Source organism: Burkholderia oklahomensis C6786 (assembly GCF_000959365.1).
GTDB classification, from domain to species: domain Bacteria; phylum Pseudomonadota; class Gammaproteobacteria; order Burkholderiales; family Burkholderiaceae; genus Burkholderia; species Burkholderia oklahomensis.
The window spans coordinates 2,816,047-2,873,359 of sequence record NZ_CP009556.1 but is presented as its reverse complement, the minus strand read 5'-3'; the positions used below and the strand labels follow the sequence as shown (position 1 = coordinate 2,873,359).

Here is a 57,313-nt window from a genome sequence, read left to right as displayed (position 1 = left end):
CTCGTGCTCGCGAAGCTGGGGTTGCTCGACGGCGTGCCGGCGTGCACCGATCTCACGACGAAGCCGTGGGTGCAGGAAGCCGGCGTCGACGTGCTGAACCGGCCGTTTTTCGCGAACGGCAACGTCGCGACGGCGGGCGGCTGTCTTGCGTCGCACTATCTTGCCGCGTGGGTCATCGCGCGTCTCGAAGGGCGGGAAGCCGCGGAGCGCGCGCTGCATTACGTCGCGCCGGTCGGCGAGAAGGACGATTACGTGTCGCGGGCGATGAAGCATGTCGCGCCGTTTCTGACGGAAGCGTCGACGGCCGCGTGAGCGAGCGGGCGCCGCGGGGGGGGCGGCGGCGGCGCGCGTCGCGTGCTCGTGTTCGGGCTCGGTCAGGATCGGGCGCCGGGCCGGGACGATGCATTCACGTTCGGCGAGCGTGACGGGTGAAGGGTGCGGGGGAGAAGCGTGGCGCGCGAAGCGAAGTGAAACGCTTGGCTTCGGCCCCGGCTCGTCGGGTGCCGGATGCGTCGCCGGGGCAAGCGCCGCCGATGCGATCGATGGCCGGCGAAACGATACAATCGTGGCGTTTCGATTCGTCACGCAGCGCGCGTCGCGCAATCGGCGCCGGACGGCGTCATACGGCGCGAGGCGACAGCCGGCGTTCGCTCTTCACGCATGGCGTTTCGTTCCGGCGAAACGCGTCGAGCGCCGATCGATGGCTTTGTGGAGGCACATGTTGAATTCCGGTATCGCCCGTCGCGGACGTCACGGCCCGCAAGCGGCAATGCACGAAAACGCCGGCGGCGGGCGCACGCCGCCGGCCCGGATCTTCGCGTTCAACGGCGACGCCGACGGCCTGTGCGCGCTGCAGCAGCTGCGTCTTGCCGAAGGGCCGGGAGGAACGCTCGTGACGGGCGTCAAGCGCGATATCCGGCTGCTGGATCGCGTGTCGGCCGCGGCCGGCGACGAAGTCACGGTCCTCGACGTGTCGCACGACCAGAACCGAGCGGACGTCGAGCGACTGCTCGCGGCGGGGGCGCGGCTGCGCTACTTCGATCATCACTTCGCGGGCGCGCTGCCCGGCCATCCGAACTTCCATGCGCACATCGATACCGCCGCGGACGTCTGCACGAGCGCGATCGTCGATCGATACCTGCAAGGGCGCCACGCGCGCTGGGCGATCGTCGCGGCGTTCGGCGACGCGCTGCCGCAGCTCGGCCATGCGCTCGCGCTTGCGCATCGCATCGAGCCGGAGGCGCTCGAGCGGTTCGCGCAGCTCGGACAATGCCTGAACTACAACGCGTACGGCGAGCGCGTCGACGACCTGCATTTCGATCCCGCCGCGTTGGCGGAAACGATGCAGCCGTTCGCGGATCCGCTCGACTTCATCGACAGTACCGACGTGCTGCGCGCGCTGAGCGACGGATACCGGGAGGATCTGCGCCGGGCGCGCGCGGTGCGCCCGGAAGTGGCGACGCCGCACGCGATCATGCTCGTACTGCCGCCGGAGCGCTGGGCGCGCCGCGTGACCGGCGCGCTCGCGAACGAGGTCATGCAAGACCATCCGGCGTGCGCGCTGGCGATCCTGAGTCCGAAGACGGATGGCGGCTACGTCGTCAGCGTGCGCGTCCCGGCGAACAGCACGATCGGCGCCGACGATTTCTGCCGAGGCTTCGAAACGGGCGGCGGCCGCAAGCGCGCGGCCGGGGTCAATCATCTGCCGGCCGATCAGCTCGACCGGTTCGCCGCGCATTTCAAGACGACGTTCGACGAGCACATCGCAAGCGCCTGACACGCGCGCGCGGCGCGCGCAGTCGATGGCCTTCGCGCGAAGCCGAACGTCGGAGCGACCATGAGGATTGCCGAGCGGCGTCGAGGGTGCGCTGCGTGAGCGCCTGATCGACATGATCGAGCATCGTCGAAGCTCGTGCGGCGACGCGAGTTCGCCGGGCGCCGCCGCGGCGCGTGTCGTGTCGGCAAGAAGCGTGCGTCGTCGTCCGAACCCGTTCGGCTCAGCTGCCGCCCGCCGCCGAATTCGCTTCCATCACGTGCGCGCCGCCCGACGTCAGCATCGCGCGCAGCCGCGCCGCGTCGAAGAAATCGGAGTGACGCCCGGCCGAATCCAGCAGCACCATCACGACCTCGCGCCCGTCGATCGTCGTCTGCATCACGAGGCAAATGCCGGACTCCCTGATATAGCCCGTCTTCTGCACGCCGATGTCCCAGTCTTCGTCGCGCAGCAGGATGTTCGTGCTGTGGTAGTAGAGCGTGCGGCGGCCCGTGTCGACCTCGTATTTCAGGTCGGTCGAATACTGCCGGATCAGCGGATACTGGTAAGCCGCCTCGACCATCTTCGCGAGATCGCGCGCGGTCGACACGTTGTATTTCGACAGTCCGGTCGGATTCTCGAAATGCGTATCGATCATGCCGAGCGATCGCGCCTTCTGATTCATCGCATCGACGAATGCCTGCCGGCCGCCCGGGTAATAGCGCGACAGCGCCGCCGCCGCGCGATTCTCGGACGCCATCAGCGCGATGTGAAGCATGTCGTCGCGGCTCAGCGTCGAGCCGATCGCGAGGCGCGAGCCGGTGAACTTGTCTTGATCGCGATCGTCGTCGGTCACTTCGATCCGCTCTTCGAGCGGCGCCTTCGAATCGAGCACGACCATCGCCGTCATCAGCTTCGTCACCGACGCGATCGGCACGACCGATTGCGAATTCCGGTCGAACAGCGTTTCGCCGGTATGCGGGTCGATCATGTAGGCGATGTTCGAACGGAGTCCGGACGGCCGTGACGTAACGCGCGGCTCGAACGAGCGGGCGCTCAGCGGCGCGCGCGGCGAGAACGTGACCCGGTGGACGCCGCCTGCCAGCCTGTAGCGGCCCGCCTTCAGATGGCGCGTGGCGACCGCGTGCCCCGCGAGCGACGCATGGCCCGATTGCGGATGAAAACTCGCCTTCCTGATGGACGCGGAAGCCACGGGATGCCGCTTCGACACGGAGGATTTCGCCTGCGCATCGAACGGCGGGACGGCAAGCAAGGACGCGAGCACGACCGGCAACACCGCCCGCTTCGAGACACGAAGGACGGTTTCGCACATCGCTTTCATCGAGGAAAACGGTGTCGCTTTCATGGTGCCCCAATTATTGAATTCGAGCTTTGGAATGATTATAGTAATCGGCCATTAGATTAGCAATTACAATGACATAGGGAATATTCCTCACCCAAATATTTAATTTGAAACGATCGTTTTTATTTTTACGTGATGGGTTTTTTTCGGCCGAACGAGCGCGCGGAGCCCATTGCGTCGCATCGCACGGAAACGGCGGTCCCGTTCGTAGTCGATTGAAAGAAGGCCGACGAAAACCACGCTCGCGGCCGCGCGCCTGTCGAACACGACGCGCACGCGGCGAGCCGGCCGCCGCTTCGGCGTGAAATTCGAAATAATGCAATAGAAAAGAAGAAACGACGGCGTCGACTTGTTGCGCGGGATCGCCATCCTGCTCGTCCTGATCCTGCATTTTCATCTGACGTACCGGCTGAACGTCACGCCGATCGATGCGCCGTTCCTGTCGGACGCGCTCAAGGCGGTCGCGCGAAACGGCAATGACGGCGTCACGATGTTCTTCGCCGTATCCGGGTTCCTGATCACGTCGACGTCGATCCGGCGCTTCGGCTCGCCCGGCGCGATCGAGCCGGCGACGTTCTACGGGTATCGCGCGTCGCGGATTCTGCCGTGTCTCGCGCTCGTCCTGCTCGCGATCGTGGCGCTCGGCTCGCTCGGCCTGCGCTCGTTCGTCGACAAGCCGGACACCGCGAGCACGCTCGTCGCGGTGCTGTCGGTGCTGACGTTCTGGCAACGTGCTGATGGCGAAGGTCGGCTATTTCAATTGCGCGATGAACATCCTGTGGCCGCTGTCGGTCGAGGAGGCGTTCTATCTTTCGTTCCCGGTCGTCTGCCTGCTGCTGCGGCGACGCCGCTACATCGTCCTGTTCCTGTGCGTGCCGATCGTCGCCGGACCGATCTACCGAAGCCTGCACGCGCACGACGAGATCGTCGCGCTGTACGGCTACGGATCGTGCTTCGACGCGATCGCGATGGGATGCTGCGCGGCGCTGCTTCCGTTGCGCCGGATCTCGCGCGGCCGGAGCCACCGGGCGATCCGGGCGATTGCCGCCGCCGCGATCACCGTCGTCTACCTGTGCGGGCCGATCATGCAAAACGCCGTGTGGGGCGTGTCCATCGTCGCGTTCTGCACCGCGATCCTGCTGTACGGCGTGAGGGACGGATCGCATGACGACGCGGGCGTGCCGCATGCCGCGCTTCGCGTGATCGGTTGGTTCGGACAGCGCAGCTACGAGCTGCACCTGTTTCATATCGTCGTGCCGGGCATTCTGCGCGAGTTCGTCACGCGAGAGACGATCGGCGTCGACGCAAAGCCGCTGTGGCTGATCTTTTACTTGGGTGTGTCGGCGCTCGTCGCGGCGCTCGTGTTCCGGTGCTATGCCGAGCCGTTGAACGACGCGTTCCGACGGAGCGTCGCGCGATTGTCGCCGAGATATCTGCAGAAGTGATGCGCATCGCGGCGTCCGTTTTTTCGGGCGCGATCGTCGATTGGCCGCGATCGGATCGCTCGACGCGCGGCTTCGGTGCGGCGTGCTACCGCGCCGGAGATTGCGGGGCTCAGTGGAAGCCGGCACGCCCGCCGGATTCGCCGCTTCCTGAAAAAAATACAAAATGCCGGCCGAGCTTCGTTGTCCTGATCTGGAATCGATCCCGATCGCGCCGCGCGCATCCCAGCGCCGTTTTGCCCGGCGTCACGCGCGCATGCTTCGGCTGCGCGAGCGCGCACGAAATATGCGGCACCGATCGAATTGATCCAGCGCAACGACGCGGGCCGCGCCCCGCCTATGCTGGGCCTGTCGTGCCGGGCGTCGAGCGAACGGATCGCGATGCCGGCCGCCGGCAGCGCCGCCGCCGGCGCTCGCGCACGACCCCGATGCGCGTCGCGACCCAAGATGAAAGCGCGCGACACATGCGCGCGACGGCGCGTCGATTCGCCCGGCGCCTTCGCGCCGCGTCGCGCACCGCCGTCCATGTGAAGGCGAGGTCGAACATGCCGATCCACAATGCCGATTTTGCGGCGGTCTTCGCCGAGATCGCCGATCTGCTCGAGATACAGGGGGCCAATCCGTTTCGCGTGCGCGCGTACCGCAACGCGGCGCGCACGGTCGGCGGGCTCGGCCGCGACATCGCGGCGATGGTCGCCGACGGGAAGAACCTCGACGACATTCCGACGATCGGCCCCGATCTCGCCGGCAAGCTGAGCGAGATCGCGACGACCGGCACGTGCGGGCTGCAGCAGCAACTGCGCCAGGCGCTGCCGCCCGCGATCGTCGAGCTGCTCGGCGTCCCGGGGCTGGGTGCGAAACGCGTGCGCGCGCTGCACGACGCGCTGCACGTCGAGACGCTCGAGCAACTGAAGGAAGCCGCCGAGAGCGGCAAGATTCGCGGACTGCCGGGCTTCGGCGAGAAGACCGAGGCGCACATCGCGGAGGCGATCGGCGCGCGGCTGCGGCGCAAGTCGCAGCGCTTCCTGCTGTCGTTCGCGACGCAGTATCTGACGCCGCTCCTCACGTATCTGCGCGAGACGCCGGGCGTGAGCGAAGCGCTCGTGGCCGGCAGCTTCCGGCGGCGGCGCGAGACCGTCGGCGATCTCGACATTCTCGTGACGGCGAGCGACCCGGCGAAAGCGGCGGCGCGCTTCGTTGCATACGACGAAGTCGCGCGGGTGCTCGCGAGCGGCGACACGCGCTCGAGCGTCGTGCTTCACTGCGGTATCCAGGTCGATCTGCGCGTCGTCACGCCGGCGTCGCTCGGCGCGGCGCTCGTCTACTTCACGGGATCGAAGGCGCACAACATTGCGATGCGTCGCATCGCGCAGGCGCGCGACCTGAAGATCAACGAGTACGGCGTGTTCCATGGCGAGCGGCGCATCGCCGGTACGACCGAGGAATCGGTCTACGCGTCGATCGGCCTCGAATGGGTGCCGCCCGAGCTCCGCGAGAACCAGGGCGAGATCGAGGCCGCGCGCGAAGGCCGTCTGCCGACCCTCGTCGAACGCAAGGACCTGCGCGGCGACCTGCATGCGCACACGAACGCGACCGACGGTCAGGACAGCCTGCGGGACATGGCGCTCGCGGCGCGCAAGCGCGGCCTCGAATATCTCGCGATCACCGATCATTCGCATCGGCTCGGCGTCGCGCACGGCCTCGACGCGGAGCGCCTCGCCGGACAAATCGACGAGATCGACCGGCTGAACGAGACGCTCGAAGGCATCGTGCTGCTCAAAGGCATCGAGGTCGACATCCTCGAAGACGGCGGCCTCGATCTGCCCGACGACGTGCTCGCGCGGCTCGATCTGGTGGTCGGCGCGGTTCACAGTCACTTCGATCTGTCGCGCGCCGCGCAGACCGAGCGGGTGCTGCGCGCGATGGATCATCCGTATTTCACGATCCTCGCGCATCCGTCGGGGCGGCTGCTCGGCGAGCGCGACGCGTACGACATCGACCTTGCCCGCGTGATCGAGCATGCACGCGCGCGCGGCTGCCATCTCGAGCTGAATGCGCAGCCGCAGCGGCTGGATCTTGCCGACGTCTGGTGCCGGCAGGCGGCCGAGGCCGGCGTGCTCGTGTCGATCGATTCCGATGCGCATCGCCGCGAGGACCTGAACTATCTCGGGATCGGCGTCGATCAGGCGCGGCGCGGCTGGCTGACGAAGGCGCAGGTGCTCAACACTCGCACGCTCGCGCAACTGCGGCCGCTGCTCGCGCGGACGATGGGCGGGAGCGCCGCGTCGGCTGCGGGCGGCTCGACGAAACGTTCGTCGAGCAAGCGGGCGACAGCGCGAGGCGCCGGCGTGGGCGGCGCGCGTCGCGCGAAGAAACGCGGGCACGCTGCGGCCTGAGCGGATGCATGTCGTCGTCGGATACGCTGTTCGGCGGCTCGGTCAATGCGGCCTGCGCGTCGGTGAAGTCGATCGGCATCGACCGGCTCGCCGCGCAATGCACAGGATCGAGTCGGTGACGCCCGGCGCGGACTACAACGATTCGCGCCGCGCGGCGGACGCCGGTTCGACGTTCCGCCGAACTGACGCATACCGGAACGCGCCGGTATTCGGCGTGGGCTGTCCGCGCCGCCGCTGCAGGCGGAGATCGGCTACGGCGAGCCGAAGTCGTCTGGCGATTCGTCGGCCCGCTATCGCGAGGCCGGGTTCCGCACCGATGACCTGCTCGGCAAGCACGCCGGCGTCGATGCGATCCTCGGCTACGCGCACGCGGCCGGCCGAAACGGCAGCGGACCCGCGCAGGCGACGATCGGCGCGACCGACATCGACGCCGGGCGCGCGTCGCAGGCGCGCGTGAACCTCGAGGGCCGTCATCGGTTCCGACGCCACGCCGCGTCCTTCGAGCGCCGGCTCGGCAGACGCGGCGACGCCGCGCCGCCGGGCGCTTTCGACGCGCAGAAAGCGCTTACGGTCGACGCCACTGCATGTTAGACTCCGCCCCTATGTCATATTGGCGCAAGCTCTTCGTTGTCGTGTTGTTGGCACTGAGCCTTCCGGTTCAGTCGCTGGCGGCCGTCTCGATGAATTGCGAGGTCGCGCACGTCGACGACGGCGCGCCTGCCCACCATCTGCTGCAAGCCGGAACGGAAAGCGGTCACGGCGCGCACGATATGACCGTGGCCGCGGCCGACCATCGGCATCCCGGCCTGGGCGACGCACATCACACGCACCCATGCGCGACCTGCGTGTCGTGCTGTGTCGGCGCCGGCTTGCCGGCCGGCTCCGTCTCGGCGGCGTCCTTCGATGCCGCGCGCATCACCCCTTCCTTTCCTCAAGACGCCGGCGCCGTGTCGTTCCTGACGGACGGCATCGAACGGCCGCCCCGAACCTCTCTCGTCTGACCCCTCGGGTCGCAGCGCGCTCGCTGCGATACGCAAACTCGTCCTGACGGCGTGCATGCGCGTCGTCAGGATGGCTGACGACGAGAAAAATTCATGCGAAAGATTTACGCAGCGCTGCTCGGCGCGTCGGCGGCATGGCCGGCGCTCGTGCACGCGACGACGTTCGCCGATCCGGCGGACGCCGCGGCATCGGCGCCCGCCATCGCGGCGCCGTCCGCGCTCGACGGCTACCGTCGCTACCGCGACGACGACGGGCCGACCTGGCAGCAATTGAACCGCACGGTGGCCGAGCCGCCGCGCAACGCGGCGGCGCCGTCCGCCAAGGCGGGCAACGCCGCCGCCGCGCACGGCGGGCACGGTGCGATGCACGGGGAAGCCGCCAGATGACGCCGCGTCTCGTTTCCCTCCGGATCTGCGCCGCGGCGGCCGTGCTGGCGTTCGCCGCGGGCTGCACGACGTTCTCGAACGACGGCGGCTTTGGCGCCGTTTCGACCGCGGCTTCCGAGCGGCTCGGAAAAGAAGCGGTGCTCGTGAAGACCGATGCCGATCGCGACGCGGTCGCGCGCCGCACGCAGGAACTGCTGTCGAAGCCGCTGAGCGTCGACGACGCGGTTCAGATCGCGCTCCTGAACAATCGCGGGCTCCAGGCTTCCTACGCGGAGCTCGGCCTGTCCGAAGCCGATCTCGTGCAGGCCGGCCGGCTGCCGAATCCGGGCTTCACGTTCAGCCGCACGCGTTCGAGCAACGATCTGAGCATCGGCCGGACGTTTTCGATGGGCGTCCTGAGCATGCTGACGCTGCCGCTCGCGACGAAGATCGAAGGCCGGCGTTTCGAGCAGACGAAACTCGAGACCGCCGACGCGATGCTGAAGGTCGCGGCGGATGCGCGCCGCGCATACGTCGAAGCGGTCGCGGCCGCGCAGGCGGCGGCCTATGCGGAGCAGGTCAAGGACTCGGCGGACGCCGGCGCGGAGCTCGCGCGGCGGATGCGGCAGGCCGGCAGCTTCAGCCGGCTCGACTACGCGCGCGAGCAGGCGTTCTACGCCGACGCGATCGCGCAGCTCGCGAACGCGCGGCAGCGCGCGGTGGCGGCGCGCGAGAGGCTCACGCGCACGATGGGCTTGTGGGGCGCATCGACCGAATACGAGCTGCCCGACCGCCTGCCCGATCCGCCCGCCGAGCGGCCGCAGCTCGACGGTCTCGAGCGTTTCGCGATGGAAAACCGCCTGGATATCCAGGCGGCGAAGCTGAGGACGCAGGGTGTCGCGACGTCGCTCGGCCTCACGCAGGCGACGCGCTTCGTCAACGCGCTCGACGTCGGCTATCTCGACAACTACGAGACCGACAAGGGCCACGAGCACGGCTACGAGATCAGCGTCGAGATTCCGCTGTTCGACTGGGGCGGCGCGAAGGTCGCGCGCGCGAAGGCGATCTATCTGCAGTCGGCGAACCGGCTCGCGCAGACCGCGATCGACGCGCGCTCCGAAGTGCGCGAATCGTACGCGGCCTACGTGACGCGCTACGACGTCGCGAAGCACTATCGCGACGAGGTCGTGCCGCTGCGCAAGACGATCTCCGACGAGATGCTGCTGCGCTACAACGGGATGCTCGTCAGCGTGTTCGAGCTGCTCGCCGACGCGCGCGACCAGGTCGGCGCCGTGAACGGCTACATCGACGCGCTGAAGGACTACTGGCTTGCGGAGACCGATCTGCGGCAGGCGGTCGGCGGGCGTCTGCCGCACGGCGCGGATGCGGCGGGCGAGTCGCGCCCGGCCGCGCCGGCCGCCGCCTCGGCCTCGGCCGCGTCGCCTTCATCCGCTGCATCGAGTGCATCGACTGCATCCGCTTCGGCAATCGCATCCCCGGCATCGGCGGCGTCCGCCGCCACCGCGCCGGCTACCGCACACGCACATGGGCAAGCCGCCGCGCCCGCGGCGCCGCCCGCGTCATCCACGAATCCGGAAGGTAAATGAAGATGGTGTCACGTCGAACATTTCTCGGCGGCTCAGGCGCGGCGCTGCTCGGCGCCGCGCTCGTCAGCAAGGCCGGCGCCGCCGCGCTGCCCGAGGCGCCGACGATGGCGAAGGCCGCGACGCAGCCGCCGCTCGTGCCGCCGAACGGCCGTCCGTACACGCCCGTCGTCACGCTGAACGGCTGGACGCTGCCATGGCGAATGAAGAACGGCTGGAAGGAGTTCCATCTGATCGCCGAGCCCGTCGTGCGCGAGATGGCGCCCGGGATGAAGGCGAATCTGTGGGGCTACAATGGTCAGGCGCCGGGACCGACGATCGAGGCGGTCGAAGGCGACAAGGTGCGCATCTTCGTCACGAACAGGCTGCCCGAGCACACGACGGTCCACTGGCACGGCATGCTGCTGCCGTGCGGGATGGACGGCGTCGGCGGCCTCACGCAGCCGCACATTCCGCCCGGCAAGACGTTCGTCTACGAGTTCCAGCTCGAGAAGCCCGGCACGTTCATGTACCACCCGCACGCGGACGAGATGGTGCAGATGGCGATGGGGATGATGGGCACGTTCATCGTGCATCCGAAGGATCGCGGCGCGATGCCCGTCGATCGCGACTTCGTGTTCCTGATGTCCGCATACGACATCGATCCCGGCAGCTTCACGCCGCGCGTCAACGAAATGACCGACTTCAACATGTGGACGTGGAATGCGCGCGTGTTTCCCGGCATCGATCCACTGCCGGTGCGCGCGGGGGACCGCGTGCGGATTCGTTTCGGCAACCTGACGATGACCAACCACCCGATTCATCTGCATGGCTATGCATTCGAAGTGATGGGCACCGACGGCGGCTGGATTCCGCCCGCCGCGCGCTGGCCGGAGGTCACGGCCGATGTCGCGGTCGGCCAGATGCGCGCGATCGAATTCACGGCGAACCGTCCCGGCGACTGGGCGTTCCATTGCCACAAGTCGCATCACACGATGAATGCGATGGGACACCAGGTGCCGAACCTGATCGGCGTGCCGCAGAAGGATCTCGCGAAGCGGATCAACAAGCTCGTGCCCGACTACATGGCGATGGGCAGCACGGGCGGCGCGATGGGCGAGATGGAGATGCCGCTGCCCGACAACACGCTGCCGATGATGACGGGCACGGGCCCGTTCGGCCCGCTCGAGATGGGCGGGATGTTCACGGTCGTGAAGGTCAGGCAGGGCCTTGGCCGGAACGATTATCGGGATCCGGGATGGTTCAGGCATCCGAAGGGAACCGTCGCATACGAATACGCCGGCGAGTTGCCGGAGCGCTGAGTCTTGCCGGGCCGGGCGGCGCCCGGCCCGTTTTTCACCCCCAACGAAGGAGATGACATCATGAAGAACGTATTGACGACGATCGCGATCGCTTGTGCGCTCGCCATTCCGGCTGCCGTGCAGGCGGCGGGCGAGATGGGCGGGATGGACATGACGGGCGGCGCGCGGCAGGCGGGCGACGCGAAAGCGGGCATGTCGCACGGCGAAATCAGGAAGGTCGACACGGCCGCGGGCAAGCTGACGATCAAGCATGGCCCGCTAGAGAACCTCGGGATGGATGCGATGACGATGGTCTTCAGGGTCAAGGATCCGGCGATGCTGTCGCAGGTGACGACAGGCGACAAGATCGACTTCGTCGCCGAGGAAGTGAACGGCGCGCTCACCGTCGTGAAGCTGCAGAAGCAATGACGGTTCGCGCCGCACATTGCATCGCCACGATTATTCAGGATTGGAAATCATGAAGAGATTCGCTTACGCGCAGTGGACCCGGTTCGCTGCGATCGCGGCCTTCGCCGCCGCACCCGCCGCACCCGCCGTCGCGCTCGCGCACGGCAAGCTCGAGCGCGCCGTGCCGGCGGCAGGCAGCACCGTCGACGCGGCGCCCGACGCGCTGCGCCTCACGTTCAACGAAAGCCTCGAAGCGACGTTCAGCACGGTGAAGGTCGCCGATGCGAGCGGCGCGCCCGTCGCGGCGGAGAAGGCGAAGGTCGACGCGGCGAACCCGCGCGTGCTGACGGTCGCGGTGCCGAAGCTCGCGCCGGGCGCGTACACGGTCCAGTGGACGGTGATGACGGCCGACGCGCACAAGACCAAGGGCTCCTACGTGTTCAAGGTGAAGTGATGAACGACGGTTTCCTCGGCATGTTGCGGCTGGCGGCCGTCGCGTTGCAGAACGTCGGCTTCGCGGTCGCGGTCGGCGCGCTGCTCGGCGATCAATGGCTCGCGCGCGCCCCGTCGCCATGGCAGGCGCACGTGAGCCTGCGGTTGATCCGAGCGCTGCGAATCGCGGCGCTCGGCATGCTGCTGTCGAGCATGCTCGCGTTCTGGGTGCACTGCGCGCTGATGAGCGAATCGGCGCTATGGGACGCGTGGCCCGCCGTCCGCTCGATGCTGGTGGGAACCGGCTACGGTCACGCATGGCTCGTCGGCGCGGTGCTGATGCTTGCCGTCGTCGGGCTGTCGCTGCTGCGCTCCGGCAGCGACGCCCGCTTCCCGTTCGCGCTGTGGCTCGCACTCTCGGGCGTCGCGCTCGCGCGCAGCAACGGCGGCCATCCGGTCGACGCGGGGCTGTTCAGCATGCCGGTGTGGGTCGACTGGCTGCATCTGCTCGCGATCAGCGCGTGGGTCGGGCTCGTGGCGATCGCGACGTACGTCGTCGTGCCGCAGCTTGCCGACGCGCGCGGCGGCGAGCGGAAAAACGGCGCCGCGTTCGTGCAGTCGATGTCCGATGCGGCGACGTTCGCGCTCGTCGTGCTGTTCAGCACGGGCGCGTACAACGGCTGGCGAGGCGTCGGCACGTCGGCGAATCTGCTCGGCTCGACGTACGGGCAGGTGCTGCTGCTGAAGCTCGCGCTCGTGGCGAGCGCCGCGGCGCTCGGCGGACACAATCGCTTCTTCGGGATGCCGGCGCTGCTGGCTGCGCTCGACGAATCGTCGTCGAAGACAGAGACATTCGTCGGACCATTGCGGCGCTTCGGCGTCGTGCTGCAGATCGAATCGCTCGTGCTGATGGGCGTGCTGGCCGCGGCCGCGGTGCTTGCCTCGAGCCCGCTGCCGGGCACGATCTGAGCGCCTGGAAAACGCAGGCGTCAAGCGGTGGGCGCGGCACGCATGTTGTCGTCGATCACGCATCGACGTCGAGCAGATCGGGCAGCACTTCAGTCTGCACGCATGCGTGCCGTATACCGTGCTGACGGTGTCGGATGGCAGTACGAAGTTCGCGTTCGAACCATACAAATGAATGACGGAAGCGCCGATCATTTTTAATACGATTGGGCTTTCGTCATTGAGCGCGTCTTCGCCAATGCAGTCGTTCGGCCGTTAACCCCCCACAGTTACTGGCGTTCGCAAAATGAAACTCTTTTCCGACCTGAAGATCGGCGCTCGGCTGATCGTGCTGATCCTCGCCGCGCTCGTCGCCCTGTGCGGCATCACCGGATTCGGCATCTACGAGAGCCGCCGCGTCTACACCGCCGCCAGCTATTCGACAGTCAATACCGTGCCGAGCTTCGTCGTGCTTGACGACGCGCAACTCGCATTCGATTCGATGCTGCTGCTCGTGAATCAACACGTCTTCTCGACGAACGCCGATCAAGCGAAGGACTTCGAACAGAAGATCGCGCAGCAACGGCGCGAGGTCGACAACCAGTTCGCGAAGTACGAGCCGCTGCTGTCGAACGACAAGGACAAGGAAATGCTCGCGACCGATCGCGCGCTGATGAGCCAGCTCGACGCGGTGCGCGACAACGTGCTCGCGCTGTCGCGCGACGGCAAGAAGCAGGAGGCGGGCGACCTGATGGGCACGCGGATGACCGAGATCGCGAAGCAGACGAATGCGGCGCTTGCGGCGCATCGCGCGTTCAACGTCGATCTCGGGCAGGCCGGCTCGAACGAGGCGAAGGACATCATCGATCGCGCGGTGATGCTCGAGCCGTCCGCGGCGGCCGTCGTGCTCGCGGTCGTGTTGTGGCTCGGCGTGCTGATTTCGCGTTCGATCACGAAGCCGATGGGCGATGCGGTGAAGTTCGCGCGCACCGTCGCCGACGGCGACCTGACGACGCATATCGATGCGACGTCGAAGGACGAAACGGGGCAACTGCTGAAAGCGCTCGCCGACATGAACGACAGCCTGAAGCGCATCGTCGGGCGCGTGCGCATGGGCAGCGACGCGGTCGCGACCGCGTCCGGGCAGATCGCGTCCGGTAACCTCGACCTGTCGTCGCGCACCGAGGAGCAGGCGGCATCGCTGCAGGAAACCGCATCGAGCATGGAGGAGCTCACGTCGACCGTCCGGCAGAACGCGGAGAACGCGCAGCAGGCGAGCGGGCTCGCGTCCAATGCATCGGACGTCGCGCTGCGCGGCAGCGCGGTCGTCGGCCAGGTCGTCGATACGATGACCGACATCAGTGAGCGCTCGTCGAAGATCGCGGAGATCATCGGCATCATTGAAGGGATCGCGTTCCAGACCAACATCCTCGCGCTCAATGCCGCGGTCGAGGCGGCGCGCGCGGGCGAGCAGGGCCGCGGCTTCGCGGTCGTCGCGGGCGAGGTGCGCGGCCTCGCGCAGCGCTCGTCGAGCGCGGCGAAGGAGATCAAGGATCTGATCAGCGCGTCGGTGCAGAAGATTCGCGACGGCTCCGCGCTCGCCGACGAAGCGGGCAAGACGATGACCGAGGTCACGCAGGCGGTCGCGCGCGTGACCGACATCATGGGCGAGATCGCGGCGGCGTCCGCCGAGCAGAGCCGTGGCATCGACCAAGTCAATCTCGCGATCACGCAGATGGATCAGGTCACGCAGCAGAACGCCGCGCTCGTCGAAGAAGCGGCGGCCGCGTCGCAATCGCTCGAAGATCAGGGGCGCGAGCTGAAGCAGGCGGTCGCGTTCTTCCGGGTCGACGGCATGGCGGCCGATGCGGTCGCGCCGCATCGTCGGATCGCGGCGCCGACCTTCGCGGCGGCGACGGCGTCGGCACCGCGCGCGGTCGAAGCCTCGAAGCCGGCCGCTTCCACGGCCGCGGCGGCCGCACGCGCACCCGCCGTTGCGGTTGCGCGCGCGCCCGCGGCGGCGGATGCGAACGCGGATTGGGAAACGTTCTGATCGAACGATGATGGTGCGCGGTCGATCGCAGAACGGCATCGATCGCCGCAGCCGCGTGTCGGCCGGAGCGTTCTTGCGCGGTGCGCCGCATCGCATGTTCGTTGCGCACGCAAGCAATCTCGCATGCGGCGTGTGCCGGTGCCTGCGCCTGCGCTTACCGAGCGCGGCGCACCGTCACAGCAGATCGCGCAGCTGATACCACGCCATCGCGAGCACGAGCGCCGGCGTCCTGAGCGCCGCGCCGCCGGGGAAATCACGGTGTCGGATCTTGCCGAACACATCGAAGCGCGCGGCCTGTCCGTCGATCGCCTCGGCGATCAGCTTGCCCGCGAGGCCCGTCGTGTTGACGCCGTGTCCGGAGAAGCCCTGCGCGAAATAGACGGTCGGCGACAGGCGGCCGAAATGCGGCGCGCGATTCATCGTGATGTCGACGAAGCCGCCCCACGCGTAATCGACCTTCACGTCCGCGAGCTGCGGGAATGTCCTCAGCATGTCGCGGCGCATCGCTTCGGCGAGGTCGCGCGGCTCGAGCGTCGAATAGCTGACCTTGCCACCCCACAGCAGCCGCGTGTCGGGCGCGGGGCGGAAATAATCGAGCGCGAAGCGGCTGTCGCAGATCGCCGCCTGCGCGGGCATCAGCGCGCCCGCGCGCGCGTCGCCGAGCGGCTCGGTCGCGATCACATAGGTGCCGACCGGCATGATCTTGCGCGACAACGCGGGCGCGAGCGCGCCGAGAAACGCATTGCACGCGAGCACGACGAACTTCGCGCGGACCTGTCCGCGCGCCGTCGACACGACGTGCCCGCCGGCCTCGTTCGCGATGTGCGTCACGGCGCTGTCTTCGTAAATGCGCGCGCCCCGCTCGAGCGCCGCGCGCGCGAGGCCGAGCGTGTAGTTGAGCGGATGCAGATGGCCGCTGTCCGGATCGAAGAGGCCGCCGAGATAGCGGTTCGATTGCACGTATTGCGCGAGCGCGTCGCGTTCGACATAGCGCAAGCGTTCGTAGCCGAAGCGGCGGGCCGCTTCGTCGCGCCAGCGGCGCAGCGCGTCGACGTCGCGCGGCTTGTTCGCGGCGGTCAGATAGCCCGGCATCAGCGCGCAGTCGATTGCGTGCTTCGCGATCCGCTCCTTGACGATCGAGAGCGTCTCGAGCCCCATGTCCCAGATCAATCGGACTTCGTCGGCGTTCAGGTACGGTTCGAACGTGTCGATCCCGCATGCGAAGCCGCCGATCATCTGGCCGCCGTTGCGTCCGCTCGCCGCCCATCCGACCTTCGACGCCTCGACGACCGCGACCGAATAGCCGCGTTCGGCGAGATTGAGCGCCGCCGATATGCCGGTGAGGCCCGCGCCGATCACGCAGACGTCGGCGTCGACGGCGCCTTCCAGCGACGGATGGCGGGCGGTGTCGTTGATGGTCGCCGCATAGTACGACGCGGCGTGCGGTTGGTTGACGAACTTGAGCATGACGTAATGATCGATATTGGATTGTCCGGCGGTACCTCGTCGCGATGATGGTACACAAAAAAGCGCATATCAAAATACGTCGCGAGCCGGCGATCGGTGGGCAAATGGACGGATGCGGCAACGCGAAGACATCGCATTGGACCGGCGGCGGCCGGGCGAGTTGCACGCCGGGAGCCGATCATGCCGGCTGCGCGGGGCAGGCCAATCGTTCGGATGCCTGCAAGTGACGCGAGCAAGGGCGCTCCCGCCGCGCGCGGCGGCGATGCGTTCCCTTTCGTATGCCAGTCGACCGCCGTGTGCCGATGGATTCCGTTCCGCGTTCGGACCATCGGCTCGACCGGCTGCCGCCCCGAAAGGAAGCCGATCTTTCGTGCGGGCCGATCGCGCCAGGCGCTAGCGAATCAACGAATCGAACAGGCCGTCGCGCGTGGGCGAGAAGATGTCCAGATCGCTTTGATAGCGGGAATGGCCGTCGACGGCCAACTCGACCAGCACGCGACCGAACAGCGGAGCGTACTTGAAGGCGCGGCCGGATTCCATGATGCACATGGAAGCGCGGGCGTGGTGCGACTTGCTGCGCGGCTCCATCGGAATTCGGCCGATGACGAGCTTGCCGTCCGGACTCATCGAGTAGAGGCACGTGCCCGCGTGTTGGCCATGACCCGCATCGATGACGTCCGGATCGACGAGCCGCCCGACATGTTCGGTGAGCTCGCGCATCAGTCGATCGCTCACGGTGGGCCGGATGGCCGAGGGTTCGTCGAAGACGTCGTAGGTATAGTCCGCGCTCATCTTCACCATGTCGTGCATGGCCGGGGAGAAGTCCAATTGAGGAAATCCGTAGAACGTTCCCCGATCGCTCGCATCGACGTTGCCGAACTCGAACCAGATGGGCATCCGGGGATGGCTCGCCTTGAGTTCCCAGTACGCATAGTTCATCTGCCAGATTTTCCAGCGTCCGCTCTGTTTGCGCCCGAGGCCGCGCAGCACCGAATCCGCCCATACGCCGGGGCACGCGATGAGGTGACGTCCATGCACCGTCATCGATGCATCGTCGCTCCGCGTGTGAAGCGTATACGCGCAGTCGGCCGCCTGTTGATGGTGATCGACGTGTACGACCGTTTGTCCGTCGAGAACGTGGAGGCGGCCGGTGCGCTTCGCGCCGAGCAGGAAGGTTCTCGACGCCGCCTGCACATTGATCGACGCGCTGGCGGCCTGGACGAGCCCCACGTAATCGTCGGGCAGGGCGGCAAGATTGAAGATCGGGAAGCGCCGGTGGATCGCCGCAGGCGAATCCAGATATTCATACGGCATTCCCATGCCGTCCATCGTTTTCCGGACCTGGGCGACGTTGCCTTCGGTGGTCATCGGGGCATCCCGGTGCCCGAAGAACAGGAGGTCGTCCATCGCGAGCAGGCGCGTACAGTACGCGGTTCGAATGCGATTCGCAGGATCGCAGGAATATTTCCGGCTCAGCCGGACAGCCGTGCAGCGTCGTTTTGCGCGCGGTCATTCGCGCGATCAACCGCGCGCTGCGATTGGCCGGCAACGCGGCGGCACTGCACCCATAGCCGCATCATGGTTCGGCATGCAGAGCGAAGTCGTTGCGGCGGCCGCCTTGGTCCGGGGCTGCGGAGGGGCGTGCGAGCGGCGAGTATCGCGCTCAGGATTATGTGCGTGCGCGCCGTCGGCGGCGGGGCTGTTCCGGCGCCTTCGATGGATGCCTGCCCCCGATCCTTCGCATGAGTGGGCGGCGCGATCGGATGTCACTTCAGCGTGCGCTTTTCGAAGCGACTCGCCACATCCGCGATCGTTGCATCGAGGCGCTCGTCATGGCTGCGATGTCACCCGCGCTGACGCAATCACTTCGTCCGACGGCGCGGCTTGGGCGCCTGGGCCGCGTCCGCGACGCCGACCATACGCAGACAAACGGCGGTGACGGATCGGACAAATTCGGCATAGTCCGTTTCCTGGGCCGCGATGACATCGTCCGTGGCGCCGTGAACGCCCGCGTAGATCAGCAGGGCCGCGATGCGCGGTTGCGTCAATTGCCACACGCCGGCCTGTTCGCCGCAACTGAGAATGCCTTGGAGCTGATCGAGAATGGCGTTCTTCTCGCGATTGTTCCGTGCGTGGCGGTGATGGTTGATGTAGACGATGTCGTGCGTGCGATACGTTTCGACATAGGCTTCGATGCTCGTCCGAATCCATGCCCGCAGCCGACCTAACCAGTCGTCCGCCGCGCACGCATCAACGGCCTCTTCCAAGCGGCTCAGGTATTGCGCGGTGTACCGCTGGCCCATGGCTTCCAGGAGTTCGTTCTTCGAAGCGAAGTAATGGTAGAAGGTGCCCTTGGCTACTTCGGCCAACTCAACGATTTCGTTGATCGTGGTGGCCTCGACGCCTTGCGCTAAAAATAGCCTCTCGGCTGCCGCCATCAATTCTTCCAGGCGTACTTCGGCTGGCTTGGTGCGGGGCGTTTTAGGCGCTCCCTGCTCCCGCTGGCTTGTCTTGTATCTCATCGTGCGGTTCAGAACTTGCGTGCAAAAGTCAGAAGTCTAGGCTACGTTCCCGCAGTTACCAACGTTTTTGTAATTGTCCGACCGTTGGTTCATTTCATGTATGAAGGGCAAAAACGGACTCCGCCCGATGGTCGCCGTGCATCCGCATCGTGCGGATGTTCCGGGCGTCGACGAAATTCCGGAGTGCTTCTGTTTGAAGAAAGCTCATCGCCGGCGGGTGCATGCGCGGTCGGCGGCAAGCAAAGGTAAAGCGTCCGTCACGCCGCCTCGACGGAAGCATTCGTCATGCATCGATGGATCGCGCGCGCTGCGCTTGATTCAACATCTTCCGCAGGATGTAGCTGGCGACGGCAGCGGCCCCCACGTTGAAGAACATGCTGTAGACGAACGCGCTTTGCAGTTGAGAAAATTCCTGCAGATGAGACAATTTTTTTAACGTTACCTGCAGGATCGTGCTGACCGCAGTTACGCCGAATGCCGCGCCTACCTGCTGCAAGGTCGAAACGACTCCGGCGGCCATCCCCGCGAAGTTTTCCTGCACGTTCGCCAGCACGATATTCAGAAGAGGGGTCATGACCATGCCTTGTGTAAAGCCGAGCGTCCACAGTCCCGGTATCAGGAGCCACGGCAGCTCAAGGATGGGGAAATATCGCACGGCAAGTATCAGCGCGACGAAACTTGCCGCATATGAGGCCGCGCCGATGGAAACGACGTGCGGCCCGGATCGGCCGATGAGCTTGGGCGTCAATAGCGACGAAATCGTAAATCCGATGCTGGTCGAGACATAAGTCATTCCCGCTTCAAACGGGCTTAGCTTCAGTCCGGACTGAAGAAAGATCGAAAATACCAACGTAAATGAACCCGCGGTTGCATAGATGCACATGACCAACGACGAACCCTTGATGAATCGTCTTTCCCGGAGGAGCTTCATGTTGATGAGAGGAACGTGGCCGCTGCGTGCGTGGCGGATTTCGTGTCGCATGAATAGATACAAGGTGCCTAGCCCGATCAGCATCAGGACATAGCTTTTGAAACTCCATCCCCAGACTGCGCTCATTAGCAGCGGAAGCAGCGAAACGGAAATTCCCAGACTCGACAGAGCGACGCCCGTCCAGTCCAGGCTTTTTTTCTGTTCGGTGGACGTGTTTCGCAAATGACGGGAAAAAACAGCGCCGCCAGCCCGATCGGAAGATTGATAAAAAAGATGGCTCTCCATTGCAACTCCAGCAGATTGATCGAGATGATCAGACCGCCGAGAACTTGCCCCGCGATCGCCGCGAGCCCGAGCGTCATTCCCAGGTATCCGAACGCCCGATGGGCGCCGGCCTCGTCGAAATCCGCCCGGATGCACGCATAGATTTGCGGAAAGAGTACGGCGGCGGATAGCCCTTGTAAAAAGCGCGCGACGGTGAGGATCGCCGCGTGGGGCGCTAGTCCGCAAAGAATCGATGAAGCGGTGAAGCACAGCATCCCGATCTGATAGGCTCGCCGGCGTCCCCATAGATCGCCGAGCCTTCCGCCGGTGATGAGCAAGAGGCCGAACGACAGTTCGTAGGCGACGATGATCATCGTCAACTCGACATAGCTTGCATGCAGTGTCTTCTCGATGTTGACGATCGCGATATTGACGACAAATAAATCGAAAATCGTTACAAATCCGGATAGCAAGAGTGCGAATAAAGCAGAGCGTTGATGGTTGATCATGTGACCCTCGATTTAATTCGATATGCAGATGGTGGGCTCCATCTTGAATCTGGAGAAATCCCGATATCGCCAGCCCGACGAAGCGGATAGTCGAAGACCGTCTGAGACGTGACCTGCGGACGTCATCGAACACGGGCTCGAATTCGCATCAAGATTTGCATTCCCGGTCGTTTGGAGAGGTCTCGGCAGCCGCAGCGATATATTATTGACCGACGGTCGGTCATAAACTGGGATAGCAACTCATGCCGATGCCGTCACGTCGCGGTACGGGCAAGATGTCGCCGAGGTGCGTCGAGCTTGGGCTTCCGGTTGAACCGATGCGGGTCGAGGCGTCGATACGGCTCGGCCGTCGGCCCAGGATCGCGATGCCGCGGGGCGCGTGGCTCGGCGAATGACCTGTTCGAGCCGAATGTCGAGCTATCGCGGATGCTATCGATCACACCGGACGCACGGCTACTCGCGCATCCGCGGCACGGCGATTGCCGGCCGTTTTCAAATTCCCCTGCTTGTCCAATGGCGGAACAAATCGACCTTTTCAAGGTGATCGGAGGCGACGGGATGACGAGTCAAGGAATCGGAGTCGTAGGTGCGGGGCACTTGGGCGTTGCCCTTGCATCGCGCTTGATCGATATTGGATTCGACCGAGAGAGTGTTTGGCTCGGGCATCGCGGTTCTCAAAAATCGTATGCGACGAGTGTGAAGGCGGGAGTCGAAGATCGTCTTGTAGGCGTGGATGCGGTCATGAAGCATTGCAAGGTCATTTTGTATACCGTGCGACCGATCGATTACGGGATGATCTCCGATTACGAGTTGAGCGATGGACAGATCGTCATCTCGTTCTTGGCCGGTGTTTCGCTTTCGAAATTGTCCGATGTCGCGCGTGGATCGGGTTCGATTGCTCGGGCGATTATAAGCGCGCCGGATACGATTGCCGGCGGCCAAGCACTTGGTGTGACCTGCGGCGACGTCGACGAAAGTGCCGTGAATGTACTGAAATCCGTTGCGTCGCATATTTTGAATGTACGATCGGAGAATCAGTTCGAACCGGTTACCGTCCTCGGTGCTTGTCTTCCGTTTATATTGATGTATTGCGAATTCATCGGCGCGCCTGTCAGCGATCGAGTCATATTGAAATGTGCGGCAGAGCACGGACTCGATGACTGGCAGAGCGTTGTCGATTGGGCGAGACGGGTTAGGCCACGGGATTTGAATCCCGGTGAAATCGAAAATTATGTGAATCAATGCGCGACTCCGGGCGGCATTGCGGAGAACATCATCAATTCGCTTCGTCTGCACGGAGACTTCGCAAGGACCGTTCGAGAAGGGATCGAGCATGCCCAAACGATGCTAAGCGTTCAGATGGAGCCGCATCAATCCATCGGGCTTGGCGGGCACGGTTGACGAAACCGAAACCGAAGGCGTCTTCGAGCAGCGTTCTCGGCAGCGACCAGCGACGGAGGGCGAACTTGCGAATGCCCTCGACGCCCCGCGCGAGACGATGCTGGATCATCGCGCCGCGGTCGTGGTTTGTCTGTCGAGCGCATCCCTGTTGTTGCATGTCCATACGAAGCAGTCGGTTGCCCGCGGGGGCGAGGCTTCCGAGCGACGAATGTGTCGAGCGAGGACGGGCGAATTGCGCGCTCAGAACAGCAACTCGCGCACGCGGTGGTACAGCATGCCGAGCTCGAGCGCGGGCTGCCGCCACGCGGGGCCGCCGGGAAAGCGCCGGTGCCGCAGGCGCGCAAACAGATCGAAGCCGCGCGTGTCGCCCGCGATCGCGTTTGCGACGATGCGGCCCGCGATGCCGGTCAGCGCGACGCCGTGGCCGCTGAAGCCCTGAAGATAGAAGTAGTTCGGATCGATCGCGCCGAAGTCCGGCGCGCGGTTGCGCGTCACGTCGACGAAGCCGCCCCATGCGAATTCGATGCGCACGTCGGCGAGCTGCGGAAACGCGCCGACCATCCGGCGGCGGATCGCGCCGACGAGCGCGTCGGGCGATGCGCCCGCCGAGTCCGCGCGGCCGCCGAACAGCATCCGGTGGTCGGCGGACAGCCGGAAGTAGTCGAGAAAGAAGTTGTTGTCGCAGACCGCTTCGCGCTGCGGAATCAGCGCGCTCGCGCGATCGGCGTCGAGCGCTTCGGTCGCGACGATGTACGATGCGATCGGCGCGATGCGCGCGGCCGTCGCGGCGGGCAGCACGCCGCCCGGGCCCGCATTGCAGCACGCGACGACGTGACGGCAGCGCACTTCGCCCGTCGGCGTGCGCACGACGGGCCGCGCGCCGCGCACGACTTCGAGCGCCGGCGTGTGCGCGAACAGCCGCGCGCCTTCGCGTCGCGCCGCGTCGGCGAGGCCGACGCAGTACTTGAGCGGATGCAGATGACCGGACAGCGGATCGTGAACGCCCGCGAGATAACGCGGCGACGCGATGCGCGCGCGGATCGCATCGGCATCGAGCCATTCGAGCGACGGATGGCCCCAGCGCGATGCCGCATCGTCCATCCACTGGCGCAATTGCGGCACGCGGCGCGGATGCGTCGCGACCGTCAGGTAGCCGCGCGTGAAGTCGCAGTCGATTCCGTAGCGCGCGATACGCTCTTCGACGAGCGCGACGGCGTCGAGCGACAGCGCCCATGCTTCGCGTGCGCCTTCGATGCCGAGCTGGCGCTCGATCTCGCCGTCCTTCGCGAAGCCCGCGATCATCTGTCCGCCGTTCCTGCCGGACGCGCCCCAGCCCGGCCGGTACGCATCGAGCACGGCGACCGACAGGCCGCGCGCGCGGCAGTCGAGCGCGGTCGACAAGCCGGCGAACCCGGCTCCGATCACGCAGACGTCGACGTCGAGCGCATCGTCGAGCACCGGGTCGTCGTCGGCCGGGCGGCTGGCGGTGACCTCGTAATACGAGCGGCGCGCGAGTTCGTCGGCGCGGCGGGCGAAGGCGTTGATCATAAGCAAGTCGTGAAAGGTCGAGCGGCATCGTCGCATCGCGATGCCGTGCGGCCGCGATGCGCAATGCGGGAAAGCGGGTTGCAGCGCGGACGGGACGTGCGGCAAGCAGCCGCACGTCCATGCGCCGTCGGCGTCAGAACGAGTAGATGAACTGCGTCGCAAGCAGATCGTTGGATTTGCTGTACGAGCCGTCGTTCCGCAGGAACACCTTGTTGTTCGCCCAGTCGTGCCGGTATTCGACCTTCACGGTGATCTGCTGCGTCGGATAGAACAGCAGATCGAGCGCGACGTCCTGACGGTTCGCGCCCTTGCACTCGAACCCGAGACCGCCGTTCGCCTTCGACGTCGCGAGGCAGTCCGAATCGATGCCGAAGCCGTCCGCGGTATCCATCCCGTTGCCGTTGAGCGCGACCCCGCCGCCGCCGCCGCCGTTCTTGCTGTTCGCGAGGAAGTCGTAGCGCAGCGTCGCGCCCATCCGGCCGAGCACCGGCACGTTGAACTTGCGGTGCGCGAGCAGCGACAGCCCGTACCATTGCGCGCGGCCGCCGTTGAACGCCGCGTGCTGCTGCTGGCCGTAGTCGATTTCCGCGTTGTACTGAACGTCGGCGAGCGTATAGGTCGCGTCCGCTTCGGCGAAGAAGAACGTGCCGTACGGGCTCGGCGACTGGCCGCCCGGACCGTAGACGACCGCGCCCGACTGCGTCGTCGCGCTGCCGAGCGTCTGCCGCCCGATGTTGAACGAGCCGCCGAGATCGAGCGCGCTCGACCACGTGTAGTCGACGCGCGCGGTAAACGTCGGCACCTTGTTGCTCGTCGTGATCGGATCGCCGAGCGCGTTCGTGCCCGTCTGCGTGACCGAGCCGTACGTCCGGTATTGCTCGTTGCCGAGCAGGAACTTCCACGCCCAGTTGCCCTTCGTGTAGTTCGCGCCGATGCCGATGTAGCTGCCCGGATCGGAGAAGTCGTACAGCAGGTTGTGCGTGAGCGTCAGCATCTGGTTCGACTGCTGCACCTCGTAGCCGCCGAAGCTCGGCACGAGGCCGGCGACGAGCGTCGTCGTCGCGCTGAGCGGCACGTTGACGACCGCGGTGTTGAGGATGTTGTTGCCGATGTTGCCGCGGGAGTTCTGCAGCAGCGTGATGCCGTTGCCGCGGTTCGGCATCAGCGTGATCTCGGCCGACGGCGCCATCGGGCCGACGCCGAACGTCTTCTTGATGTCGAGGTAGAGATCGCCGAACGTGCTGTTGAAGTAGTTGTAGTTGCTCTCGTGATTCGCGAACAGGAACGACGACGTGCCCGCCGCGCGGTTGAACACGTAGGTCGGATCGATGTAGCCCGTCACCGAGAGGCCCGCGATCGGCCCGGTGTTCGCCGCGTCGGTCAGCGAATCGACCTTCAACTGCTGGTTCGCGATCTCCTGCTTCATTTGCGTGACGTCGTCGTTCGTCAGCACGGCGGGCGCCTTGCCGTAGTCCGGCGACGATTCGTCGACGGGCGCGGCCGCCGTCACGGCCGCCGCGCCTTTGCCCGCGGCGGCGGCGCTGCCCGCCGCGCCGTGCTGCGACGCAAGCGCGGACCGAAGCTCCTTCACCTGCGCCTGCAGCGCGTTCAACTGCGCCTGCATTGCCTTGATCTGCGCGCTTGTCGACGCGGCGCCGGCGAAGCCGGGCAGCGACCCGGCCACGAGCAGACAGATTAACTTCATTCTCATGCAGATTCTCCTGGTTGTTCGTATTGCGAAGGACTTGGGTGCTCGTTCGGGCGGTAGAGGCGTCGTCAGGCCGTGCCGAGCGACTTTCTCGTCGCCGCGGCCTGCGGTGCGCGCGGTGCGCCGCCGGATGCGTCGGTTTCGGACGAGTCGGACGGCGCGGGTGGCGCGAACGCCTGGCGCATGTCGCGTTCGCGGCGACGCTCGCGGCTCAGCATCATCTGGTTGACGACGATCACGCCGATCGTGACGGCGGTGATGAAGAGCGTCGCGAGCGCGTTCATTTCGGGATTGAGGCCGAGGCGCACGCGCGAGAACACGACGAGCGGCAGCGTCGTCGAGCCGGGCCCGGACAGGAACGCGGACAGCACGAGATCGTCGATCGACAGCGTGAACGACAGCAGCCAGCCGGACAGCAGCGCCTGCGAGATCAGCGGCAGCGTGATCACGAAGAACACCTTGAGCGGCGTCGCGCCGAGGTCGAGCGCCGCTTCTTCGAGCGATTTGTTCAACTCCTTGACGCGCGACTGGACGATGATCGCGACGTACGACACGCACAGCATCACGTGGCCGATCCAGATCGTCAGTATCCCGCGGCCTTTCGGCCAGCCGACCATCTGCTCGAGCGCGACGAACAGCAGCAGCAGCGAGATCCCCTGGATCACCTCGGGAATCACGAGCGGCGCGTTGATCATCCCGGTGTACAGCGTGAAGCCGCGGAAGCGGCCGAAGCGCGCGAGCACGAAGCCCGCCCACGTGCCGATGAACACCGACGCGAACGCGGTCAGCAAACCGATCTTCAGCGACAGCCACGCGCTCGTCAGCAGTTCGTCGTCCTGCAGGAGCGCCGCGTACCACTTCAGCGAGAAGCCGGACCAGACCGTGACGAGCTTCGACTCGTTGAACGAATAGACGACGAGGCTGATGATCGGGATGTACAGAAACAGGAAGCCGAGCGTCAGCACGCCGGCGGAAAGCGGCTTGTTGGGCTTGATCATTTCGCGTCCCCCAGCTCCTTTACCTGGTAGTACTGGAACACGGCCATCGGCACGAGGAGCAGCAGCACCATCGCGACCGTCACCGCGGAGGCCATCGGCCAGTCCATGTTGTTGAAGAACTCGTCCCACATCACGCGGCCGATCATCAGCGTGTCGGCGCCGCCGAGCAGCTCCGGAATCACGTATTCGCCGACGGCCGGAATGAACACGAGCAGGCTGCCCGCGATGATTCCGTTCTTCGACAGCGGAAGCGTGATCCGCGTGAACGCGACCCACGGCTTCGCGCCGAGGTCGTACGCGGCCTCGAGCAGCGTCAGGTCCATCTTCACGAGATGCGCGTAGAGCGGCATCACCATGAACGGCAGATACGAATAGACCATCCCGATGTAGACGCCCGCATCGGTGTGGTAGAGACGCAGCGGAGAGTGGATCAGGCCGAGCGCGATCAGCGCGTGGTTGAGGAGCCCGTCGTCCTTCAGGATGCCGATCCACGCATAGACGCGGATCAGGAACGACGTCCAGAACGGCAGCATCACGCCCATCATCAGCAGGTTGCGCGTCGCGGGCGCCGAGCGCGCGATGTAGTACGCCATCGGATAGCCGATCAACAGGCACAGCAGCGTCGATACCGCGGCCATCTTCAACGAGCTGACGTAGGTCGCGACATAGAGGCTGTCCTGCAGCAGGAACGCGTAATGGCCGAGCTGCAGCGCGAACTGCACCGCGCCGTCCTTGACGCTCGTCAGCGCGGTGTACGGCGGGATGCCCATCACCTGGTCGGCGAAGCTGATCTTCAGCACGAGCACGAACGGCAGCGCGAAGAACAGCATGAGCCACAGGAACGGCACGCCGATCGCGACGCCGCGGCCGGACGGCATGAAGCGCGCCGCGACGCGCGCGACGCGCGCGCGCACGGGCGACGCGCTTCGGACAGCGGACGAAGCGGCCGCGAGCGAGGAAGAGGGAGAGGTTCTCATTGCGTCAGCACCACGCCGCTTGCGGGCGACCAGGAGACGAACACGTCGTCGTTGTAGGCGGGCGCACCTTCCTGCATCAGGTGCGAGCTCGAGAGATTCGACACGACGGTCTTGCCGCTCGGCAGGCGCACGTGGTACAGCGAGTAGCTGCCCATGTAGGCGACGTCGGTGACGACGCCGCGCGCCCAGTTGTGCGGCGTGCTGGGGCGCTCGCGCGACACGCGCACGCGCTCCGGCCGCACCGAGATGCCGACCGGCATGCCGAGCGGCCCCGTGACGCCGTGGCTCACGTACATCCGCGCTTCCAGATCCTCGCTTTCGACGAAGATGTGATCGGGCTCGTCCTCGACGACGACGCCTTCGAACAGATTCGTCGAGCCGATGAACTCGGCCGAGAAGCGGCTGTTCGGAAATTCGTAGACCGCGCTCGGCGTGCCGATCTGCACGATCCGCCCTTCGCTCATCACCGCGAGGCGGCTCGCCATCGTCATCGCTTCCTCCTGGTCGTGCGTGACCATCACGCAGGTCACGTCGACCTTCTCGATGATGTTGACGAGCTCGAGCTGCGTCTTCTGGCGAATCTTCTTGTCGAGCGCGGACATCGGCTCGTCGAGCAGCAGGAGCTTCGGCCGCTTGACGAGCGAGCGCGCGAGCGCGACGCGCTGCTGCTGGCCGCCCGACAGTTGATGCGGCTTGCGCTGCGCGTAGCGGCTCATCTGCACGAGGTTCAGCGCATCGGCCACGCGCTCGCGGATCTCGTGCTTCGGCGTGCCTTCCTGCTTCAGGCCGAACGCGACGTTCGACTCGACCGTCATGTGCGGAAACAGCGCGTACGACTGAAACATCATGTTGACGGGCCGGCGATACGGCGGCAGCGCCGCGAGATCCTCGCCGTCGACGAAAATGCGGCCGGACGTGGCCGTCTCGAGTCCGGCGAGCATCCGCAGCAGCGTGGACTTGCCGCAGCCGGAGCTGCCGAGCAGCGCGAACAGCTCGTTTTTCGCGATCGACAGATTGACGTTGTCGACGGCGGTGCTGTCGCCGAATTTCTTCACGACGTTCTCGATGCGGACGAACTCGTCCGTTCGTGCCGGCAAGCCGGCCGGGGGGCGCGCCAGTTGCGCGGTGTCGATTGAAGGCGTCGATTTCATGATGTGGCCATCCTTCGTTGGGGATCGCAGGCATGAGCGCTCCCACGCGATGCGCACGATGCGAATCGCGAAGGAACTGCGACCGGGAATCGAGGCGTCGCGCGTCTCAGGTCGAACGCGCTGACGTCGGACTGCGTGCTTCGGGCGGGCAGCGGTCGATCGACTGCTGCGCGCGGCTATCGCTCGTGATCAGTGCCCCGTCTTCAACTGCGCCCACAGGCGGTTTTCGAGACGCAGGATGTCCGCGGGCATCGGCCGCATCAGCGTCATCTTCTTCAGCACGTCTTCGGGCGGATAGACGGTCGGATCCTGCGCGACGGCCGGCAAGACGAACTGGCGCGCCGCGCGGTTCGCGGTCGGATAGAACACTTCGTTCGTGATGGCCGCGTTGACCTTCGGATCCTCGATGTAGTTGATCCACTTCAGCGCGGCTTCCGCGTGCGGCGCGTCCTTCGGGATCACCATCACGTCGAACCACAGCAGGCCGCCTTCCTTCGGATTCGAGAACCTGATGTCGTACGAGCGCTTCGCTTCGGCCGAGCGGCGGTGCGCGATGCCGACGTCGCCCGACCAGCCGAGCGCGACGCACACGTCGTTGTTCGCGAGATCGTTGATGTAGCCGGACGAATTGAATTGCGTGATGTACGGGCGGACTTTCTTCAGCACATCGAAGGCAGCCTGGTAATCGGCCGGGTTCGTGCTGTTCGGATTCTTGCCCATGTATTGCAGCGTCGCGGCGAACACGTCGACCGCCTGATCGAGGAACGACACGCCGCAGCCCTTCAGCTTCGACAGGTTCGCCGGATCGAGCACGAGCGCCCAGCTGTCGACGGGCGCGTTCTCGCCGAGCGCCTTCTTCACCGCCTGCACGTTGTAGCCGATGCCGTCGGTGCCGAACGCCCACGGCACGCCGTACTGGTTGCCCGGATCCGCATCGGCGATCATCTTCATCAGCGTCGGATCGAGATTCGACAGATTCGGCAGCTTCGACTTGTCGAGCTTCTGATAGACGCCCGCCTGAATCTGCTTGGCCATGTAGTTCGAGGTCGGCACGACGATGTCGTAGCCGGAGCTGCCCGCGAGCAGCTTTGCCTGCAGCGTGTCGTCGCTGTCGTAGTTGTCGTACTTGACGTGGATGCCCGTTTGCTTCTCGAAGTTCGGGATCGTGTCCTTCGCGATGTAATCGGACCAGTTGTAGACGTTCAACTCGGCGCCGACCGCCTGCGCGGCCGGAACGGACAGCGCCGAGGCGCCGGCGAGCGCGACGAACGCAGCACGCGCGATCGCATGACGAAGATGGCTCACACTCATGTTGTTCCCCTGATGATGAAGGTGGGAGAGCGCCGCGCGAGCGCCGCCCGCCCGATTGGCAATGCCGTTAGGAAAGACCCAGTTGCTGCGCGGTCGCATCGATCGCCCGCTTCGCCTTCTCGACGATCTCGTCGATCTCCGGCTTCGAGATCACGAGCGGCGGCGACAGCAGCATCCGGTCGCCCGTCGCGCGCATGACCAGGTTGCCGTTGAAGCAGTAGTCGCGGCAGATCGTGCCGACCTCGCCGCCGTTCTCGAAGCGCTTGCGCGCGCCCGGCTCGCGCGCGAGCTGAAGGCCCGCGACGAGCCCCGCGCCCGCGATCTCGCCGACGATCGGATGATTCGCGAAGGTCTCGCGCAGCCTCTGCTGGAAGTACGGGCCGGTGTCGGTCTTCACGCGCTCGACGATCTTCGCGTCGCGCAGCACCTTCAGATTCGCGACCGCGACGGCCGCCGCGACCGGATGCCCCGAATACGTCATCCCGTGATTGAACTCGCCGTGCGCGATCAGCGCGTCGGCGATCCGGTCGGACAGCGCGACGGCGCCCATCGGCACGTAGCCGCTCGTCAGCCCCTTCGCGAGCGTCATCAGGTCCGGCTCGAAGCCGACGTGCCGATGCGCGAACCATTCGCCGGTGCGCCCGAACCCGCCGATCACTTCGTCGGCGACGAGCAGCACGTCGTACTTGCGGCAGATCCGCTCGATCTCCGGCCAGTACGTCGACGGCGGAAAGATCACGCCGCCCGCGCCCTGGAACGGCTCGCCGATGAACGCGGCGACGTTCTCCGCGCCGAGCTCGACGATCTTCGCTTCGAGCTGCCGCGCGCGTTCGAGTCCGAACTCTTCGGGTGTCTGTCCTTCGCCCGCTTCGCCGAAGAAGTACGGCTGATCGATATGGACGATATGCTCGACCTTCGACGGCATCTGCTCGTGCATGTAGCCCATGCCGCCGAGCGTCGCGCCCGCGATCGTCGAGCCGTGGTAGGCGTTCCTGCGCGAGATCACGACCCTCTTCTGCGGCTGGTTCCGCGTGCGCCAGTATTGATGGACGACGCGCAGCACCGTGTCGTTGCCTTCCGACCCGCTGTTGCAATAGAAGAAGTGATTGAACGACGGCGGCGCGATGTCGGCGAGCAGCGCCGACAGCTCGATGATCGGCGGATGCGTCGTCTTGAAGAACGTGTTGTAGAACGGCAGCTCGCGCAACTGGCGGCTGCCCGCCTCGATCAGCTCTTCGCGTCCGTAGCCGACGTTCACGCACCAGAGCCCGGCCATCCCGTCGATGATCTTGTTGCCGTCGGAATCCCACAGATAGACGCCCTCGGCCTTCACGATCACGCGGCTGCCCGCGCGATTGAGCGCGCCCATGTCGGAAAACGGATGGATGTGATGCGCGGCGTCGAGCGCGCGGTATTCGGCGGTCGTGCGGCGTTGTTCGGCATGCGCGCCGGCCGCGGGTGCGGCGGGCTGGACCCATGCCGATTCGTTCAGTCGGTAGCTCATCGTTGCCTCCTGTATAGATGCGGCTGCGAGCGTGTTCAGACGTGCAGCAGCAGATGCTTGCGTTCCCACGAGCTGATCACGCGGAAAAATGCTTCGTACTCCGTTTCCTTCAGCGCGAGATAGGCCTTCACGAACTTCTCGCCGAGGATTCCGGCGAGCGGCTCGCACGCGGACATCAGCGTCAGCCCTTCTTCGAGATTGCGCGGCAGCTGGTACGGCAGGCTGTAGCCGTCGCTGACGAGCGGCTCGGTGGGCGCGAGGCGCTGCGTCATGCCGAGGTAGCCGGCCGCGAGCGTGCCCGCGATCGCGAGATACGGATTGCAGTCGACGCCCGGAATCCGGTTCTCGACGCGGCGCGACACCGACGACGAATGCGGGATCCGGAAGCCGACCGTGCGGTTGTCGTAGCCCCACTGCACGTTGATCGGCGCAGCCATGAAGCGCGACAGCCGGCGATACGAGTTGATGTACGGCGCGAAGATCGGCATCAGCGCGGGCGTGTATTTCTGCAGCCCGGCGATGTACCCGTAGAACTTGTCGGTCGGGCTGCCGTCGGCGGCGGTGAAGAGATTCCGTCCGGTCTCTTCGTCGACGATGCTCTGATGCACGTGCATCGCCGAGCCGGGCTCGTTCTCCATCGGCTTCGCCATGAACGTCGCGTACATGTGATGCCGCAGCGCCGCTTCGCGCACGGTGCGCTTGAACAGGAACACGCGGTCGGCGAGATTCAGCGGATCGCCGTGCAGGAAGTTGATCTCCATCTGCGCGGCGCCGACTTCGTGAATCAGCGTGTCGACTTCGAGATCCTGCACTTCGCAGTACTCGTAGATATCTTCGAACAACGGATCGAACTCGTTGACCGCTTCGATCGAATACGACTGGCGTCCCGTTTCCGGCCGCCCGGTGCGGCCGATCGGCGGCGCGAGCGGGAGATCCGGATCCTTGTTCATGTCGACCAGATAGAACTCGAGCTCCGGCGCGATCACGGGCTTCCAGCCTTTCGCCTTGTAAAGCTCGAGCACGCGGCGCAGCACGCGGCGCGGCGAGATCTCGACAGGCGTGCCGTCGAAGTGCACGCAATCGTGGATCACTTGCGCGGTCGGATCGGTTGCCCACGGAATCAGGCGAATCGTCGACGCGTCGGGCAGGCACACCATGTCGGGATCGGTCACGCCCGTCAGCGTGCCGTCTTCCGGATAGTCGCCGGTGACGGTCTGGATCATCACGGCCTGCGGCAGGCGCATCGATTCGCCGGTTTCGAACTTGCTGCGCGGAATGATCTTGCCGCGCGCGATGCCCGCCATGTCGGGGATGATCGCTTCCACTTCGGTGATCCGATGTTTCTTCAGGAATTCGTCGATGTCTTGCATGATCGTTCTCGTTGTAGTGGGTCGGTTCACGCGTGGACCGCGCGCGCCGGCAGCAGGTCGGCGCCGTTCCGCATTCGGGCGCGCATCCGGTCGCGGCATGCGTCGCCGAACGCGCGGAAGATCGCGGTGGACAGCGGATCGTCCGCGTGCTTCCACTCCGGATGCCATTGCACGCCGAGCGCGAATGCGCGTGCGCCCGGCACGCCGACGGCTTCGACGAGGCCGTCGGGCGCGACCGCTTCGACTGCAAGGCCCGCGCCCAATTGCTCGATGCCCTGGCCATGCAGCGAATTCACTTGCGTGTCGGCCGCGCCGCCGAGCAGGCGCTGCAGCAGCCCGCCGGGCGCGAGCCGGATCGCGTGCGCCGGCGCGTACTGCGCGTCGAGCGCGTCGCGCTTGTCTTCACGGTGATCGTCGAAGCTTTCGACCGCGTGCACTTGCTGATGCAGCGTGCCGCCGAACGCGACGTTCATCTCCTGGAAGCCGCGGCAGATCGCGAGCACCGGCACGCCGGCGTCGATCGCCGCGCGCAGCAGCGGCAGCGTCGTCGCGTCGCGCGCCGGGTCGTGCGGCGTGCCGGGTGCGCTCGGCACGCCGCCGTAGTGATGCGGCTCGACGTTCGAATAGCTGCCGGTAAACAGCAGTCCGTCGACGGCGGCGAGCACGTCCCGCGTCGCTTGCCGCGCGCCGAGCGCAGGCACGAGCATCGCGAGCGCGTTTGCGCCGTCGACGATTGCGGAGACGTATTTGTCGCCGGCGACGTGTGATGGATGCGCGCCCATCATCGTTGTATCTGCGGTGATTCCGACCAATGGTTTGCTTTGCATGAAATTCACGTTTTATGAATGCCGGGATTGCGAGTCGCGCATCGAAAATCGCAATACGGCAGGCGTGACAGGGCCCGTCGGCTTCACGCCATGCGCGAAGCCGCTGAGATAGAGGCGCAACGGACGAGCGGCGACAGCAAGCCGGCGGCCGCACGGCGCGCAACGAAATAGGGATGACGCTCGCTCGAATCGAACGCGCGGCGCAACGGGGATGGTCGAGCGCACGCGCGACGATGCGGCACGCCGCTGCGCCGATCAGGCGTCAGGGCATACGCTCGAAGCGAACTGCGTCAGAAGGAGAGGCGCTACGGCAGCAGCGAGGCGACTTCGTCGATGTGCACGGCGATATAGGCGCGTGCGGAGACGGCGTTGTGACGTCGTACGGAACGACGGGACAGGATGGTGAAGACGGAAGGAAGCAGGCGAGGAACAAGCGCGCCGCTGCTGCCGTCGGAGAGGGCGACGTCATGCGGGATGCTCGCCGCATGTCTTCGATCCCACCTTACCAGAGGGCCACGGACTCTCACGATTACACTCGACTGGTGACGTTGAAAGTTTTGAACACCCCGGTTCATCGAACGCATTCGGCGTTTAATAAATCGGGGCGGCGGTCCGGCGGCAAGATCGCCAACGCGTCGTGCATACTTCGGACACCGTCGGAACGCGCTGCAACATGACGATGATGTGACGCCGACCTGTGGATCAGCATATACGAGCCAAAAACGGCGTCAAATATTTTTCAAAAATACGGTTCACTCTGTTCTTTTCGTGGCGGGCATCAATCCTGCATAAGCGATTGCATGCTGCAGCGTGCATTATTTCGAACGCCTTGCAGGGTTTTCCCGGACAGAAATCGATTGAAAGTGATTAGAATATTCGACACTCGAGCCACGCAATCGTCGGTCGTCGACGCTCCCAATCGTGTCGGAATCCCTATCGATGTCCAATGAAGTCGCCACCCGCCTGCGTCACGTGCGGATGAAGTACGGTCTGTCGCAGCGCGAGCTCGCGAAGCGCGCGGGCGTCACGAACGGCACCATCTCGCTGATCGAGCAGAGCCGCGTCAGTCCATCGGTAGGATCGCTGAAGAAATTGCTCGAATGCATTCCGATGAGTCTCGCGGAGTTCTTCACGTTCGAAGTCGACGAGGACCGTTCGGTCGTCTCGCGCCGCGGCGAGATGCCGAATCTCGGCAACGACGCGATCGGCTTCTATCTCGCGGGCTCCGGCGTCAAGGACCGCAACATGTGCATCATGCGCGAGGTCTATCAGCCGCTCGCGGATACCGGCACGGAAATGCTCGCGCATGCGGGACACGAGGGCGGCGTCGTCGTGTCCGGGCAGATCGAGCTGACCGTCGACGGCACGACGTGGCTGCTCGATCCCGGAGACAGCTACTACTTCGAGAGCCGCTTGCCGCACCGTTTTCGCAATCCCAGCGCGGAACACGTCTGCGAGGTCGTGTCGGCGAATTCGCCGCCCACCTTCTGACGACGCGCCAACGCGATTCGCCGGCGCCGCGCGCCGCAAGCGCGCGGCGTCACGCACATCGTTACGCATGGCGAATCAAACCCTACGAGGGAATTCCGATGGACAAGACGACTTTGGCTTACTGGCAGGACAAGGCTGCGACGCTCGCGATCGAAGGGCGCGCATTCATCGACGGCGCGTATCGCGACGCGCACGGCGGCAAGACGTTCGATTGCGTGAGCCCGATCGACGGCCGCGTGCTCGTGAAGGTCGCCGATTGCGGCGCGGCCGACGTCGACGCGGCGGTGGCCGCCGCGCGGCGCGCGTTCGACGCGCAGGTGTGGGCGGGCCTGAACCCGCGCAAGCGCAAGGCGATCCTGTTGCGCTGGGCGGCGCTGATGCGCGAGCATCTCGACGAGCTGTCGCTGCTCGAGACGCTCGACGCGGGCAAGCCGATCGGCGACACGACGACGGTCGACGTGCCGGGCGCCGCGTATTGCGTCGAGTGGTTCGCGGAAGCGATCGACAAGGTCGGCGGCGAAGTGGTGCCCGCCGATCATCATCTCGTCGGCCTCGTCACGCGCGAGCCGCTCGGCGTCGTCGCCGCGGTCGTGCCGTGGAATTTCCCGATCCTGATGGCGTCGTGGAAGTTCGGGCCGGCGCTCGCCGCGGGCAACAGCGTCGTGCTGAAGCCTTCGGAGAAATCGCCGCTCACCGCGATCAAGGTCGCGCAGCTCGCGCACGAGGCGGGCATTCCGGCCGGCGTGTTCAATGTCGTGCCGGGCGGCGGCGAGCCGGGCAAGCTGCTCGCGCTGCATCGCGACGTCGACTGTCTCGCATTCACCGGCTCGACCGGGGTCGGCAAGCTGATCATGCAGTACGCGGGGCAATCGAACCTGAAGCGCGTGTGGCTCGAGCTCGGCGGCAAGTCGCCGAACATCGTGCTGCCCGATTGCCCGGATCTCGATCGCGCGGCGAAAGCGGCGGCGGGCGCGATTTTCTACAACATGGGCGAGATGTGCACGGCGGGCTCGCGCCTGCTCGTGCATCGCGACATCAAGGATGCGTTCCTCGAGAAGCTCGTCGCCGCGGCGCGCGCGTATACGCCCGGCAATCCGCTCGATCCGAACGTGTCGATGGGCGCGATCGTCGACGAGGTTCAGCTCGAGCGCGTGCTCGGCTACATCGAGTCGGGCCGCGGCGAAGCGAAGCTGCTGCTCGGCGGCGCGCGGGTGAACGAGAAGAGCGGCGGCTTCTACATCGAGCCGACCGTGTTCGATACGGCGCCCGACGCGACGATCGCGCGCGAGGAGATCTTCGGCCCGGTGCTGTCGGTGATCACGTTCGATTCGGTCGACGAAGCGGTGAGGATCGCGAACGACAGCGATTACGGGCTCGGCGCCGCGGTGTGGACCGCGAGCCTGACGACCGCGCACGAAGTCGCGCGTCGGCTGCGCGCGGGCACGGTATGGGTCAACTGCTACGACGAAGGGGGCGACATGAACTTCCCGTTCGGCGGCTACAAGCAATCGGGCAACGGCCGCGACAAGTCGTTGCACGCACTGGAGAAGTACACCGAGCTGAAGTCGACGCTCGTGCGGCTGCGCTAAAGGATTCGCAAGCCAGCGCGGCGGCGCGAACGCATCGCGCCGCCGCGTTCCCAATGAATCCGACCGCCGGCCCGTTCGCCTTTTCTCTTGCAGCGCCGCGAACGGGCCGGTCCCTCCATCGGGTCATTCGATGAATGAAACGCTCTATGGCGACGGCGCGATCCGCCGTCCATCTCTCTACGGCTCCTCGATCGAAAACACCTACGCGGGCGTGCTGTCGTTCATGCGACGCAACTACAGCCGCGATCTCGACGGCGTCGACGTCGCCGTGTCCGGCGTGCCGCTCGATCTCGCGACGACGTTTCGGTCCGGCGCGCGCCTCGGCCCGTCCGCGGTGCGCGCGGCGAGCGTGCAGCTCGCGGAGCTCCATCCATATCCGTGGGGCTTCGATCCGTTCGACGATCTCGCGGTGATCGACTACGGCGACTGCTGGTTCGACGCGCACAATCCGCTGACGATCAAGCCCGCGATCGTCGAGCACGCGCGGACGATCCTGCGTTCGAACGCGAAGATGCTGACGTTCGGCGGCGATCACTACATCACGTATCCGCTGCTGATTGCGCACGCGGAGCAATACGGCAAGCCGCTGTCGCTGATCCATTTCGACGCGCACTGCGACACGTGGGCCGACGACGATCCGGACAGCCTCAATCACGGCACGATGTTCTACAAGGCGGTCGACGAAGGGCTGATCGATCCGAAGACGTCGGTGCAGATCGGCATCCGCACGTGGAACGACGACTATCTCGGCATCGACGTGCTCGACGCCGCGTGGGTGCACGAGCACGGTCCGCGCGCGGCGCTCGAACGCATCCGCTCGATCGTCGGCGATCGGCCCGCCTATCTGACGTTCGACATCGACTGCCTCGATCCCGCGTTCGCGCCGGGCACGGGCACGCCGGTCGCGGGCGGGCTGTCGTCCGCGCAGGCGCTCGCGATCGTGCGCGGCCTGGGCGGCGTGAACCTGATCGGCGCGGACGTCGTCGAAGTCGCGCCCGCGTACGACCAGAGCGAGATCACCGCGATCGCGGCCGCGCACATCGCGTGCGATCTGCTGTGCCTGTGGCGGCAGCGCAAGGTCGGCGCGCGCTAACCGGCAGTGTTGAACGGCCCTCGCTCCCATTGCGGGAGCGACGGCGCGCAGATGGCCGGCCGGAACGACAACATAATTTTCTGCGGGCGGAGGCGAGGCATGGCATTCGCGATCAAAGCCGAAGTGAGCGATCCGCAGGCGAAGACGTTCGCGTTCACTGCGCAAAAGACGATGTACGGCGGCAAGCATATCGCCGGGGGCGACACGATTTTCGTATTCGCGAGCGAGAACGAGGGTGGGCAAGGCCTCATCGCGCGCGGCGTCGTGACTTTCGCCGAAGCCGTCGCGAAGACGCCCGGCATCGACCGGCAAACGCCGCGCGTGAGCCTCGCCATCAAGCGCACCGCGCTGGCGAAGCGGCCGCTGGGGCGAAGCGAGCTCAGGCGCTTCACCGACTGGAGCGACGGCCAACCCGGGACCGAGCTCAATTTCAAGTTCTATCGGCAGGCGACGAACAAGATCATCGGCATCTCGGACGAAGCGGCGGCGTTCCTCGGCGCGTTCTTCGAGCGCGGCCGGCCGCCAGGCCGACCGCCGATCCCTAATGCGATTCGCCGATAAGTTTGTGCGAATCCGTTATTGGAGCGATCGACCGCGCGTTTCTATACTCGACACCGGATTGGCACTCATCGAACCCAAGTGCCAACGACTTCGATAAGGAAACCTGAGAATGAGCCTACGTCCGCTGCACGATCGCGTCGTCGTCAAGCGACTCGACCAGGAAACCAAGACCGCGTCGGGTATCGTCATCCCGGACAGCGCGGCGGAAAAGCCCGATCAGGGCGAGATCGTCGCGGTCGGTCCCGGCCGGCGCGACGCCGACGGCAAGCGTGTCGAACCCGACGTGAAGGTCGGCGAGCGCGTGCTGTTCGGCAAGTACGCCGGGCAGTCCGTGAAGGTCGACGGCAACGAATTGCTGGTGCTGCGCGAAGAAGACATCGTCGCAGTCGTTCATTCCTGAGGAGCGTCGAGTCATGGCAGCGAAAGAAATCATTTTTCACGACGGCGCGCGCACGAAGCTCGTCGAAGGCGTCAATCTGCTCGCGAACGCGGTGAAGGTCACGCTCGGCCCGAAAGGCCGCAATGTCGTGCTCGAGCGCAGCTTCGGCGCGCCCGTCGTCACGAAGGACGGCGTGTCGGTCGCGAAGGAGATCGAGCTTGCGGACAAGGTGCAGAACATCGGCGCGCAGCTCGTGAAGGAAGTCGCGTCGAAGACGAGCGACGCGGCGGGCGACGGCACGACGACCGCGACCGTGCTCGCGCAGGCGATCGTTCGCGAAGGGCAGAAGTACGTCGCCGCGGGCCTGAATCCGCTCGATCTGAAGCGCGGCATCGACAAGGCCGTGCTGGCCGCGGTCGAAGCGCTGAAGAAGATCAGCAAGCCGACCACGACGAGCAAGGAGATCGCGCAGGTCGCGACGATCTCGGCGAACGGCGAGGAATCGATCGGCCAGCGGATCGCCGAGGCGATCGACCGCGTCGGCAAGGAAGGCGTGATCACCGTCGAGGACGGCAAGTCGCTCGCCGACGAGCTCGATGTCGTCGAAGGGCTGCAGTTCGATCGCGGCTATCTGTCGCCGTACTTCATCAACAATCCCGACCGACAGCTCGCGGTGCTCGACGACCCGTTCATCCTGCTGCACGACAAGAAGATCTCGAACATCCGCGATCTGCTGCCGGTGCTCGAGCAGGTCGCGAAAGCGGGACGGCCGCTCCTCATCGTCGCCGAGGACGTCGAGGGCGAAGCGCTGGCGACGCTCGTCGTCAACAACATTCGAGGCATCCTGAAGACCGTCGCGGTCAAGGCGCCCGGCTTCGGCGACCGCCGCAAGGCGCTGCTGGAGGACATCGCGATCCTGGCGGGCGGCCAGGTGATCGCCGAGGAAACCGGCCTCACGCTCGAGAAGGCGACGCTCGCCGAGCTTGGGCGCGCGAAGCGCATCGAAGTCGGCAAGGAGAGCACGACGCTCATCGACGGCGCGGGCGACAAGCCGAGCATCGAGGCGCGCGTGAAGCAGATCCGCGCGCAGATCGCCGACGCGACGTCCGACTACGATCGCGAGAAGCTGCAGGAGCGCGTCGCGAAGCTCGCGGGCGGCGTCGCGGTGATCAAGGTCGGCGGCGCGACCGAAGTCGAAGTGAAGGAAAAGAAGGATCGCGTCGACGATGCGCTGCACGCGACGCGCGCGGCCGTCGAGGAAGGCATCGTGCCGGGCGGCGGCGTCGCGCTGATTCGCGTGAAGCAGGCGATCGCGGACCTGACGGGCATCAACGCCGATCAGAAGGCCGGCATCAACATCGTGCTGCGCGCGCTCGAAGAGCCGCTGCGCCAGATCGTCGCGAACGCGGGCGAAGAGGCGAGCGTCGTCGTCGCGACGGTGGCGGCCGGCAAGGGCAACTACGGCTACAACGCGGCGACGGGCGAATACGGCGACCTCGTCGAGTCGGGCGTGCTCGATCCGACGAAGGTCACGCGCACCGCGCTGCAAAATGCGGCGTCGGTCGCGGGGCTGCTGCTGACGACCGACGCGACCGTGCACGAAGCGCCGAAGGATGCGCCGTCGCCCGCGCCGGCGGGCGTGCCTGGCGCGGGCGGTCCGGGCTTCGACTTCTGAGCGCGTAGCGCCGCGGCGGATGCGCGCCGCTCGACGGGCGGTGCGCACGCACGGCATGCGCTCGGGGGCGATGGGGTGACGCAGTCCGATGCATGGCATCGGACGCGATGCGCGACGAGCGGCAAGCAAGACGCGGCGCGCAAAGCGAAGCGCCGTACGCCGAACCGAATGCCCGCCAAGCGGCAGGCGTCGAGCGGAACCGCTCGACGCCTGCCGCGCCGCGTTTATTTCCCTTGCTCATAAGCGTCCAACGAAACGTTGGTTTGTCTGCCGGCGCGATGCCGTTAACGTAATGCGATTACCATCGCATTCGACCAACACGACACGACCGGGGGCTCGACGCATGCGGGCGCATACAGACAAGATCATCCACTGGCTGCTGTCGAGCCTCGAGCCCGTCAGCTCGATCTTTCACGTCGGCCAATATTGCGGCGACGGCTGGCGCGCGTCGACGGCCGGCCGCGCGCGGGCGAGCTTCCACGTCGTGCTGCATGGCGGCTGCTGGCTGCATGTCTTCGACGGCCGCGCGAGCGTGCCGCTCGCCGAAGGCGACGCGGTGTTCCTGATGCGCGACCTCCCGCACGCGCTGACGTCCGCCGCGACGCCGCCCGCTCGCACGCGCGACGCCGCGCACGCGGCGCCGCCCGCCATGCAGCGCTTCGATCCCGACGCGCCGGACGCGGTCGGCCTCGCATGCGGCTTTCTCGCGTTTCGCAACGGCTCGAGCGACTGGATCGCATCGTACTTGCCCGATTGCCTCGTGGTTCGGCGCGGCAGCGCGGCGGCCGGGCAGATCCATGCGATCGTCGGGCTGATCCGCGCCGAGGCGGCGAAGCCCGGCTCGTTCGACGAGCCGTCGCCGCTGATCGCGCGGCTGACCGAACTGCTGTTCTTCTACGCGGTGCGCGACGCGGTCGACGACGATTCGCTCGCGAGCGGCCTCGCGCCGCTGATGCGCCGCGCCGAATTCGCGAGCCTGATCGCGGCCGTCATCGACCGGCCGGGCGATGCGTGGACGACCGACGCGATGGCGTCGTTCGCGCACATGTCCCGCGCGACGTTCTTCAAGCGCTTCGTCGACGCGTGCGGCCAGCCGCCCGCGCAATTCGTCACGCTGATCCGGATGAAGATCGCGGCCGAGATGCTGCGGCAGGGCGAGGCGATCGCGCGCGTCGCCGAATGGGTCGGCTACCAGTCGGAATCGGCGTTCGCGCATGCGTTCAAGCGGACCGTCGGGCTTCAGCCGGGCGCATACCGGCGCGAGCAGGGCGGTGCGCCGCCGCCCGGTCGCACGGCCGGCGGCCCGCATGCCGCTGGCGCGAACGCCGCGTTGCATTGAGCGGGCTCCGTCGCTTCGCCGGCGCGCGATAGCGCCCGCTTCGTCCTTTCGTTCGCCGCTTCGCGCGCGTGGACGAATTCGCAGCACTCGCAGACCTTCGCGCATTGCCCGCCGTCGGCGCGCTTCGGACAATGATGCATCCCATCCGGAGCCTCACATGAGCCGACTTCCTCTTCTCACGCCGCGCGACGCGCCCGAAGCGAGCGTCCCGTATCTCACCCGGACGCTGAACAGCAACGGCTTCCTGCCGAATCTCGTCGCGTCGCTCGCGAACGCGCCGACGGCGCTCGAAACCTATCTGACCGTCGCCGAGATCAACGGCCGCAGCGGCCTCACGCTCGCCGAGCGCGAAGCCGTGCAGATCACGGCCGCCGCGACGCACGGCTGCGGCTTCTGCGTCGCCGGGCATACCGCGGTCGCGCTGAAGAAGGCGCACGTCCCGAATGCGGACGTCGACGCGCTGCGCGCGGGCGAGCCGCCCGCCGACGCGCGTCTCGCGGCGGTCGCGACGTTCACGCGCGCGGTGATCGCGACGCGCGGCGCGGTCGGCGACGCGCAGTTCGATGCATTTCTCGCCGCGGGCTTCACGCGCGCGAACGCGCTCGAGATCGTGCTCGGCGTGAGCCTCGCGACGCTCTGCAACTTCGCGAACAATCTCGCGCAAAACGAATTGAATCCTGAACTGGCCGCCTACCGATGGGAACCTCGCACGCAACCCGCCTGACCCGGATCGCGCTCGATCCGGCGCTGACCGATTGGCTCGACGCGCACGCGGCGTCGCTCGACACGTCGTCCGAATCGAAGCAGCGGCTCGTGCCGCGCCTCGCCGCGGCGGGCGCGTTTCGCGCGGGCGTGCCCGAGCGCGACGGCGCGGCGGCCGACGTCGTCGAGGCGGTCGCGACGATCGCCGCGCTCGCCCGGCATTCGCTGACGGCCGCGTTCGTGTGCTGGGCGCAGCGCACCTTCATCGAATATCTGCTGCACAGCCCGAATGCCGGGCTGCGCGCGCGCTGGCTGCCGTCGCTGTTGAACGGCGAAGCGGCCGGCGCGACCGGCCTGTCGAACGCGATGAAGTATCTGCAGGGAATCGAATCGCTGCAGCTCGACGCGACGCCCGATCCTTCGTCTTCCGAAGCATGGCGTCTGAACGGTGCGCTGCCGTGGGTGACGAACGTGCGGCCGGGCGGTGCGCTCGTCGCGGTCGCGGTTGCGCACGAAGGGCGCGCGGCGTCGATCTTCGCGGTGCGCGACGATGCGGCCGGTCTCGCGAGAAGCGACGACCTCGATCTGATCGCGTTGCGCGGCAGCAATACGGCCGCGCTGCGGTTCGACGACGTCGCACTCGACGCGCGCTGGCGGATTCACGACGATGCGCACGCGTTCCTGCCTGCCGTGCGTCCCGCGTTTCTCGGCATGCAATGCGCGATGGCGATCGGGCTCGCGAGCCGCTCGCTCGACGAGGCGCGCCGCTCGGCGGGCGCCGCGCGGCGCGTGCTCGACACGGAAATCGCGGCCGCGAGCAACGCGCTCGACGCGACCGTCGAGCGTCTCGTCGCCGGGCTGCGCGACGGCGCGTTCGGCGCGCAGCGCGCAAGGCTCTTCAAGATCCGAATCGCGCTCGCCGAGCTTGCGCAGACGGCCGTGCACCTCGAGCTGCAGGCGAGCGGCGGCCGCGCGTACGTGCGGCGAGACGGCGCCGACAACGGCTTCGAGCGACGCTGGCGCGAGGCCGCGTTCGTGCCGGTCGTCACGCCGAGCCTCGTGCAATTGAAGAGCGAGCTCGCGAAGCACGCGGCGCGCGACGCCGCATGAGCACGTCGCGCCTCGATGCTCGCGCGCTGACGCTCGCCTACGACGCGACCCGGCCGCCCGTGCTCGACCGCTTCGATCTCGCGGTCGACACGGGCGAACGAGTCGCGGTGCTCGGCGCGAGCGGCGCGGGCAAGTCGAGCCTGCTGCGCGTGCTGGCCGGCCTGCGCAAGCCTGTGTCCGGCTCGATCGCGATGGCGGGCCGCGCGCTCGACGGACCGCACCCGCACGTCGTGCTGATGTTTCAGGAGGCGAGCCTGCTGCCGTGGCTGTCGGTCGAGAAGAACGTCGCGTTCGGGCTCGACTTCAAGCGGCAGCCGCGCTTGACGCGCGACGAGCGCGCGCGGCGCGTCGCATGGGCGATCGACGAAGTCGGGCTCGCGCATGCGCGCGGCCACTATCCGTCGCAACTGTCGGGCGGGATGGCGCAGCGGGTCGCACTCGCGCGCGCGATCGCACGGCAGCCGCAGGTGCTGCTGCTCGACGAGCCGTTCGGCGCGCTCGACGCCGCGACGCGCACCGACATGCAGGACCTGCTGCTGCGCGTCGTCGCCGACACGCGGGCGGCGACCGTGCTCGTCACGCACGACATCGACGAGGCGCTGCGCGTCGCGGACCGCATCGTGCTGCTCGACGGGCGCGGCGGGACGGCCGGCGTGTGGACGATCGCCGAGCGTGCGGCGGCGCGGGGAGGCTTCGAGATGCGCCCGGGCGAGGGCGACCGGCGCGATGCGTCGGATGCGCGCGGCTCGCTCGCGACCGACGCCGCGTCTCGTCTTCCCGTCGTGCCCGACGTATCGAAGGCGTCCGTGATCCGCGCTGCGTCGGCGACGCGCGCTGCGTCACGGAACGAATTCGAACAGCACGAACAGCACGAACGACTGGAACGTCTCGACGCGCTGCGCGTCGAGATTCTCCGCACGTTGCGCGCGCTGCGCGACGCGCCCGAAGCCGAGGGGCGCGCACGCGCGAGCGACGCGTTTCCCGCCGCCTGATTGCTTTCTTCCGTCAACGGACCGACCATGTGCGATGTACCGATCACACGCCGCGAGTGGCTGAAGCTCGCCGCGCTGTTTACGAGCGCGGCGGCGACGCCGCTGCTCGCGCAACGCGCCGCGCGCGCGGCTTCCGAGCCCGATGCGCCGGTGCGGATCGGCTATCTGCCGATCACCGATGCCGCGCCGCTCCTCGTCGCGCATCACAACGGCTATTTCGAAGCGGCGGGCGTCGCGGCCGAGAGGCCGCGGCTGCTGCGGAGCTGGGCGCAGCTCGTCGAGGCGTTCCTGTCGGGGCAGGTCAACGTCGTTCATCTGCTGTCGCCGATGACGGTGTGGGCGCGCTACGGCAGCGGCGTGCCGGCGAAGGTCGTCGCATGGAATCACGTGAACGGCTCGGCGCTGACGGTCGCGCCCGCGATCGACGACGTCCGCCGGCTCGGCGGCAAGACCGTCGCGGTGCCGTTCTGGTATTCGATTCACAACGTCGTGCTGCAGCACCTGCTGCGCGAGAACGGGCTCGCGCCGGTGCTCAAGCGCTCGGGCGGCGTCGCGGCGAACGAGGTGAACCTCGTCGTGATGGCGCCCGCCGACATGCCGCCCGCGCTCGCGGCCGGGCAGATCGCGGGCTACATCGTCGCGGAACCGTTCAACGCGGCGGTCGAATTGATGAAGATCGGCAAGATCCTGCGGTTCACCGGCGACGTGTGGAAGAACCACGCGTGCTGCGTCGTGTTCATGCACGAGCGGGATCTGAACGCGCGGCCGCAATGGTCGCAGAAGGTCGTCGACGCGATCGTGAAGGCGCAGCTCTGGGCGCGCGCGCATCCGGACGAGACCGCGCGGCTGCTGTCGAAGGAGGGCGCGCAGCATTACACGCCGCACACCGTGCAGGCGTTGTCGCGCGTGCTCGCGCCGTCGGCCGCGCTCGACGCCGACTACCGCGCGCGCGGCGCGATCCGGCACGCCGGCTGGCAGGAGAAGCGGATCGATTTTCAGCCGTATCCGTTCCCGAGCTATACCGAAGAGCTCGTGCGGCGCCTGAAGCGCACCGCGATGGACGGCGATACGCGCTTCCTCGAGCGGCTCGATCCGGCGCGCGTCGCGGGCGAGCTCGTCGACGCGCGGTTCGTCAGGAAGAGCATCGCGGCCGTCGGCGGCCTCGCGGCGTTCGGGCTGCCGGAATCGTACTCGCGCGAGGAGACGATCGTTGTCTGACGTATCGGTTCGGCGCGCGTCGGCGGGCGGCGGCACGGCTTCTCGTTGTGAAGGCGAAACGGCGTCGCGCGCCGCGGCCGCGGCCGTGCGCGCGCGACGCCGAGCGTTCGCGCATCCGCTGCGCGAAGCGGCGATCGGCGTCGGCGGGCTCGTTTGCACGATCGCGCTCTGGTGGGCGGCGACGCACTGGCTCGCCGGCCCGCAATCGCTCGCCCGCTTGTTCGCGCCGGAGCGCGCGCTCGACAGCGTGCCCGCGCTGCTGCACGATGAGCGCCTCGGGATGCACGTGCGCGTGAGCGTCGTGCGCGTCGCGACGGGCCTCGGCATCGCGCTCGTGCTCGGCGTGCCGCTCGGCCTCCTGATCGGGCGCGTGAAGTGGCTCGACGCGCTGCTGTCGCCGACGTTCCAGTTCCTGCGGATGATCTCGCCGCTGTCGTGGATGCCGCTCGCGGTGATGTCGTTCGGCATCGGCGAGCGCTCGATCTGCTTCCTGCTCGCGTTCGCCGCGCTCTGGCCGATCCTGATGAGCACCGCGTCGGGCGTCGGCCAGATCGACCGGCGCTGGCTCGAACTCGGCGAGAGCCTCGCCGCGACGCGCACCGAACTGGCGTGGCACGTCGTGCTGCCGGCGATCACCGCGGCGGTGCTGAGCGGCGTGCGGCTCGCGATCGGCGTACTGTGGATCGTGCTCGTGCCGGCCGAGATGCTCGGCGTGAGCGCGGGGCTCGGCTATCTCGTGCTCGATACGCGCGACCGGCTCGCGTATTCGGAGCTCGCGGCGGTGATCGTCGTGATCGGCGCGATCGGGCTCGCGCTCGACGCGCTCGCGCGGGCCGCGCTTGCCCGCTGGACGAAGGCGCGCGCGTGACGCGACGCGCGGCCGCTTCACGCGTCGCCGGCTCGGCGCGCGCCGCGATTTCCTGACGCGCAGCGCGCGTATCATCTCGACGCGCATGCATGCGCCGCGTCCGTGCCGGTGCCGCGCCCCTGCGCGCACCCGCGCGAAGCACCCGTGCCCGCCGCCCGCATGCTGCGAAGCGGCAGGCATCTTGCTACCCGTTGCGCGGCAATGCGTACCCGGTGCCCCGATTTACCGCCGCTCGTCGGCTTTCCGTTGATCCGGCCGTAGTTTTCCGCACGGCGGCCGCGCGTCGCCGATTGCGGCGGAATGGCGCCTGCGGTATGGTCGTCGAATGCGGCGACGCGCCGCTCTCGATCGCCGCGTGCCGGCGGCCGGCGTATCGGGCCCATCATTCACGCGCAATGCCGCAGAGAGGCTGTCCATGGCGACCATCGCACCCGAGTTCCACCTCGCTCCGCAACAATTCTCCACCGACGTGCTGCTGGAAAAATACGCGAAGGGCGACGAGCGGACGGTCGACGACATCTATCGCCGCGTCGCGCACGGCGTCGCGCAGGCGGAGCCCGCCGCGCTGCGCGACGAAATCGAGGCGCGCTTCGTCGAGCATCTGCAGCGCGGCGCGCTCGGCGCGGGCCGGATCATGAGCGCGGCGGGCAGCTCGATCGCGGCGACGCTGATCAACTGCTTCGTGCAGCCCGTCGGCGACTGCATCCAGGGCGTCGACGAGCGCGGGCTGCCCGGCATCTACGTCGCGCTGCTGCAGGCGGCCGAGACGATGCGGCGCGGCGGCGGAGTCGGCTACAACTTCTCGGCGATTCGCCCGCGCGGCGCGTACGTGCACTCGACGGGCTCGAGCGCGTCCGGGCCGTGCAGCTACATCGACGTGTTCGACGCGTCATGCCGCACCGTCGAAAGCGCGGGCGCGCGGCGCGGCGCGCAGATGGCGGTGCTCGATTGCGATCATCCGGATCTGCTCGAATTCATCGAAGCGAAGCACTCGAAGGGCCGCTGGAACAACTTCAACATCTCGGTCGCGATCACCGATGCGTTCATGGACGCGGTCGAGCAGGACCTGCCGTGGCAGCTCGTGCATCGCGCGGAGCCGTCGCCCGCGCGGCGCGCGGCGGGCGACCTGCATCGGCGCGACGACGGGATGTGGGTCTATGCGGAAAAGCGCGCGCGCGCGATCTGGGACACGATCATGCGCTCGACGTACGACGTCGCCGAGCCGGGCGTCGTGTTCATCTCGAAGATGAACGACGACAACAACCTGCGCGCGGTCGAGACGATTCGTGCGACGAATCCGTGCGGCGAGCAGCCGCTGCCCGCATACGGCTGCTGCAATCTCGGGCCGCTCAATCTGACGCGCTTCGTGATCGACCCGTTCGCGCAGCTGCAAGGCGGCGACAGCGTATTCGACTGGGACGCGCTCGCCGAGCGCACGCGCACGCAGGTGCGCTTCCTCGACGACGTGCTCGACGTGACGCTGTGGCCGCTGCCCGAGCAGCGCCACGAGGCGGAGCAGAAGCGGCGGATCGGCATCGGCTTCACGGGCCTCGGCGACACGCTCGTGATGCTCGGCTTGCGCTACGACTCGCAGGAAGGGCGCGACTTCGCCGCGCGCGTCGGGCGCGAGATGCGCGACGCGGCTTACGGCGCGTCGGTCGAGCTCGCGCGCGAGCGCGGCGCGTTCCCGCTCTTCGACGCGGACCGGTATCTCGAAGCGGGCACGTTCGCGTCGCGCCTGCCCGACGACATCCAGGACGCGATCCGGCGCGACGGCATTCGCAACAGCCATTTGCTGTCGATCGCGCCGACGGGCACCGTGAGCCTCGCGTTCGCGGACAACGCGTCGAACGGCATCGAGCCCGCGTTCTCGTGGACCTATCAGCGCACGAAGATCATGGCGGACGGCGGCCGCCGGACGTTCGCGGTCGAGGACTACGCATACCGGCTGTATCGCGAGCTCGGCGGCGACGTCGACGCGCTGCCCGACTATTTCGTCAGCGCGCTGCAGATGTCCGCGCACGACCATCTCGCGATGATGGCGGCCGTGCAGCCGTACGTCGACACGTCGATCTCGAAGACGGTCAACGTGCCCGCCGATTATCCGTTCGACGATTTCGAGAGCCTCTACTTCGACGCGTGGAAGAGCGGCCTGAAGGGGCTCGCGACGTATCGGCCGAACGAGACGCTCGGCGCGGTGCTGCACACGTCCGAGCCGGAGGACACGCTGACGGAGGCGGATCTCGATCCGCTGCGGATCGCGATCGACCACCGGCCGAAGGGCGAGCTTCCCGCCGTGATCGAGAAGGTCGAATACCTGACGCAGCTCGGCAAGAAGTCGCTGTACGTCGCGGTGTCGTTCATGGAGGTGACGGGGCGCATCGGCGGCGAAGAGGTGACGATCGAGCGGCCGATCGAGTTCTTCATCCCGGTCGGCCAGCGCGACGAGTCGCAGCAATGGATCACGGCGACGATGCGCTCGCTGTCGCTCGCCGCGCGCGGCGGCTTCGTCGCGCGCAATCTGCAGGATCTGCGCAAGGTGTCGTGGGACCGCGGGCAGGTGCGGCTCGGCGAGACGCAGCGGCTCGACGGCCGGCGCATTCCGCTGTGGCACGATTCCGAGGTCGCGGCGCTCAGCTACGCGATCCAGCAGATCCTGCATCGCCGCGGCTTTCTCGATGCGGAAGGCAGCCAGGTGCCGTCGCGCCTGCTCGCGACGCTGCCGCGCGGCGGCGCGGATTCGCATGCGGTCGCCGCGATGCTCGCCGCCGAGACGGAATCGGCGGGCGGCGAAAGCGACGACGAGACGGTTGCGGCGACGCGCAGCGCCGCCGAACTGCGCACGATGTTCGGGCGCAAATGCAACTCGTGCGGCGCGAATGCGGTGATCCGCAAGGACGGCTGCGATTTCTGCACCGCGTGCGGCGAGATCGGCGCCTGCGGTTGACCGCTCGATGCGCGCGCCGGCGCGGCGGTCGGCGCGTGATTTCCATGAAGCTCGGCCGCGCGGCGCTGTCGATCGCGCGCGGTGCTTCGATTCGTGATCGCTTCGCGCGATAGGCGCTGTCTCACTGTCTCACTGTCTCGCCGGCGCTTGCGCGCGATGTCCGCATTGCGTGACGGCGAGATGCGCGGAGCGGTCGATGTCGGCTCGGCTGCCGTGACGTGCATTGTCCGAGCGTCGCGCGGCGCGCCGGTTTTCCGCCGAAGCATCACGAGAACGGGATCGGCGTCAGCCGGACCTCTCCAACTTCCCATCTGCCCGATTTCATCCTGATTCGTCCGGATCGCTCAGCCGCCCGAGCGGCGGCGGCCTATCCACGCGGCGAATGAATCCGCTTGCGTCGTCGTTCGAGCCGAGCGGCGCGCGGGGATCGATGCGCCGCGTGCGCGCCGATTTGGCCATCGTGTATTGACCGGATGACGATTCTGTCGTATGGCCGAAATTTCCTGATTGGGCGATTGAATGGATCAATGTCACGAGCGCGTCATTTAATCGGATTTCTATTCAATGACCGGAATTGAATGATGATTGATAAAAATATGAGCGCCTTTGTTTCGGTATGTGAAATGTCAATTCATGCGGGCGAGCTTTGCTCGACATATTTTGGCTGCCATAAAACCATCTTCCTGGGTTTTTGACGAGTCAACGAAATGGAGGAAAACTACAAACCCTCGGACTCCAATGCCTTGGGGTTGAAGAGTCGACTATTTAGGACAGTGTTTTCAGGCAAGGGCTTTATTTTTTTGAAATTTGTTTTTAATATTGCGCGCTCATGATTGATGGAAAGGTATTTTCACCTCATGAAAATTGTTTGAAATGGTTCGATGGGTTGGAATGATCGAATTTCAGGATGTGCCGGCCTGAATGGGATGAATTCGAAATTTCAATCCGAGCGTTTCCGATGAAGCGCCGGTTGCGGCGGTCATTGCCTTCCGGAATTCGAATGCGATGAGCGGCCGCGGCGCGAATCACCCCGCCGAATCACCCCGGTTTCTCAGTCAACTTCTCGTGAGCACTGACGATGGACAACTTTTGCCGCATGAATCTGCCTGCACCGACCGATCTGCCGGAGTTCGTCTTCGAGTTGCCGGGCCTGCAGTTTCCGGCGCGCATCAATTGCGCGGCGGCGCTCCTCGATGCCGCCGTGACCGGGCGCGGCTGGGGCGATCGCGTCGCGATCAAGACCGAATCCGGCGCCGCGTGGTCGTATCGCGACCTGTTCGAATACAGCAACCGGATCGCGAACATGCTGGTGCGCGACGGGGGCCTCGTTCCGGGCAACCGGGTGCTGCTGCACGGAACCAATCATCCGTTCCTCGCCGCCGCGTGGTTCGCGGTCGTCAAGGCGGGCGGCGTCGCCGTGACGACGATGCCGCTGCTGCGCGCGGGCGAGTTGTCGAAAGTCATCGCGCAGGCAAAGGTCTCGCATGCGCTCTGCGAGGCGTCGGTATCGGCGGAATTGCACGCGGCGATAGCGGCGGTGCCCGGCGTCGAATTCGTCCGCTGCTACGAAACGGACGAGGCGGGCGCGTTCGAGCGGCTGATGCGCGAGTACCCGGCCACGTTCGAGACGGTCGACACGCGCGCCGACGATCCGTGCATCGTCGCGTTCACATCCGGCACGACCGGGCGGCCGAAGGCGACCGTGCATTTTCATCGCGACGTGATGGCGATCTGCCATTGCTTTCCGCAGCACGTGCTGAAGCCCGATGCGGACGACGTGTTCTGCGGCTCGCCGCCGCTCGCGTTCACGTTCGGCCTCGGCGCGCTGCTGCTGTTTCCGCTGAGCGTCGGCGCGAGCGTCGTGCTGCTGCAGCGGGCGAAGCCGGAGCGGCTGCTCGCCGCGGTCGACGCGCATCGCGTCAGCATCCTCTTCACCGCGCCGGCCGCGTATCGCGCGATGCTCGACGCCGTCGACGGCCACGACATCTCGAGCCTGCGCAAATGCGTGTGCGCGGGCGAGGCGCTGCCGGTGCCGACGCGCAACGCGTGGCTGGCCCGGACGGGCCTCCGCATCATCGACGGCATCGGCGCGACCGAGATGCTTCACATCTTCGCGTCGGCGGATGAAGCGCGGGCGAAGGAAGGGGCGATCGGCAAGGCGGTGCCCGGCTACCGGCTCGCGATCCTCGACGAGCGCGGCGAGCGTCTGCCGCCTTACCACGTCGGCCGTCTCGCGGTGCAGGGGCCGACCGGCTGCCGCTATCTGAACGACGCGCGGCAGCGCGACTACGTGCGGCACGGCTGGAACCTGACGGGCGATGCCGCGTATCTCGACGAGGACGGCTACCTGTTCTACCAGGCGCGCGCCGACGATCTGATCATCAGCCTCGGCTACACCATCTCGCCCGCCGAAGTCGAAGAAGCGATGCTGCGCCACGCGGACGTGCTCGAGTGCGGCGTCGTCGGCGCGCCCGACGAGCGCGGCGGCACGCTCGTGTGCGCGCACGTCGTGCTGCGGCCCGGCGTGAGCGGATCCGATGCGCTGACGGTGGCGCTGCAGCAGCACGTGAAGGCGCTGATCGCGCCTTACAAGTATCCGCGGCGCATCGAGTATCACGCGGGCGGACTGCCGCGCAACGAGTCCGGCAAGCTGCAGCGCTTCAAGCTGCGACAGGCGGCCGAGGACGCGCAAGCGGCCTGACGGCCGCGCGTGCCGGCTGCGCCGCGCCGCGTGCGGCCGGCTCAGCATCGACAACGCCAAACCCACACAACATCGAAGCGACATGAAAATACTAGGAGCGGGTATTGCGATATCGGACGGCGCGAAGCACGCGCTTCCGTTTGCGAACGACCATGCGGTCAAGGCGGCGAGGCAGGCGCTCTCGAAAGCGCGCTGCCTGCCGTCGGAGCTCGACCTCATCGTCAGCTTGTCGGTTTCTCCGAACCGGATGGCGGACGCGGCGCCGATCGCGGGGCCGCGCCTCGCGCATCCGGTGCAGCGCGATCTGCGCGCGGCCAACGCGGCGGTGTTCGATCTGCTCGACGCGGACTGGACGCTCGCGCTCGATTTCGCGCAGAGCCATTGCCGTCAGCTCGGCTACCGCCGCGCGCTCGTCGTGAGGGCGGAGGCGCTGGCCGACGTCGACGGCGCCGCGTCGAGCGGCTTCGCCGACGGCGCGGGCGCGATCGTGCTGACACCCGGCCGCGACGATCGCTATCACGCGAGCTATGCGGATCTCGATGCGCCGAGCCTCGCGACGCTCGACGCCGTGCCCGCGCGCCGCGCGCACGAAACCGGCGTCGTCGCGCGCTTCGACAGCGGCTTCGATCCCGCGACCGGCCGTTTTCGCACGCAGCCGGGCAACGCCGACGCGGCCGTACGCGCGGTCGTCGGCGACGTGCGCGGCAAGGTCGACGCGCAGGTGTCCGAACTGTTTCGTGAGTCGTGGCTGCGCGGCTGGCTGTCGGACGACGCCGGCTTCGCGAGCGAATCGCGCGTCGATGTGATCGACGGCGCGGCCGGCATCCCCGCCGCATTCCAGCTTCCCGCCTGGCTCGCGACCCGCGCGGGCGGCGCCGCGGGCGCGCGCCGCGACGCGCGGATCGTCGCCGCGCTGACGCTCGACGTATTCAAGCCGCGCATCGCATGCATCGCAATGGAGGTCTGATGTCCTATAACGTTCGTATGGCCAGTCTGGCGTGCAATCTGCCGTCGCGGTTGCTGCGCAACGACGATCCCGCTTTCGACGAAGTCGAGCCGATTCCGTCCGAGTGGTGGCACTTCTGGGGAATCAAGTCGCGCTACGTGATCGATCCGCGCGCGGGCGAATCCGAGCTGGCGATGGCGGAGCGCACGGCGCGCCAGGCGCTCGCGCGCGCAGGCGTCGAGGCGGCCGATCTCGATCTCGTGCTGTTCAACATCACGTCGCCGTTCGTCACCGCGGAAGGCGGCACAAGGCGCTTCGCGCCGCGGCTCGCGCGCACGCTGCGCGACCGGCTCGGTGCGCACCGCGCGCTCGACGCCGACGTCGAAATGGAATGCGCGAGCTTCGTGCTGCAACTGCAGCTCGCGACGAACCTGATCAAGCAAGGGCGCGTGAAGCGCGCGCTCGTGTGCTCGTCCGAGCGGATGTCGTCGGTCGTCGACTATGCGAGCAAGTCGTCGACGACGTTCGGCGACGGCGCGGCGGCCGCAGTGCTCGTCGCCGACGCGCACGATCCGCAGGGCGCCGACTGGCTGAACGCCGTCTATCGCAGCGACGCGACGCACTACGATCTCGCGACGATGCAATGGCGCTACCCGAAGCCCGCGGCGAACCGCGACGAAGCGGAGCGTCAGGCCGAGCGCTTCGGCGCGTATTTCACGCTGAAGCCGGAGGCGCAGGAGCAGATCGCGCGCTTCATGCCCGAGGCGATTCCCGATATCGTCGAGCGGCTGCTGCGCAAGAGCGGCCTGAACACGGACGACATTGACGCGATGGTGTTCCATCAGCCGTCGGAGATCCTCGTGCGCGCATGGGCGCAGCGCCTCGGCCTCGCGCCGGACCAATACGTGATCCGTCTTGCCGACTGCGCGTGCCTCGTGTCGGCCGCGGTGCCGCTCGCGCTCTACGAATCGATCCGCAGCGGCGTCGTCAAGCCGGGCTCGCAGGTGGTGATCGCGGGCGCGGGCGCCGGCTGGGGCTTCGGCGCGCAGCTATGGCGCTGGGGCGAAACGGTCGTGAACGACGCGGATTCGACCGTCGATGCCGCGGAGGCCGATCATGTCGCGTAACCTCGTGATCGCCGGGCTCGGGTACGCGCTGCCGGAGCGGATCGTCGGCAACGACGAGGTCGCGAGCGTCATCGACACGAGCGACGAATTCATCCGCACCCGCACCGGCGTGCTGCATCGCCGCTACCTCGCGCCCGATCAGCAACTGGCGGACCTCGCGTGTCCGGCCGCCGAGCGGGCGATGGCCGACGCCGGCGTGACGCCGGCCGACATCGACCTGCTGATCGTCAACACGCTGTCGCCGGATCATCACGATCCGTCGCAGGCGTGCTACATCCAGCCGCGGCTCGGGCTGCGCGAGATTCCGTGCTTCGACATCCGCGCGCAATGCAGCGGCGGGCTGTACGGGATCGAAATCGCGCGGCATTTCCTCGCGAGCGGCCTGTATCGCAACGTGCTGCTGATCTGCGCGGAAGCGCTGTCGCGGCGGATCGACACGAGCAACGCGGGCCGCAACCTGTCGATTTTGCTGAGCGACGGCGCCGCCGCGATGGTGCTGCAAGGGCAGGCCGACGCGACGCGCGGCCTCGTCGACCTGTCGCTCGGCGCGGACGGCACGCAGTTCGATCTGCTGCAGACGGAGGCGCCCGGCGCCCGGCGGCCGAACTTCATCGATGCCGACGACCTCGCGGCGGGCCGCCACTACTTCCGGATGCGCGGCGCGGACATGTTCGAGGACGCGACGCGCCGCATCGTCGACGCGTGCCGCCAGATGCTCGACAAGCACAAGCTGACGCTCGGCGACATCGGGCTCGTCGTGCCGCACCAGCCGAACCTGCGGATCATCGACGCGGTGATCGAGCAGCTCGGCCTGCCGCGCGAGCGCTGCATGATCTCCGTCGAGCACCTCGGCAACATGGCGAGCGCCGCGTTTCCGGTCGCGCTCGCGCTCGCGCACGAGCAAGGGCGCATGCGAGCCGGGCAACTGAACCTGCTGGTGACGTACGGCGCGGGCGCCACCTGGGCGTGCGCGCTCTATCGGAGCTGAACGACATGCAGCACAGCACCCCTGGCTGGATCGACTCGCAGCTCGCCATCGTCGGAAGCGCGGAAGTGCCGCTGTACGTGGTCGTCAACGACGAAGCCGCGACGCTGATCGAAGGCGGGTTGAGCGGCATGACCGAGCTGGTGTGGCGGCAGCTTCACGATCTGCTGAAGGACTACGGCGGCATCCGGCATCTGCGCTACTGGCTGATCACGCATTCGCACTACGACCATTGCAGCCTGCTCGGGACCTTGAAGGCGCGGATGCCGTGGCTGCACGTCGTCGGCTCGCCCGACACCGCCGACGCGCTGCAGAGCCCGTCCGCGTGCAGGACGATCAGAAAGCTCGACGCTCAGGCGTCCGTTGCGTGGGAGCCGATCGCCGAAGCCGATCTCGCGGACCTGTCCGAAATCCCGCTGTACCCGGTCAATCCGGGCACGGCGCTCGACATCGGCGAAGGGATGCGGATGCGCGCGATCGCGCTGCCCGGCCACAGCGCCTGCCTGTTCGGCTATCACTGCCCGCAGCTCGACCTGCTGTTCGTGTCGGACGCGCTCGGCGAATACCACGGGCCGAAGCGGTGGCTGCCGCTCGTGTTTCAGGATCTGTCCGCGTACCGGCAGTCGCTCGCCGTCATCGAGCGGCAGCAGGCATCGCGGATTGCGCTGGGTCATCACGGGATCGTCGGCGGCGACGTCGCGCGGCACGCGGTCCGGCACGCGCGGGACGGCCTCGCGGCGCGCAACGACGAAGCATGCGCGATGCGCGGCGACGCGGCCGCGACGCGCGCGCTCGCGCAGCAATGGACCGAGCGCTATGCGGCGCGCAGCGCGAACGTGGTGCCGCGCACGCTGCATCTGAAGAGCATGGAGCGAATGATCGACCTGTTCCAGCGCGCCGCATAGGCGCGCGAACGCCGGCGCGGGCGACGCCCGCGTCGATTGCCTCACCGGCCGGCTCGCCTCGGATCTTCGGCGCCGGCCGCCGAACGCAACCACCACGACCGTGGGTTTCATTTCCTGTCGGATGACGTCATGACAACCACCAATCTGCCGAAGACGATCAACGAATTGCTGCGTTTCCGTGCAGCGACGAAAGGCGAGAAAGACGCCTATCTGTTCTTGAGCGGTCAGCCCGACGACGAGCAGCAGCAGTCGATCACGTTCGCGGACCTCGACCGGACGGCGCGCCGCGTCGCGCTGCTGCTGCAGCGGCATTCGGTCGGCATCGGCGAGCGCGTGCTGCTGCTTTGCCGGCCCGGCCTCGATTACATCGCCGGCTTTCTCGGCTGCCTGTACGCGGGCGCGGTCGCGGTGCCCGTGTATCCGCCGCGCAATCGGCAGCACGCGGCCCGCATCGTCGGCATCGTCGAGAGCGCGGGCGCGAAGGCGATCCTGTGCACGGGCGACGATTTCGCGCGCTGCACGAAGCTGCTGGAAGACACCGCGGCGTCGCACGTCGCGCTGCTCGACCTGGACGCCGCGAAGCCGCTCGATGCGTTGCTCGAGCCCGCGGACGTCGCGCCTTCGCACGTCGCGTTCCTGCAGTACACGTCGGGCACGACCGGCAAGCCGAAGGGCGTGATGGTCACGCACGGTAACCTGATGCACAACCTCGCGCTGATCGGCGAATGGATGGGGTATCACGAAGAGAGCACGATGGTCAGCTGGCTGCCGCCCTATCACGACATGGGGCTGATCGGCGGCATTCTGACGTCGCTGTTCGGCGGCTTCCGCTGCGTGCTGATGGCGCCGGAGCGCTTCATCCAGCATCCGTTCCTGTGGCTGCGCGCAATCAGCGACTATCGCGCGGACGTGACGGGCGCCCCCGACTTCGCGTACCGGATGTGCAGCCGCCGCGTGCCCGACGAGCAGCTCGCGACGCTCGACCTGAGCTGCCTGAGGACCGCGTACAGCGGCGCGGAGTCGGTCCGCTACGGCACGCTCGCGGAGTTCGCGCAGCGCTTCGCGCCGACGGGTTTCGATCCCGAGCGCTTCAAGCCTTGCTACGGCCTTGCCGAATGCACGCTGCTGGTCGCCGGGCGCAGCGCGCCGCGGCC

Annotated in this window: 50 protein-coding genes and 1 pseudogene (2 of these 51 running past the window's edge); 32 read left to right on the top strand and 19 right to left on the bottom strand. The window is 66.8% G+C overall.

The features are described from left to right. Both BG90_RS30305 and BG90_RS30300 read left to right on the top strand, forming a co-directional pair. Positions 1–312: the 3' portion of a DJ-1/PfpI family protein gene (locus BG90_RS30305; RefSeq protein ID WP_010108050.1), read on the top strand. 306 nt of this gene lie to the left of the window's left edge; only the last 312 of its 618 coding nucleotides appear in the window; the start codon falls outside the window, past its left edge; its stop codon occupies positions 310–312. Positions 313–769: 457 nt separating this feature from the next. Beyond that, positions 770–1,777 (top strand): hypothetical protein, encoded by a 1,008-nt coding sequence (locus tag BG90_RS30300; protein WP_010122621.1) that lies wholly within the window; start codon positions 770–772, stop codon positions 1,775–1,777. 220 nt (positions 1,778–1,997) lie between these two features. Here the strand turns inward: BG90_RS30300 and pbpG are convergent, their stop codons facing one another. Together pbpG and BG90_RS37685 are read right to left on the bottom strand one after the other, a co-directional pair. Beyond that, complete coding sequence (pbpG, locus tag BG90_RS30295) at positions 1,998–3,119, bottom strand: D-alanyl-D-alanine endopeptidase (RefSeq protein ID WP_010122623.1); 1,122 nt, start codon at positions 3,117–3,119, stop codon at positions 1,998–2,000. Positions 3,120–3,218: 99 nt separating this feature from the next. Further along, positions 3,219–3,485, bottom strand: a complete 267-nt coding sequence (locus BG90_RS37685) for a hypothetical protein (RefSeq protein ID WP_010122625.1) — start codon at positions 3,483–3,485, stop codon at positions 3,219–3,221. On the opposite strand from BG90_RS37685, the pseudogene BG90_RS37675 reads away from it, so the two are divergent. Continuing rightward, positions 3,466–4,561: pseudogene (locus BG90_RS37675) on the top strand (acyltransferase family protein). The gene BG90_RS37685 and the pseudogene BG90_RS37675 overlap by 20 nt on opposite strands. 542 nt (positions 4,562–5,103) lie before the next feature. Further along, a complete protein-coding gene (polX, locus tag BG90_RS30280) occupies positions 5,104–6,954 on the top strand; it encodes a DNA polymerase/3'-5' exonuclease PolX (protein ID WP_025990572.1) in 1,851 nt (616 codons plus the stop codon). Between the two features lie 132 nt (positions 6,955–7,086). Here polX and BG90_RS30275 read toward each other — a convergent pair whose 3' ends face one another. Next, positions 7,087–7,428 (bottom strand): hypothetical protein, encoded by a 342-nt coding sequence (locus BG90_RS30275; protein WP_232239103.1) that lies wholly within the window; start codon positions 7,426–7,428, stop codon positions 7,087–7,089. Positions 7,429–7,556: 128 nt separating this feature from the next. On the opposite strand from BG90_RS30275, the gene BG90_RS30270 reads away from it, so the two are divergent. The 8 genes from BG90_RS30270 to BG90_RS30235 all read left to right on the top strand — a co-directional run bounded on the left by BG90_RS30270 (position 7,557) and on the right by BG90_RS30235 (position 15,043). Continuing rightward, positions 7,557–7,955, top strand: a complete 399-nt coding sequence (locus BG90_RS30270) for a hypothetical protein (RefSeq protein ID WP_010108068.1) — start codon at positions 7,557–7,559, stop codon at positions 7,953–7,955. A gap of 93 nt (positions 7,956–8,048) precedes the next feature. After that, positions 8,049–8,342 (top strand): hypothetical protein, encoded by a 294-nt coding sequence (locus BG90_RS30265; RefSeq protein WP_010108070.1) that lies wholly within the window; start codon positions 8,049–8,051, stop codon positions 8,340–8,342. Then, a complete protein-coding gene (locus BG90_RS30260; protein ID WP_010122633.1) occupies positions 8,339–9,928 on the top strand; it encodes a TolC family protein in 1,590 nt (529 codons plus the stop codon). Before BG90_RS30265 ends, BG90_RS30260 begins: the two co-directional genes overlap by 4 nt. Next, the gene (locus tag BG90_RS30255; protein WP_010122635.1) at positions 9,925–11,226 is read left to right on the top strand and encodes a copper oxidase; all 1,302 of its coding nucleotides are present in this window, start codon (positions 9,925–9,927) and stop codon (positions 11,224–11,226) included. The genes BG90_RS30260 and BG90_RS30255 overlap by 4 nt, the downstream gene beginning before the upstream one ends. 60 nt (positions 11,227–11,286) lie before the next feature. Then, complete coding sequence (locus BG90_RS30250) at positions 11,287–11,634, top strand: copper-binding protein (protein WP_010108077.1); 348 nt, start codon at positions 11,287–11,289, stop codon at positions 11,632–11,634. A 49-nt stretch (positions 11,635–11,683) separates the two neighbouring features. Continuing rightward, complete coding sequence (gene copC, locus BG90_RS30245; protein ID WP_038802197.1) at positions 11,684–12,067, top strand: copper homeostasis periplasmic binding protein CopC; 384 nt, start codon at positions 11,684–11,686, stop codon at positions 12,065–12,067. Continuing rightward, positions 12,067–13,014 carry a CopD family protein gene (locus BG90_RS30240; protein WP_010122639.1) on the top strand — a complete coding sequence of 316 codons (948 nt, stop codon included), beginning with the start codon at positions 12,067–12,069 and terminating at the stop codon, positions 13,012–13,014. The genes copC and BG90_RS30240 overlap by 1 nt, the downstream gene beginning before the upstream one ends. 283 nt (positions 13,015–13,297) lie before the next feature. Next, on the top strand, positions 13,298–15,043 hold the full coding sequence (locus tag BG90_RS30235; RefSeq protein ID WP_010122641.1) for a methyl-accepting chemotaxis protein: 1,746 nt from the start codon (positions 13,298–13,300) through the stop codon (positions 15,041–15,043). Positions 15,044–15,217: 174 nt separating this feature from the next. Here BG90_RS30235 and BG90_RS30225 read toward each other — a convergent pair whose 3' ends face one another. The 5 genes from BG90_RS30225 to BG90_RS37665 all read right to left on the bottom strand — a co-directional run bounded on the left by BG90_RS30225 (position 15,218) and on the right by BG90_RS37665 (position 20,736). Continuing rightward, complete coding sequence (locus tag BG90_RS30225) at positions 15,218–16,510, bottom strand: NAD(P)/FAD-dependent oxidoreductase (RefSeq protein ID WP_010112757.1); 1,293 nt, start codon at positions 16,508–16,510, stop codon at positions 15,218–15,220. Positions 16,511–16,903: 393 nt separating this feature from the next. Beyond that, entirely contained in the window at positions 16,904–17,917 is a 1,014-nt protein-coding gene (locus tag BG90_RS30220; RefSeq protein WP_010122644.1) for an FAD-dependent oxidoreductase, read from the bottom strand. Positions 17,918–18,372: 455 nt separating this feature from the next. Beyond that, the gene (locus tag BG90_RS30215) at positions 18,373–19,032 is read right to left on the bottom strand and encodes a TetR/AcrR family transcriptional regulator (protein WP_038802196.1); all 660 of its coding nucleotides are present in this window, start codon (positions 19,030–19,032) and stop codon (positions 18,373–18,375) included. Positions 19,033–19,315: 283 nt separating this feature from the next. Further along, positions 19,316–20,089 (bottom strand): MFS transporter, encoded by a 774-nt coding sequence (locus BG90_RS37670; protein ID WP_232289008.1) that lies wholly within the window; start codon positions 20,087–20,089, stop codon positions 19,316–19,318. Then, on the bottom strand, positions 20,089–20,736 hold the full coding sequence (locus tag BG90_RS37665; RefSeq protein WP_232289009.1) for an MFS transporter: 648 nt from the start codon (positions 20,734–20,736) through the stop codon (positions 20,089–20,091). The genes BG90_RS37670 and BG90_RS37665 overlap by 1 nt, the downstream gene beginning before the upstream one ends. 513 nt (positions 20,737–21,249) lie before the next feature. Between BG90_RS37665 and BG90_RS30205 the strand changes: the two genes are divergently transcribed. Further along, positions 21,250–22,137: a pyrroline-5-carboxylate reductase family protein gene (locus BG90_RS30205; RefSeq protein ID WP_010122648.1), complete on the top strand. Its 888-nt coding sequence runs from the start codon at positions 21,250–21,252 to the stop codon at positions 22,135–22,137. A gap of 240 nt (positions 22,138–22,377) precedes the next feature. Here BG90_RS30205 and BG90_RS30200 read toward each other — a convergent pair whose 3' ends face one another. The 10 genes from BG90_RS30200 to BG90_RS37660 all read right to left on the bottom strand — a co-directional run bounded on the left by BG90_RS30200 (position 22,378) and on the right by BG90_RS37660 (position 34,040). Next, positions 22,378–23,685, bottom strand: a complete 1,308-nt coding sequence (locus BG90_RS30200; RefSeq protein WP_010122650.1) for an NAD(P)/FAD-dependent oxidoreductase — start codon at positions 23,683–23,685, stop codon at positions 22,378–22,380. A 133-nt stretch (positions 23,686–23,818) separates the two neighbouring features. Beyond that, entirely contained in the window at positions 23,819–25,396 is a 1,578-nt protein-coding gene (locus BG90_RS30195; RefSeq protein ID WP_025990574.1) for a DUF3138 family protein, read from the bottom strand. A 65-nt stretch (positions 25,397–25,461) separates the two neighbouring features. Continuing rightward, the gene (locus BG90_RS30190; RefSeq protein ID WP_010122653.1) at positions 25,462–26,391 is read right to left on the bottom strand and encodes an ABC transporter permease subunit; all 930 of its coding nucleotides are present in this window, start codon (positions 26,389–26,391) and stop codon (positions 25,462–25,464) included. Further along, positions 26,388–27,368, bottom strand: a complete 981-nt coding sequence (locus tag BG90_RS30185; RefSeq protein WP_025990575.1) for an ABC transporter permease subunit — start codon at positions 27,366–27,368, stop codon at positions 26,388–26,390. The genes BG90_RS30190 and BG90_RS30185 overlap by 4 nt, the downstream gene beginning before the upstream one ends. After that, the gene (locus BG90_RS30180; RefSeq protein WP_010122658.1) at positions 27,365–28,519 is read right to left on the bottom strand and encodes an ABC transporter ATP-binding protein; all 1,155 of its coding nucleotides are present in this window, start codon (positions 28,517–28,519) and stop codon (positions 27,365–27,367) included. The genes BG90_RS30185 and BG90_RS30180 overlap by 4 nt, the downstream gene beginning before the upstream one ends. Positions 28,520–28,708: 189 nt before the next feature. Continuing rightward, positions 28,709–29,830 (bottom strand): polyamine ABC transporter substrate-binding protein, encoded by a 1,122-nt coding sequence (locus tag BG90_RS30175; protein ID WP_025990576.1) that lies wholly within the window; start codon positions 29,828–29,830, stop codon positions 28,709–28,711. Positions 29,831–29,897: 67 nt separating this feature from the next. Continuing rightward, positions 29,898–31,334: an aspartate aminotransferase family protein gene (locus tag BG90_RS30170; protein ID WP_045568517.1), complete on the bottom strand. Its 1,437-nt coding sequence runs from the start codon at positions 31,332–31,334 to the stop codon at positions 29,898–29,900. A 35-nt stretch (positions 31,335–31,369) separates the two neighbouring features. After that, on the bottom strand, positions 31,370–32,704 hold the full coding sequence (locus BG90_RS30165) for a glutamine synthetase family protein (protein ID WP_045568516.1): 1,335 nt from the start codon (positions 32,702–32,704) through the stop codon (positions 31,370–31,372). 26 nt (positions 32,705–32,730) lie between these two features. Further along, positions 32,731–33,531 (bottom strand): gamma-glutamyl-gamma-aminobutyrate hydrolase family protein, encoded by an 801-nt coding sequence (locus BG90_RS30160; RefSeq protein ID WP_050814387.1) that lies wholly within the window; start codon positions 33,529–33,531, stop codon positions 32,731–32,733. Positions 33,532–33,836: 305 nt separating this feature from the next. Further along, a complete protein-coding gene (locus BG90_RS37660) occupies positions 33,837–34,040 on the bottom strand; it encodes a hypothetical protein (RefSeq protein ID WP_071811507.1) in 204 nt (67 codons plus the stop codon). 430 nt (positions 34,041–34,470) lie between these two features. On the opposite strand from BG90_RS37660, the gene BG90_RS30155 reads away from it, so the two are divergent. The 13 genes from BG90_RS30155 (at position 34,471) to BG90_RS30095 (ending at position 49,495) form a co-directional block, all read left to right on the top strand. Further along, on the top strand, positions 34,471–35,022 hold the full coding sequence (locus BG90_RS30155; protein ID WP_010108093.1) for a cupin domain-containing protein: 552 nt from the start codon (positions 34,471–34,473) through the stop codon (positions 35,020–35,022). 98 nt (positions 35,023–35,120) lie between these two features. Beyond that, positions 35,121–36,611 (top strand): aldehyde dehydrogenase, encoded by a 1,491-nt coding sequence (locus BG90_RS30150; RefSeq protein WP_045568515.1) that lies wholly within the window; start codon positions 35,121–35,123, stop codon positions 36,609–36,611. Positions 36,612–36,741: 130 nt separating this feature from the next. Continuing rightward, complete coding sequence (gene speB, locus BG90_RS30145) at positions 36,742–37,704, top strand: agmatinase (protein ID WP_010122444.1); 963 nt, start codon at positions 36,742–36,744, stop codon at positions 37,702–37,704. Positions 37,705–37,803: 99 nt separating this feature from the next. Further along, positions 37,804–38,265 (top strand): hypothetical protein, encoded by a 462-nt coding sequence (locus BG90_RS30140; RefSeq protein ID WP_010122442.1) that lies wholly within the window; start codon positions 37,804–37,806, stop codon positions 38,263–38,265. Positions 38,266–38,374: 109 nt separating this feature from the next. Further along, on the top strand, positions 38,375–38,665 hold the full coding sequence (groES, locus tag BG90_RS30135) for a co-chaperone GroES (RefSeq protein WP_010108098.1): 291 nt from the start codon (positions 38,375–38,377) through the stop codon (positions 38,663–38,665). 13 nt (positions 38,666–38,678) lie between these two features. Beyond that, positions 38,679–40,319 (top strand): chaperonin GroEL, encoded by a 1,641-nt coding sequence (groL, locus tag BG90_RS30130; RefSeq protein ID WP_010108100.1) that lies wholly within the window; start codon positions 38,679–38,681, stop codon positions 40,317–40,319. Between the two features lie 343 nt (positions 40,320–40,662). Then, positions 40,663–41,658 carry an AraC family transcriptional regulator gene (locus BG90_RS30125; protein WP_045568514.1) on the top strand — a complete coding sequence of 332 codons (996 nt, stop codon included), beginning with the start codon at positions 40,663–40,665 and terminating at the stop codon, positions 41,656–41,658. 157 nt (positions 41,659–41,815) lie between these two features. Next, on the top strand, positions 41,816–42,382 hold the full coding sequence (locus tag BG90_RS30120; RefSeq protein WP_010108104.1) for a carboxymuconolactone decarboxylase family protein: 567 nt from the start codon (positions 41,816–41,818) through the stop codon (positions 42,380–42,382). Next, positions 42,355–43,470, top strand: coding sequence for an acyl-CoA dehydrogenase family protein (locus BG90_RS30115; protein WP_010118027.1), 1,116 nt, complete (start codon positions 42,355–42,357; stop codon positions 43,468–43,470). Before BG90_RS30120 ends, BG90_RS30115 begins: the two co-directional genes overlap by 28 nt. Then, the gene (locus tag BG90_RS38140; RefSeq protein ID WP_010118028.1) at positions 43,467–44,462 is read left to right on the top strand and encodes an ABC transporter ATP-binding protein; all 996 of its coding nucleotides are present in this window, start codon (positions 43,467–43,469) and stop codon (positions 44,460–44,462) included. The genes BG90_RS30115 and BG90_RS38140 overlap by 4 nt, the downstream gene beginning before the upstream one ends. Before the next feature lie 27 nt (positions 44,463–44,489). Continuing rightward, complete coding sequence (locus BG90_RS30105) at positions 44,490–45,680, top strand: ABC transporter substrate-binding protein (RefSeq protein ID WP_010108109.1); 1,191 nt, start codon at positions 44,490–44,492, stop codon at positions 45,678–45,680. Continuing rightward, positions 45,673–46,548: an ABC transporter permease gene (locus BG90_RS30100; RefSeq protein WP_010118030.1), complete on the top strand. Its 876-nt coding sequence runs from the start codon at positions 45,673–45,675 to the stop codon at positions 46,546–46,548. Before BG90_RS30105 ends, BG90_RS30100 begins: the two co-directional genes overlap by 8 nt. A 415-nt stretch (positions 46,549–46,963) precedes the next feature. After that, entirely contained in the window at positions 46,964–49,495 is a 2,532-nt protein-coding gene (locus BG90_RS30095) for an adenosylcobalamin-dependent ribonucleoside-diphosphate reductase (RefSeq protein WP_010108111.1), read from the top strand. A gap of 321 nt (positions 49,496–49,816) precedes the next feature. Here the strand turns inward: BG90_RS30095 and BG90_RS35965 are convergent, their stop codons facing one another. Beyond that, positions 49,817–50,029, bottom strand: coding sequence for a hypothetical protein (locus tag BG90_RS35965; protein ID WP_124072385.1), 213 nt, complete (start codon positions 50,027–50,029; stop codon positions 49,817–49,819). A 544-nt stretch (positions 50,030–50,573) separates the two neighbouring features. Between BG90_RS35965 and BG90_RS30090 the strand changes: the two genes are divergently transcribed. The 6 genes from BG90_RS30090 to BG90_RS30065 form a co-directional block, all read left to right on the top strand. Continuing rightward, positions 50,574–52,196, top strand: coding sequence for an AMP-binding protein (locus BG90_RS30090; RefSeq protein WP_025990144.1), 1,623 nt, complete (start codon positions 50,574–50,576; stop codon positions 52,194–52,196). Positions 52,197–52,278: 82 nt separating this feature from the next. Further along, positions 52,279–53,163, top strand: a complete 885-nt coding sequence (locus tag BG90_RS30085; RefSeq protein ID WP_010118037.1) for a beta-ketoacyl-[acyl-carrier-protein] synthase family protein — start codon at positions 52,279–52,281, stop codon at positions 53,161–53,163. Further along, positions 53,163–54,269, top strand: a complete 1,107-nt coding sequence (locus BG90_RS30080; protein WP_025990145.1) for a 3-oxoacyl-ACP synthase III family protein — start codon at positions 53,163–53,165, stop codon at positions 54,267–54,269. The genes BG90_RS30085 and BG90_RS30080 overlap by 1 nt, the downstream gene beginning before the upstream one ends. Continuing rightward, positions 54,259–55,257, top strand: a complete 999-nt coding sequence (locus BG90_RS30075) for a ketoacyl-ACP synthase III (protein ID WP_010118041.1) — start codon at positions 54,259–54,261, stop codon at positions 55,255–55,257. Before BG90_RS30080 ends, BG90_RS30075 begins: the two co-directional genes overlap by 11 nt. Positions 55,258–55,262: 5 nt before the next feature. Continuing rightward, the gene (locus tag BG90_RS30070; protein ID WP_010118042.1) at positions 55,263–56,159 is read left to right on the top strand and encodes an MBL fold metallo-hydrolase; all 897 of its coding nucleotides are present in this window, start codon (positions 55,263–55,265) and stop codon (positions 56,157–56,159) included. 129 nt (positions 56,160–56,288) lie between these two features. Beyond that, positions 56,289–57,313: the start of an AMP-binding protein gene (locus BG90_RS30065; protein ID WP_010118043.1), read on the top strand. The gene runs 2,824 nt beyond the window's last position; the window shows 1,025 of its 3,849 coding nt (coding positions 1–1,025); it begins with the start codon at positions 56,289–56,291; its stop codon lies beyond the right edge, outside the window.

What these genes read in the sequence shown, in the direction of transcription:
- BG90_RS30160 (WP_050814387.1), bottom strand. Translation starts at nt 33,531, where the DNA reads ATGCAAAGCAAACCATTGGTCGGAATCACCGCAGATACAACGATGATG.
- BG90_RS38140 (WP_010118028.1), top strand. Translation starts at nt 43,467, where the DNA reads ATGAGCACGTCGCGCCTCGATGCTCGCGCGCTGACGCTCGCCTACGAC.
- BG90_RS30265 (WP_010108070.1), top strand. Translation starts at nt 8,049, where the DNA reads ATGCGAAAGATTTACGCAGCGCTGCTCGGCGCGTCGGCGGCATGGCCG.
- BG90_RS30220 (WP_010122644.1), bottom strand. Translation starts at nt 17,917, where the DNA reads ATGGACGACCTCCTGTTCTTCGGGCACCGGGATGCCCCGATGACCACC.
- BG90_RS30155 (WP_010108093.1), top strand. Translation starts at nt 34,471, where the DNA reads ATGTCCAATGAAGTCGCCACCCGCCTGCGTCACGTGCGGATGAAGTAC.
- BG90_RS30275 (WP_232239103.1), bottom strand. Translation starts at nt 7,428, where the DNA reads ATGACGGCCCTCGAGGTTCACGCGCGCCTGCGACGCGCGCCCGGCGTC.
- BG90_RS30105 (WP_010108109.1), top strand. Translation starts at nt 44,490, where the DNA reads ATGTGCGATGTACCGATCACACGCCGCGAGTGGCTGAAGCTCGCCGCG.
- BG90_RS30170 (WP_045568517.1), bottom strand. Translation starts at nt 31,334, where the DNA reads ATGAGCTACCGACTGAACGAATCGGCATGGGTCCAGCCCGCCGCACCC.
- BG90_RS30215 (WP_038802196.1), bottom strand. Translation starts at nt 19,032, where the DNA reads ATGAGATACAAGACAAGCCAGCGGGAGCAGGGAGCGCCTAAAACGCCC.
- BG90_RS37665 (WP_232289009.1), bottom strand. Translation starts at nt 20,736, where the DNA reads ATGATCAACCATCAACGCTCTGCTTTATTCGCACTCTTGCTATCCGGA.
- copC (WP_038802197.1), top strand. Translation starts at nt 11,684, where the DNA reads ATGAAGAGATTCGCTTACGCGCAGTGGACCCGGTTCGCTGCGATCGCG.
- groL (WP_010108100.1), top strand. Translation starts at nt 38,679, where the DNA reads ATGGCAGCGAAAGAAATCATTTTTCACGACGGCGCGCGCACGAAGCTC.
- BG90_RS30080 (WP_025990145.1), top strand. Translation starts at nt 53,163, where the DNA reads ATGTCCTATAACGTTCGTATGGCCAGTCTGGCGTGCAATCTGCCGTCG.
- groES (WP_010108098.1), top strand. Translation starts at nt 38,375, where the DNA reads ATGAGCCTACGTCCGCTGCACGATCGCGTCGTCGTCAAGCGACTCGAC.
- BG90_RS30225 (WP_010112757.1), bottom strand. Translation starts at nt 16,510, where the DNA reads ATGCTCAAGTTCGTCAACCAACCGCACGCCGCGTCGTACTATGCGGCG.
- BG90_RS30200 (WP_010122650.1), bottom strand. Translation starts at nt 23,685, where the DNA reads ATGATCAACGCCTTCGCCCGCCGCGCCGACGAACTCGCGCGCCGCTCG.
- BG90_RS30150 (WP_045568515.1), top strand. Translation starts at nt 35,121, where the DNA reads ATGGACAAGACGACTTTGGCTTACTGGCAGGACAAGGCTGCGACGCTC.
- BG90_RS30190 (WP_010122653.1), bottom strand. Translation starts at nt 26,391, where the DNA reads ATGATCAAGCCCAACAAGCCGCTTTCCGCCGGCGTGCTGACGCTCGGC.
- BG90_RS37685 (WP_010122625.1), bottom strand. Translation starts at nt 3,485, where the DNA reads ATGGCGATCCCGCGCAACAAGTCGACGCCGTCGTTTCTTCTTTTCTAT.
- BG90_RS30255 (WP_010122635.1), top strand. Translation starts at nt 9,925, where the DNA reads ATGAAGATGGTGTCACGTCGAACATTTCTCGGCGGCTCAGGCGCGGCG.
- BG90_RS30250 (WP_010108077.1), top strand. Translation starts at nt 11,287, where the DNA reads ATGAAGAACGTATTGACGACGATCGCGATCGCTTGTGCGCTCGCCATT.
- BG90_RS30180 (WP_010122658.1), bottom strand. Translation starts at nt 28,519, where the DNA reads ATGAAATCGACGCCTTCAATCGACACCGCGCAACTGGCGCGCCCCCCG.
- polX (WP_025990572.1), top strand. Translation starts at nt 5,104, where the DNA reads ATGCCGATCCACAATGCCGATTTTGCGGCGGTCTTCGCCGAGATCGCC.
- BG90_RS30085 (WP_010118037.1), top strand. Translation starts at nt 52,279, where the DNA reads ATGAAAATACTAGGAGCGGGTATTGCGATATCGGACGGCGCGAAGCAC.
- speB (WP_010122444.1), top strand. Translation starts at nt 36,742, where the DNA reads ATGAATGAAACGCTCTATGGCGACGGCGCGATCCGCCGTCCATCTCTC.
- BG90_RS30165 (WP_045568516.1), bottom strand. Translation starts at nt 32,704, where the DNA reads ATGCAAGACATCGACGAATTCCTGAAGAAACATCGGATCACCGAAGTG.
- BG90_RS30175 (WP_025990576.1), bottom strand. Translation starts at nt 29,830, where the DNA reads ATGAGTGTGAGCCATCTTCGTCATGCGATCGCGCGTGCTGCGTTCGTC.
- BG90_RS30185 (WP_025990575.1), bottom strand. Translation starts at nt 27,368, where the DNA reads ATGAGAACCTCTCCCTCTTCCTCGCTCGCGGCCGCTTCGTCCGCTGTC.
- BG90_RS30270 (WP_010108068.1), top strand. Translation starts at nt 7,557, where the DNA reads ATGTCATATTGGCGCAAGCTCTTCGTTGTCGTGTTGTTGGCACTGAGC.
- BG90_RS30240 (WP_010122639.1), top strand. Translation starts at nt 12,067, where the DNA reads ATGAACGACGGTTTCCTCGGCATGTTGCGGCTGGCGGCCGTCGCGTTG.
- BG90_RS30120 (WP_010108104.1), top strand. Translation starts at nt 41,816, where the DNA reads ATGAGCCGACTTCCTCTTCTCACGCCGCGCGACGCGCCCGAAGCGAGC.
- BG90_RS30300 (WP_010122621.1), top strand. Translation starts at nt 770, where the DNA reads ATGCACGAAAACGCCGGCGGCGGGCGCACGCCGCCGGCCCGGATCTTC.
- pbpG (WP_010122623.1), bottom strand. Translation starts at nt 3,119, where the DNA reads ATGAAAGCGACACCGTTTTCCTCGATGAAAGCGATGTGCGAAACCGTC.
- BG90_RS30125 (WP_045568514.1), top strand. Translation starts at nt 40,663, where the DNA reads ATGCGGGCGCATACAGACAAGATCATCCACTGGCTGCTGTCGAGCCTC.
- BG90_RS30075 (WP_010118041.1), top strand. Translation starts at nt 54,259, where the DNA reads ATGTCGCGTAACCTCGTGATCGCCGGGCTCGGGTACGCGCTGCCGGAG.
- BG90_RS30070 (WP_010118042.1), top strand. Translation starts at nt 55,263, where the DNA reads ATGCAGCACAGCACCCCTGGCTGGATCGACTCGCAGCTCGCCATCGTC.
- BG90_RS30260 (WP_010122633.1), top strand. Translation starts at nt 8,339, where the DNA reads ATGACGCCGCGTCTCGTTTCCCTCCGGATCTGCGCCGCGGCGGCCGTG.
- BG90_RS30090 (WP_025990144.1), top strand. Translation starts at nt 50,574, where the DNA reads ATGGACAACTTTTGCCGCATGAATCTGCCTGCACCGACCGATCTGCCG.
- BG90_RS37670 (WP_232289008.1), bottom strand. Translation starts at nt 20,089, where the DNA reads ATGAGCGCAGTCTGGGGATGGAGTTTCAAAAGCTATGTCCTGATGCTG.
- BG90_RS30195 (WP_025990574.1), bottom strand. Translation starts at nt 25,396, where the DNA reads ATGAGAATGAAGTTAATCTGTCTGCTCGTGGCCGGGTCGCTGCCCGGC.
- BG90_RS30205 (WP_010122648.1), top strand. Translation starts at nt 21,250, where the DNA reads ATGGCGGAACAAATCGACCTTTTCAAGGTGATCGGAGGCGACGGGATG.
- BG90_RS30095 (WP_010108111.1), top strand. Translation starts at nt 46,964, where the DNA reads ATGGCGACCATCGCACCCGAGTTCCACCTCGCTCCGCAACAATTCTCC.
- BG90_RS30140 (WP_010122442.1), top strand. Translation starts at nt 37,804, where the DNA reads ATGGCATTCGCGATCAAAGCCGAAGTGAGCGATCCGCAGGCGAAGACG.
- BG90_RS30235 (WP_010122641.1), top strand. Translation starts at nt 13,298, where the DNA reads ATGAAACTCTTTTCCGACCTGAAGATCGGCGCTCGGCTGATCGTGCTG.
- BG90_RS30115 (WP_010118027.1), top strand. Translation starts at nt 42,355, where the DNA reads ATGGGAACCTCGCACGCAACCCGCCTGACCCGGATCGCGCTCGATCCG.